Origin of the sequence: Pseudomonas sp. PDM16 (assembly GCF_014851865.1) — a bacterium.
Classification (GTDB): domain Bacteria; phylum Pseudomonadota; class Gammaproteobacteria; order Pseudomonadales; family Pseudomonadaceae; genus Aquipseudomonas.
Genome location: NZ_JACVAM010000002.1, coordinates 961,423 through 1,019,093, shown reverse-complemented (window position 1 = coordinate 1,019,093; position 57,671 = coordinate 961,423). Strand labels below are relative to the sequence as shown.

The 57,671-nt window shown below is 62.2% G+C and carries 46 protein-coding genes and 5 tRNA genes (1 of these 51 running past the window's edge); 18 read left to right on the top strand and 33 right to left on the bottom strand.

What is annotated here, in order from left to right; genetic code table 11:
* Window positions 1–23: 23 nt before the first annotated feature.
* From IB234_RS11205 to leuC, 12 genes are all read right to left on the bottom strand, one after another.
* The gene (locus IB234_RS11205; protein ID WP_192317486.1) at window positions 24–578 is read right to left on the bottom strand and encodes a CvpA family protein; all 555 of its coding nucleotides are present in this window, start codon (window positions 576–578) and stop codon (window positions 24–26) included.
* A 92-nt stretch (window positions 579–670) separates the two neighbouring features.
* Window positions 671–1,285 (bottom strand): SPOR domain-containing protein, encoded by a 615-nt coding sequence (locus tag IB234_RS11200; RefSeq protein ID WP_192317483.1) that lies wholly within the window; start codon window positions 1,283–1,285, stop codon window positions 671–673.
* Window positions 1,269–2,567 (bottom strand): bifunctional tetrahydrofolate synthase/dihydrofolate synthase, encoded by a 1,299-nt coding sequence (gene folC, locus IB234_RS11195; protein ID WP_192317481.1) that lies wholly within the window; start codon window positions 2,565–2,567, stop codon window positions 1,269–1,271. The genes IB234_RS11200 and folC overlap by 17 nt, the downstream gene beginning before the upstream one ends.
* Window positions 2,564–3,439 (bottom strand): acetyl-CoA carboxylase, carboxyltransferase subunit beta, encoded by an 876-nt coding sequence (accD, locus tag IB234_RS11190; protein WP_192317479.1) that lies wholly within the window; start codon window positions 3,437–3,439, stop codon window positions 2,564–2,566. The genes folC and accD overlap by 4 nt, the downstream gene beginning before the upstream one ends.
* A gap of 131 nt (window positions 3,440–3,570) precedes the next feature.
* Window positions 3,571–4,191 (bottom strand): phosphoribosylanthranilate isomerase, encoded by a 621-nt coding sequence (locus IB234_RS11185; protein WP_192317477.1) that lies wholly within the window; start codon window positions 4,189–4,191, stop codon window positions 3,571–3,573.
* 56 nt (window positions 4,192–4,247) lie between these two features.
* On the bottom strand, window positions 4,248–5,105 hold the full coding sequence (gene truA, locus IB234_RS11180; RefSeq protein WP_192317475.1) for a tRNA pseudouridine(38-40) synthase TruA: 858 nt from the start codon (window positions 5,103–5,105) through the stop codon (window positions 4,248–4,250).
* Window positions 5,106–5,108: 3 nt separating this feature from the next.
* Window positions 5,109–7,973 (bottom strand): FimV family protein, encoded by a 2,865-nt coding sequence (locus IB234_RS11175; RefSeq protein WP_192317473.1) that lies wholly within the window; start codon window positions 7,971–7,973, stop codon window positions 5,109–5,111.
* Between the two features lie 154 nt (window positions 7,974–8,127).
* Window positions 8,128–9,132, bottom strand: a complete 1,005-nt coding sequence (locus tag IB234_RS11170; protein ID WP_192317470.1) for an aspartate-semialdehyde dehydrogenase — start codon at window positions 9,130–9,132, stop codon at window positions 8,128–8,130.
* Window positions 9,133–9,245: 113 nt separating this feature from the next.
* Entirely contained in the window at window positions 9,246–10,358 is a 1,113-nt protein-coding gene (gene asd, locus IB234_RS11165; RefSeq protein ID WP_192317468.1) for an aspartate-semialdehyde dehydrogenase, read from the bottom strand.
* A gap of 57 nt (window positions 10,359–10,415) precedes the next feature.
* Window positions 10,416–11,498, bottom strand: coding sequence for a 3-isopropylmalate dehydrogenase (leuB, locus tag IB234_RS11160; RefSeq protein ID WP_192317466.1), 1,083 nt, complete (start codon window positions 11,496–11,498; stop codon window positions 10,416–10,418).
* Window positions 11,499–11,512: 14 nt separating this feature from the next.
* Entirely contained in the window at window positions 11,513–12,160 is a 648-nt protein-coding gene (gene leuD / locus IB234_RS11155) for a 3-isopropylmalate dehydratase small subunit (RefSeq protein WP_192317464.1), read from the bottom strand.
* A gap of 11 nt (window positions 12,161–12,171) precedes the next feature.
* On the bottom strand, window positions 12,172–13,599 hold the full coding sequence (gene leuC / locus IB234_RS11150; RefSeq protein ID WP_192317462.1) for a 3-isopropylmalate dehydratase large subunit: 1,428 nt from the start codon (window positions 13,597–13,599) through the stop codon (window positions 12,172–12,174).
* A 175-nt stretch (window positions 13,600–13,774) separates the two neighbouring features.
* Between leuC and IB234_RS11145 the strand changes: the two genes are divergently transcribed.
* Window positions 13,775–14,653, top strand: a complete 879-nt coding sequence (locus IB234_RS11145) for a LysR family transcriptional regulator (protein ID WP_192317460.1) — start codon at window positions 13,775–13,777, stop codon at window positions 14,651–14,653.
* Window positions 14,654–14,768: 115 nt separating this feature from the next.
* Window positions 14,769–17,684, top strand: a complete 2,916-nt coding sequence (locus tag IB234_RS11140; RefSeq protein ID WP_192317458.1) for an EAL domain-containing protein — start codon at window positions 14,769–14,771, stop codon at window positions 17,682–17,684.
* Window positions 17,685–17,733: 49 nt separating this feature from the next.
* Here the strand turns inward: IB234_RS11140 and IB234_RS11135 are convergent, their stop codons facing one another.
* Entirely contained in the window at window positions 17,734–18,183 is a 450-nt protein-coding gene (locus tag IB234_RS11135) for an Hsp20 family protein (protein ID WP_192317456.1), read from the bottom strand.
* Between the two features lie 107 nt (window positions 18,184–18,290).
* Between IB234_RS11135 and IB234_RS11130 the strand changes: the two genes are divergently transcribed.
* Window positions 18,291–19,037 (top strand): SDR family oxidoreductase, encoded by a 747-nt coding sequence (locus tag IB234_RS11130; protein WP_192317455.1) that lies wholly within the window; start codon window positions 18,291–18,293, stop codon window positions 19,035–19,037.
* Here the strand turns inward: IB234_RS11130 and IB234_RS11125 are convergent.
* Window positions 19,034–20,002, bottom strand: a complete 969-nt coding sequence (locus tag IB234_RS11125; protein ID WP_192317453.1) for a tRNA dihydrouridine synthase — start codon at window positions 20,000–20,002, stop codon at window positions 19,034–19,036. The two genes, IB234_RS11130 and IB234_RS11125, sit on opposite strands and share 4 nt — an antisense overlap.
* A gap of 93 nt (window positions 20,003–20,095) precedes the next feature.
* On the opposite strand from IB234_RS11125, the gene IB234_RS11120 reads away from it, so the two are divergent.
* Complete coding sequence (locus IB234_RS11120) at window positions 20,096–20,491, top strand: hypothetical protein (RefSeq protein WP_192317451.1); 396 nt, start codon at window positions 20,096–20,098, stop codon at window positions 20,489–20,491.
* Here the strand turns inward: IB234_RS11120 and IB234_RS11115 are convergent.
* The 10 genes from IB234_RS11115 to IB234_RS11070 all read right to left on the bottom strand — a co-directional run bounded on the left by IB234_RS11115 (window position 20,488) and on the right by IB234_RS11070 (window position 26,363).
* Window positions 20,488–20,937 carry an acyl-CoA thioesterase gene (locus IB234_RS11115; RefSeq protein WP_192317449.1) on the bottom strand — a complete coding sequence of 150 codons (450 nt, stop codon included), beginning with the start codon at window positions 20,935–20,937 and terminating at the stop codon, window positions 20,488–20,490. The genes IB234_RS11120 and IB234_RS11115 overlap by 4 nt on opposite strands.
* Complete coding sequence (locus IB234_RS11110) at window positions 20,934–21,584, bottom strand: bifunctional 4-hydroxy-2-oxoglutarate aldolase/2-dehydro-3-deoxy-phosphogluconate aldolase (RefSeq protein ID WP_192317447.1); 651 nt, start codon at window positions 21,582–21,584, stop codon at window positions 20,934–20,936. The genes IB234_RS11115 and IB234_RS11110 overlap by 4 nt, the downstream gene beginning before the upstream one ends.
* 153 nt (window positions 21,585–21,737) lie before the next feature.
* Entirely contained in the window at window positions 21,738–22,601 is an 864-nt protein-coding gene (locus tag IB234_RS11105) for an alpha/beta fold hydrolase (protein ID WP_192317445.1), read from the bottom strand.
* Window positions 22,602–22,642: 41 nt separating this feature from the next.
* A complete protein-coding gene (locus IB234_RS11100; protein WP_192317442.1) occupies window positions 22,643–23,182 on the bottom strand; it encodes a TetR/AcrR family transcriptional regulator in 540 nt (179 codons plus the stop codon).
* A 157-nt stretch (window positions 23,183–23,339) separates the two neighbouring features.
* Window positions 23,340–23,415 (bottom strand) — tRNA-Glu (locus IB234_RS11095).
* A 48-nt stretch (window positions 23,416–23,463) separates the two neighbouring features.
* Window positions 23,464–23,539: transfer RNA gene (locus tag IB234_RS11090), tRNA-Ala, on the bottom strand.
* 43 nt (window positions 23,540–23,582) lie between these two features.
* Window positions 23,583–23,658, bottom strand: a tRNA-Glu gene (locus IB234_RS11085).
* Window positions 23,659–23,705: 47 nt separating this feature from the next.
* Window positions 23,706–23,781, bottom strand: a tRNA-Ala gene (locus IB234_RS11080).
* A 154-nt stretch (window positions 23,782–23,935) separates the two neighbouring features.
* Entirely contained in the window at window positions 23,936–25,420 is a 1,485-nt protein-coding gene (gene gltX / locus IB234_RS11075) for a glutamate--tRNA ligase (protein WP_192317440.1), read from the bottom strand.
* Between the two features lie 28 nt (window positions 25,421–25,448).
* On the bottom strand, window positions 25,449–26,363 hold the full coding sequence (locus IB234_RS11070; protein WP_192317438.1) for a LysR family transcriptional regulator: 915 nt from the start codon (window positions 26,361–26,363) through the stop codon (window positions 25,449–25,451).
* Window positions 26,364–26,468: 105 nt separating this feature from the next.
* On the opposite strand from IB234_RS11070, the gene IB234_RS11065 reads away from it, so the two are divergent.
* Genes IB234_RS11065 through IB234_RS11055 form a run of 3 tightly spaced genes read left to right on the top strand, consistent with a single transcriptional unit; the run spans window position 26,469 to window position 29,981 of the window.
* Entirely contained in the window at window positions 26,469–27,518 is a 1,050-nt protein-coding gene (locus tag IB234_RS11065; RefSeq protein WP_192317436.1) for an HlyD family secretion protein, read from the top strand.
* A gap of 49 nt (window positions 27,519–27,567) precedes the next feature.
* Window positions 27,568–29,058, top strand: coding sequence for an MDR family MFS transporter (locus IB234_RS11060; RefSeq protein ID WP_192317816.1), 1,491 nt, complete (start codon window positions 27,568–27,570; stop codon window positions 29,056–29,058).
* Between the two features lie 29 nt (window positions 29,059–29,087).
* The gene (locus tag IB234_RS11055) at window positions 29,088–29,981 is read left to right on the top strand and encodes an EamA family transporter (RefSeq protein WP_192317434.1); all 894 of its coding nucleotides are present in this window, start codon (window positions 29,088–29,090) and stop codon (window positions 29,979–29,981) included.
* 21 nt (window positions 29,982–30,002) lie between these two features.
* Here the strand turns inward: IB234_RS11055 and uvrB are convergent, their stop codons facing one another.
* The gene (gene uvrB / locus IB234_RS11050; RefSeq protein ID WP_192317432.1) at window positions 30,003–32,018 is read right to left on the bottom strand and encodes an excinuclease ABC subunit UvrB; all 2,016 of its coding nucleotides are present in this window, start codon (window positions 32,016–32,018) and stop codon (window positions 30,003–30,005) included.
* A gap of 187 nt (window positions 32,019–32,205) precedes the next feature.
* On the opposite strand from uvrB, the gene IB234_RS11045 reads away from it, so the two are divergent.
* Both IB234_RS11045 and IB234_RS11040 read left to right on the top strand, forming a co-directional pair.
* On the top strand, window positions 32,206–33,402 hold the full coding sequence (locus tag IB234_RS11045) for an amino acid aminotransferase (RefSeq protein WP_192317430.1): 1,197 nt from the start codon (window positions 32,206–32,208) through the stop codon (window positions 33,400–33,402).
* Between the two features lie 70 nt (window positions 33,403–33,472).
* Window positions 33,473–33,548, top strand: a tRNA-Asn gene (locus IB234_RS11040).
* 276 nt (window positions 33,549–33,824) lie between these two features.
* Here IB234_RS11040 and IB234_RS11035 read toward each other — a convergent pair.
* Together IB234_RS11035 and IB234_RS11030 are read right to left on the bottom strand one after the other, a co-directional pair.
* The gene (locus tag IB234_RS11035) at window positions 33,825–34,184 is read right to left on the bottom strand and encodes a DUF5064 family protein (protein ID WP_192317428.1); all 360 of its coding nucleotides are present in this window, start codon (window positions 34,182–34,184) and stop codon (window positions 33,825–33,827) included.
* Between the two features lie 68 nt (window positions 34,185–34,252).
* On the bottom strand, window positions 34,253–34,570 hold the full coding sequence (locus IB234_RS11030) for a DUF2288 domain-containing protein (RefSeq protein ID WP_192317426.1): 318 nt from the start codon (window positions 34,568–34,570) through the stop codon (window positions 34,253–34,255).
* A 330-nt stretch (window positions 34,571–34,900) separates the two neighbouring features.
* Between IB234_RS11030 and IB234_RS11025 the strand changes: the two genes are divergently transcribed.
* From IB234_RS11025 to sstT, 6 genes are all read left to right on the top strand, one after another.
* Window positions 34,901–36,022, top strand: coding sequence for a branched-chain amino acid ABC transporter substrate-binding protein (locus IB234_RS11025; protein ID WP_192317424.1), 1,122 nt, complete (start codon window positions 34,901–34,903; stop codon window positions 36,020–36,022).
* A 116-nt stretch (window positions 36,023–36,138) separates the two neighbouring features.
* Window positions 36,139–37,062 (top strand): high-affinity branched-chain amino acid ABC transporter permease LivH, encoded by a 924-nt coding sequence (gene livH / locus IB234_RS11020; RefSeq protein ID WP_192317422.1) that lies wholly within the window; start codon window positions 36,139–36,141, stop codon window positions 37,060–37,062.
* Window positions 37,062–38,318, top strand: coding sequence for a high-affinity branched-chain amino acid ABC transporter permease LivM (locus IB234_RS11015; RefSeq protein WP_192317420.1), 1,257 nt, complete (start codon window positions 37,062–37,064; stop codon window positions 38,316–38,318). Before livH ends, IB234_RS11015 begins: the two co-directional genes overlap by 1 nt.
* Complete coding sequence (gene livG, locus IB234_RS11010; RefSeq protein ID WP_192317418.1) at window positions 38,315–39,082, top strand: high-affinity branched-chain amino acid ABC transporter ATP-binding protein LivG; 768 nt, start codon at window positions 38,315–38,317, stop codon at window positions 39,080–39,082. The genes IB234_RS11015 and livG overlap by 4 nt, the downstream gene beginning before the upstream one ends.
* 2 nt (window positions 39,083–39,084) lie before the next feature.
* Entirely contained in the window at window positions 39,085–39,786 is a 702-nt protein-coding gene (locus IB234_RS11005; protein ID WP_192317416.1) for an ABC transporter ATP-binding protein, read from the top strand.
* 226 nt (window positions 39,787–40,012) lie between these two features.
* Window positions 40,013–41,224 carry a serine/threonine transporter SstT gene (gene sstT / locus IB234_RS11000; RefSeq protein WP_192317414.1) on the top strand — a complete coding sequence of 404 codons (1,212 nt, stop codon included), beginning with the start codon at window positions 40,013–40,015 and terminating at the stop codon, window positions 41,222–41,224.
* Between the two features lie 101 nt (window positions 41,225–41,325).
* On the opposite strand, the gene IB234_RS10995 is transcribed toward sstT, so the two are convergent.
* The 4 genes from IB234_RS10995 to IB234_RS10980 all read right to left on the bottom strand — a co-directional run bounded on the left by IB234_RS10995 (window position 41,326) and on the right by IB234_RS10980 (window position 44,637).
* Entirely contained in the window at window positions 41,326–41,763 is a 438-nt protein-coding gene (locus tag IB234_RS10995) for a hypothetical protein (RefSeq protein WP_192317412.1), read from the bottom strand.
* 10 nt (window positions 41,764–41,773) lie between these two features.
* A complete protein-coding gene (locus tag IB234_RS10990) occupies window positions 41,774–42,607 on the bottom strand; it encodes an enoyl-CoA hydratase/isomerase family protein (RefSeq protein WP_192317410.1) in 834 nt (277 codons plus the stop codon).
* A gap of 158 nt (window positions 42,608–42,765) precedes the next feature.
* A complete protein-coding gene (locus tag IB234_RS10985) occupies window positions 42,766–43,689 on the bottom strand; it encodes an alpha/beta fold hydrolase (RefSeq protein ID WP_192317408.1) in 924 nt (307 codons plus the stop codon).
* A gap of 150 nt (window positions 43,690–43,839) precedes the next feature.
* Window positions 43,840–44,637 (bottom strand): crotonase/enoyl-CoA hydratase family protein, encoded by a 798-nt coding sequence (locus IB234_RS10980; RefSeq protein ID WP_192317406.1) that lies wholly within the window; start codon window positions 44,635–44,637, stop codon window positions 43,840–43,842.
* Between the two features lie 169 nt (window positions 44,638–44,806).
* Here IB234_RS10980 and IB234_RS10975 point away from each other — a divergent pair, with 169 nt between their 5' ends.
* Window positions 44,807–45,373 carry a TetR/AcrR family transcriptional regulator gene (locus IB234_RS10975; RefSeq protein WP_192317403.1) on the top strand — a complete coding sequence of 189 codons (567 nt, stop codon included), beginning with the start codon at window positions 44,807–44,809 and terminating at the stop codon, window positions 45,371–45,373.
* Between the two features lie 74 nt (window positions 45,374–45,447).
* On the opposite strand, the gene nadA is transcribed toward IB234_RS10975, so the two are convergent.
* Together nadA and IB234_RS10965 are read right to left on the bottom strand one after the other, a co-directional pair.
* Entirely contained in the window at window positions 45,448–46,506 is a 1,059-nt protein-coding gene (nadA, locus tag IB234_RS10970; protein ID WP_192317401.1) for a quinolinate synthase NadA, read from the bottom strand.
* Between the two features lie 199 nt (window positions 46,507–46,705).
* Entirely contained in the window at window positions 46,706–55,678 is an 8,973-nt protein-coding gene (locus IB234_RS10965) for a retention module-containing protein (protein ID WP_192317399.1), read from the bottom strand.
* Between the two features lie 461 nt (window positions 55,679–56,139).
* On the opposite strand from IB234_RS10965, the gene IB234_RS10960 reads away from it, so the two are divergent.
* Window positions 56,140–57,495, top strand: a complete 1,356-nt coding sequence (locus IB234_RS10960; RefSeq protein ID WP_192317397.1) for a TolC family outer membrane protein — start codon at window positions 56,140–56,142, stop codon at window positions 57,493–57,495.
* Window positions 57,496–57,564: 69 nt separating this feature from the next.
* A protein-coding gene (locus tag IB234_RS10955) for a type I secretion system permease/ATPase (protein WP_192317814.1) crosses the window boundary here: on the top strand, window positions 57,565–57,671 show its beginning. It continues 2,041 nt past the right edge of the window; only the first 107 of its 2,148 coding nucleotides appear in the window; the start codon lies at window positions 57,565–57,567; the stop codon falls past the right edge of the window.

Sequence of the window (57,671 nt, the reverse complement as noted above, 5' to 3'; positions counted from 1 at the left end):
TGAATCAGGCTAGTTCCAGGCTCTTACGGCAGTTTAGGCTGCAAGAGACCCTCGTAGGACGGAAGCTCGGGCGTCTGCGTGATGCCGCTGGCGAGCCACTGGCTGGTCAGACTCAGAATCAGGTTCTTCGACCAGTCCGCCACCATCAGGAAATGCGGCAGCAGGGTCGACTGCTCCCACCACTGATCCTGTTGTACCGGTGCCAGGCTCACCAGCCCCACCAGCACCACCACCAGCAAGGCCCCGCGCGCCGCGCCAAAGACCATGCCGAGAAAACGATCGGTACCTGACAGGCCGGTTACCCGGATCAGCTCACCGATGAGGAAATTGATCAGCGCCCCAACCAGCAGGGTCACGACGAACAGAATGGCGCAGGCCGCGATGACACGCATCGACGGCGTCTCGATGAAACCCGTCAGGTGCTGCGACAGGGCGCCGCCGAACATCCAGGCGACCACACCGGCGATGATCCAGGTCAGCAGCGACAGCGCTTCCTTGAAGAAGCCACGGCGCAGGCTGATCAAGCTGGAAATGGCGATAACGGCAATGATCGCCCAATCGACCCAAGTGAATGCCACGTTGTTGCCTGCAGACGGGAAAGGCGGCGAATTCTAGCAGAGCGTGCCCGGCCGGGTAAGCCAGGCACGCTATATGGCTGTGATAGAAGAAATCAGCCGTTTTCCGGCTGGAAACGCACCACGAACCCTTTGAGGTTCTGCTGGCGGTTGAGCAGATCACGCAGGCGGTCGGCCTCGGCGCGTTCGATCACCGGACCGACGAACACCCGGTTCATCCCGTCGAAGCTGCGAATATAGGCGTTGTAGCCACCGCTGCGCAGGGTCTGCTGGAGCTTCTCCGCGCCCGCTCGGCTGGACAGACTGGCCAACTGAACCGACCAACTGACGGGTAGATTGTTGGCATCCAGGCCACTGACCGGCTTCGTGGCGGCTTGGGTCGGCGCGGGAGTTGCCGCCGGCGGCTTGGCTTGGGCCTGAGCTTGCGGCTCGACGACTGGCTGGGTCGGCGCGGCAATCGGCTCGGTGGGCGTCTGCGGCACCGGTTCAACCGGGGGCACCTCATCCTCGGCTACCGGCTCGGGCACCACCACCGGTTCCAGCGCCACTTCAGGCATGATCGGTTTTTCCGGCATAGACGGAGCATCAACGCTCACCTGGCGTAGCTCGTCCTCGCGGGAAAACAGCATCGGCAGGAAGATCACCGCCAGCGCCACCAGCACCAATGCGCCGATAATCCTCTGCTTGAGCCCCTTATCCAGCACTGCCATTGCCTGCCTCCGCCTGTTGACCGAGCCACTCCAGAGCTTCGGCCACGCAATAGAAAGATCCGAACACGAGGATCTCGTCGTCCTCGCCCGCGTGGCCACACTGTACCAGCAATGCCTCGGCCACGCTGGCGCAGGCATGCACATCCGCGCCCAGGTTGCGCAACGCGGCCTCCAGCTCACCAGCCGGACGGCTACGCGGACAGTCCAGCGGTGCCACTGCCCAACTCTGCACATCCATCTGCAGCGGCGCCAGCACACCGTCCAAATCCTTGTCGGATAGTAGACCGAATACCGCCAGGCGCCTGCCGTTAAGCGGCCTGGCAGTAAGACGCGACGCCAGATACTCGGCCGCATGCGGGTTATGGCCAACGTCCAGCAGCAGCGTGACATCCCGGCCCCGCCAGCTCACACGGCGAACATCCAGGCGGCCGGTCACACGGGTACGCTGCAGCGCAGCGGCCAGACGCTCGAACTCCCAGGGCATGCCAAGCACCGCATAGGCCTGCAGAGCCAAAGCGGCATTTTCCATAGGCAGATCCAGCAACGGCAAACCGTCCAGCTCAATCACGCGGCCATCGAGTGTCAGGCCACGCCAGTACCAGCCCTCTTCGCTCACGATCAGGTCGTAATCGCGCCCGCGCAGGAACAACGGGCAATCCAGCTCTGCCACCCGCTGCAACAGCGGTAGCGGTGGATCCAGGTCGCCACAGAAAGCAGGCCTGCCCTCGCGCAGGATGCCGGCCTTCTCAAAAGCTACGGATTCACGGGTATCACCGAGCCAGTCGGCATGGTCGAGACCAATGCTGGTGACCAGCGCCAGGTCGGCGTCGATCAGATTGACCGCGTCCAACCGTCCACCCAGGCCGACTTCAAGCACCACGGCATCCAGCGCTTCGCGCTCGAACAGCCAGAAGGCCGCCAAGGTGCCCATCTCGAAATAGGTCAGAGAAATCTCGCCACGCCCAGCCTCGACCGCCGCGAAGGCTTCGCACAGCTCGGCGTCGTCGGCGTCGCGCCCCTCGAGCTGAACGCGCTCGTTGTAACGCAGCAGATGGGGCGAACTATAGACTCCGACCTTCAGCCCCTGCTCACGCAGCAAAGAGGCCAGGAAGGCGCAAGTGGAGCCCTTGCCGTTGGTACCGGTGACGGTGATCACCAGCGGCGCCGGCTTGCCCAGGCCGAGCCGGCGAGCCACCTCGCGACTGCGCTCCAGGCCCATGTCGATGGCGCTGGGATGCAGTTGCTCCAGATAGCTCAGCCAGTCGGCGAGGGATCGGCTCATGCAGTGGCCGCGGGAGTCGGCAGATGCTGCAACTGTGCCAGCAGGCGGGCCAGGCGCGGGCGCAGATCATTGCGGTGGATAATCATGTCGATGGCACCATGCTCCAGCAGGAACTCGCTGCGCTGGAAGCCTTCCGGCAGCTTCTCACGAACAGTCTGCTCGATCACCCGCGGGCCGGCGAAGCCGATCAGCGCACGCGGCTCGGCGACGATCACGTCACCGAGCATGGCCAGACTGGCGGAAACGCCTCCGTATACCGGATCGGTCAGCACGGAAATGAAGGGCAAGCCCTCCTCGCGGAGGCGTGCCAGCACGGCGCTGGTCTTGGCCATCTGCATCAGGGAAATCAACGCCTCCTGCATACGCGCACCACCCGAGGCAGCGAAGCACACCAGCGGGCAGCGCTGCTCCAGCGCGGCATTGGCGGCACGCACGAAGCGCTCACCGACGATGGCGCCCATCGAGCCGCCCATGAAGCTGAACTCGAAGGCACAGGCCACCACGGGCATGCCCTGCAGCTTGCCACTCATGGAAACCAGCGCGTCTTTCTCCCCGGTTTCCTTCTGGGCTCCGGCGAGACGATCCTTGTACTTTTTGCTATCGCGGAATTTCAGGCGATCCACCGGCTCCAGCTCGGCACCCAGTTCCTCGCGTCCCTCGGCATCGAGGAACAGGTCCAGGCGTGCGCGCGCGTCAATGCGCATGTGGTGGTTGCATTTGGGGCAGACGTCGAGGGTCTTTTCCAGTTCTGGACGGTAGAGCACGGCATCGCAGGATGGGCACTTGTGCCAGAGCCCTTCGGGTACCGAGCTCTTCTTGACCTCGGAACGCATGATCGAAGGGATCAGCTTTTCTCTCAACCAGTTGCTCATGCTTACTCTCCGTAGCTGTTCGGGGTCTTGGGCGACCCAGGCAAACTCTGATTCAGGCCACAGGCGACGAATGTCGCACCTCGGCCGGGGCACAATGGTTTATGGACGGCAGGTACCTGCCCGCCGTCACATCAACCACCACGCGCCGCACGAATGAATGCCCCGATCTTTTGCGCATCCTTGATGCCCTTGCTCGCCTCTACTCCACCGCTGACGTCCACCGCGTAGGGGCGCACCTGCTCTACTGCCAGTGCGACGTTATCCGGATGCAGGCCACCAGCCAGGATCACGGGCTTGCTCAACCCCTCAGGCACCAGTGACCAGTCGAAGGCCTCACCGGTTCCACCGGGCACGCCCTCGACGTAGGTATCCAGCAGAATGCCTTTGGCGCCCGGATAGCGATCCACCTGGGCAGCGATGTCATCACCAGCCTTGACTCGCAAGGCCTTGATATAGGGACGATTGAAGCCTTCGCACTGCTCTGCGGACTCATCACCGTGGAACTGCAGCAAATCCAGCGGCACGCTAGCGAGAATCCGCTGCAGCTCGGCACGTTCGATATCAACGAACAGGCCAACCGTGGTCACGAACGGTGGTAGCGCCGCAATGATCGCCTGCGCCTGCTCGACGCTAACCACGCGCGGACTCTTGGCATAGAACACCAAGCCGATGGCATCCGCACCGGCTACCGCAGCAGCCAACGCGTCCTCGACTCGAGTAATTCCGCAGATTTTGACGCGAACAGCTGTCAACGTGCCGACGCCTTCTAAGAACGAAAAACCGATGGTAGCAAAGCCGCCGAGCAGTTTCAGCCGAAGCTTTCAGGCAGCGAGGAAAGGAAATGCGGCCCCAGATAACGCTCCGGCAGCTCGAATTCCTCGGGATATTCCACACCCACCAGATACAAGCCATAGGGATGGGCCGTCACGCCACCGGCACGCCGATCACGCGCCTCCAGCGCTTCACTCACCCAGGACGGATCGCGCTCGCCAGCGCCAATGGTCATCAGCACGCCGGCAAAGTTGCGCACCATATGGTGCAGAAAAGCATTGGCACGCACATCGATGACGATGAAGCGGCCATGCTCGATCACCTCCAGGTGGTGCACAGTCTTCACCGGCGACTTGGCCTGGCACTGCACCGCACGAAACGAGGTGAAGTCATGGGTGCCAACCAATAGCCGCGCCGCCTCACGCATCCGCGCCACGTCCAGCGGCCGGTGATTCCAGGTGACCTCCTGGGCCATATGCGCAGGGCGGATATGGTCGTTGTAGATCACATAACGGTAGCGTCGAGCACAGGCCTTGAAGCGCGAGTGGAAATGCGCCGGCATGACCCGGGCCCAAGTCACGCTGATATCGGCGGGCAGATTGGCATTGGCACCCATCACCCAAGCCTTGAGCGGGCGATCGGCACGGGTGTCGAAATGAGCCACCTGACCGCTGGCATGCACGCCTGCATCGGTGCGCCCGGCGCACATGAGGCCGATCGGCTCGTCTGCGACCTGAGACAGCGCCTTCTCCAACGACTCCTGCACCGTAGGCACGCCATTGTCCTGACGCTGCCAACCACGGTAACGAGTGCCCTTGTATTCCACGCCAAAGGCGATTCTGAAAACGCCAGGGGCGGCCATTTCGGCCGCCCCTGTTGGTATTGCTTCAAACATGGATCAGCTCAGTTTGGAGATCAGATCGCGAGCTTCCTGCTGCTGACCTTCGCTACCCTCGGCGATCACTTCGTCGAGAATGTCACGGGCGCCTTCGCTGTCGCCCATGTCGATGTAGGCACGCGCCAGGTCAAGCTTGGTGGCTGTCTCATCGGTACCCGAGAGAAAATCGAAGTCGTCGTCCACATCCAGTCCTGTCGCGACAGCGGCGGTTTCCGGCTGTGTCACCGAGAGCTCATCAGAGAGGCCACTGCTCAGCTCATCCAGTTCGGCGGAAACCTCATCCAACTGGGCAGCAAAGCTGTCTTCGGCCGGAGCCGCAGGGGTCTCATCAGCCAGAGACAGGTCGAAGTCGGCGGGCATGTCCAGACCAGATTCGGCACCTGGAGCACCGGAAACGATCGGCTCGTCATCCAGACTCAGCATGAAATCATCTTCGGCAACTGCCGCCGACTTGCTATCGGCATCCAGATCCAGGCCGAAGTCGGCCAGATCATCACCCAGAGAGAGGCCATCGCTAGAATTGTCACCGCCCAGGTCAAGATCGAAGTCCATATCGCTGCCGGCAGTGGAGGCTGCAGGTGCTACCGGGGCATCGAAGCTCAGATCGGCGTCGAGCTCCAGATCATCCAGCGTGGCTTCGGTCACCGGAGCTGCGGGTGCGACTGGCTCGTCGAGACTGACGTCCAGATCGTCCAGACTCAGATCGAACGAATCATCGAGACCCGACGCGGCATCCGACTTGCCAGCAGGCTCATCCAACGTCAGGTCATCCAGACTGAACTCGTCCAGCTCATCCGAAGCCGCAACGCTACTGGCCGCTGCAGCGGCAGCCAAGGCCATCGCAGGGTAACGTGCCTTCAACTGATCGAGAGCACTCGCAGAGCCACCGATTTCGCGAAGCTCCTGCTCCTGACGGGCAAATCCGTCACGGTCACCCAGCTCGGCATAGACCTCCATCAGTTTCAGGCGCAGATCACTGCGCTGCGGCTCGTCGTTGATGGCATTCTGCAGCAACTCGGCAGCCTGAGTGAACTTGCCGTATGCAATGTAGATATCCGCCTCGCCGAGAGCATCAGCAGTCTGCGGTGCAACACGCTCTTCGAACTGGTCATCCGCGACGGACGCAGGGGAGTCATCCAGGCCCGCGAAGCTGTCATCAGGCAGGTCGGCTTCGCTAGCGAAAGGAGAGTCTTCATGCTCGGATGCGAGGCTGCTCTGCAACTCAGCCTCTTTCATCGCGTTCCGGCGCGACAACACCATCAGCCCCAGCAACAGGACCAGTAACGCGCCGCCACCGACAGCCCCAAGAAGCATGGGGTTTGCCATCAGTTGGTCGAGCATGCCTTGCGGCTCGGGCTCCTTGACCACTGGAGCGACTGGCTTGGGCGCCACTGGAGGTGTTACGGGTTGAGGGGCGGCCGCCGGCTGCTCCGGCTGAGGGGCAGGTGCCTGTGCAGCGGGATCAGCCGGCTCGGTCTTTGGGGCCGAGTCCTCGTAGTTGAAGTCAGGTTCAGCAGGTTTCTCAGCCGGAACCGCATCCGCCGGCTTATTCTCTACCGGCTCGGCTTTTTCAGTCGGCACCTCGGCAGGTTTTGGTTCCACAACAGGCGCAGCCGGAGCTGCGGATTGCGGCTGCTCGGGAGTAGCGGGTGGAGGTGTAACCGGCTGAGCTGGCGCGGCAGCTGCACTACTCTGTTGGGCCAAATCAGCCTGGAGCTTCGCCAGTTGATTGTCCTTCAGCTCGACTAGGCGCTGCGCCTTGTCCAGTTGGCTCTGCAGATCGGCCAGCCGACTCTTCAGCTCTTCGCTCTCGCGACGGCTGGAGTCCAGGCTTTCCTTGGTCACAGCCAGTTGATCGTTGAGCGCCTTGCTGTCGCCTTTACCCTTGTCGCTACCGCTGGTGGACTTGCCACTCTCGGCAGCGACCAGCTTGAGACTGTCCTTGGCCTCAGCCTTGGATGGGGCAGCACCCGCGCTATCACGCTTGGTGGCATCCAGCTGGCGAGCGCTACTGGAAGCAACACTGCGGCCTTCACGCCAGGCATTGTTTTGTTCGGTAACCTGGGCCAGCGCTTCACCCTGGCTACGGCTCTTGACCTGTGCGTCGGTCGGCAGACGCAGCACCTGGCCACTCTTCAGACGGTTGATGTTGCCACCGAGGAAGGCATCCGGATTGAGATCCTGGATGGCCAGCATGGCCTGGTGCACAGAACCACCCTGACGGCTGCGCTGGGCGATTTCCCACAGGGTGTCATTGGAAGTGGTCTTGTACTGGTCGCCGTCGATCTTGCTAGCGGCAGCCGGAGCAGCTGTAGGAGCAGGTGCCGCCGGAGCTGCCGGACGGGCCGGAGCAGCTGCGGCGGGCGTGACCGGGCGCGGTGTCGGCACAGAGGCTTGCGGGCGAGGAGCCGGAGCGGCGGCCACCGGCAGGCGTGGTGCAACGGCTACGGCGGGTGTCGGCGAATAAGTCGGCGGATCGAGTAGCAGGGTGTACTCGCGTAGCAGGCGGCCGTTGGGCCAGAGCACTTCCACGAGGAAATTGACGTAGGGTTCACGTACCGGCTTGGTCGAGGTGATGCGAATCACGCTTCTACCGTTGGGCTTGATCACCGGCGTAAACTTGAGATCGGTCAGGAAATACTGACGATCGACGCCTGCCTTGCTGAACTCATCCGGAGACGCGAGGCTAGGCATCACCTCGGCCTGAGATAGATCACGCACTTCCAGCAGCTCGATCTCTGCCACCAACGGCTGACTCAGCGAGGACTGCAGGTCGATTTCACCAAGCCCCAGCGCATGGGCAGTACCCGAGGTCAGCGCAGAAGCAGCCGCAATTGCCAGCACCAGTTTGCGAACCCGAACCATAGCGTAATCCCTTGTTTTATCTTTTTTTCTCGTCAAACGAGACGATTCTGAAGCTCGCTGCCTGCACCCGCTTGCGCCGGCTCCCCGTCAGCGAAACTACCAAACCAGTATTGCCAAGCTAGAATAATTCTTCAAATTTGGGGCTAAGTATCTTTTACAGATAGTGTTTTATCAACAGCTCGCCAATTTGCACAGCGTTGAGCGCAGATCCTTTTCGCACATTATCTGACGCAATCCACAAATTGAGCTCGGCCGGGTCGTCCAGGCCCGCGCGCAGGCGCCCAACATACAGCTCATCCTGACCGACCGCATCTCCGACAACAGTCGGATAATCACCCTGCTCCACCAGCTCGATGCCAGGCTGCTGCGCCAGCAACTCGGCGACGGCAGCCACATCGACAGCCCCCGCAGTTTCCAGACACACAGCCAAGCTATCACCGAAGAACACCGGCGCCACCGAACAGGTCACTGCCACCTTCAAACCCTCGACAGCCAGCACCCGCTTCACCTCGCCGGAGACTCTTCGCTCCAGGACGGCGTGACCACTCTCCTCTACCCCACCGACCCGGGCCAGCACGTTGAATGCCACCTGGCGATCAAACAGCTGCGGCTCCAGCGGCCGCAAATTGAGGAGCTCGGTGGTCTGCCGAGCCAGTTCGCTGACCCCGGCACGCCCCAGACTGGATACGGCCATCACCGCAGTCAGGGTAACCTTGCGCAACCCCAGAGCGGCGCGCAGCGGTGCAAGCACCGCCGCCAATGCAGTAGCTACCGGAGTCGGACTGGCCAGCCGATATGGAGCACGCAGCCCAGCCAAACATTCTGCATTGGCCTCAGGCACCACTGGCAACGCCTGCTCAAGACCACCGCTCAGATCGATCACGGAGCAGCCCGCCGCATGCGCCTTGGCACCGTACTGGCGACCAACCTCCTCACCCGCGGCAAAGAACGCCAGCTGTACCTGGGAAAAATCAAAATCAGCCAGCTCGCGCACGCGCAGATTCTTGCCGCGGAAAGCCACGGCCTGACCAGCAGAATCGCTGCCGGCCAGCACATGCAAGCTGGCGACAGGAAAATCACGCTCTTCCAGCAATTGCACCAGAGCTTCGCCGACAGTACCGGTGGCGCCGATCACGGCAATAGCGAGGGATTTGGACATCAGACGATCCTGAACAGAAAACGCGAATGGGCGGCACTCTACCCGGCGACGCCAGGGCTGACCACAGAAACAAAAAAGGCCGGTATAAGCCGGCCTTCTTCATCACGAGCGTATCAACGCTCCAGCAGGATGCGCAGCATGCGCCGCAGCGGCTCGGCCGCGCCCCACAGCAGTTGATCGCCAACGGTGAAGGCGCCAAGGTACTGGGTGCCCATGTTGAGCTTGCGAAGACGGCCGACAGGTACGCTCAGGGTGCCGGTAACGGCAGTCGGGCCGAGGTCGCGAATGCTGGCTTCGCGGGTATTCGGCACCAGCTTGACCCAAGGGTTGTGCTGACTGATCAGGCCCTCGATGTCGGCCATCGGCACGTCCTTGTTCAGCTTGATGGTCAGTGCCTGGCTGTGGCAGCGCATGGCGCCGATGCGCACGCACAGGCCGTCCACCGGGATCGGGTTCTTGAAGCGGCCGAGGATCTTGTTGGTCTCGGCCTGGCCCTTCCACTCTTCGCGGCTCTGGCCGTTGGGCAGTTCCTTGTCGATGTAGGGGATCAGGCTGCCGGCAAGCGGCACACCGAAGTTATCGACCGGGAAAGACTCGCCGCGCATGGCATCGGCGACCTTGCGGTCGATATCGAGGATGGCACTGGCCGGGTCGGCCAGCTCATCAGCGACGGAGGCGTTGATCGCGCCCATCTGCTTGATCAGCTCGCGCATGTTCTGCGCGCCAGCACCGGAGGCCGCCTGGTAGGTCATGGCGCTCATCCACTCGACCAGACCAGCTTCGTACAGGCCGCCCAGAGCCATCAGCATCAGGCTGACGGTGCAGTTGCCGCCGATGTAGTTCTTGGTACCGGCGTCCAGCGACTGGTCGATCACCTTGCGGTTGACCGGGTCCAGCACGATCACCGAGTCATCGGCCATGCGCAGGCTGGAGGCTGCATCGATCCAGTAGCCATTCCAGCCGGCCTCGCGCAGCTTGGGGAAGACTTCGCTGGTGTAGTCGCCGCCCTGGCAGGTCAGGATCACGTCGAGGGTCTTCAGCTCGTCGATGCTGTAGGCATCCTTCAGCGGAGCGACGTCCTTGCCAATCGCCGGGCCTTGACCACCAACGTTGGAAGTGGTGAAGAACACCGGCTCGATCAGGTCGAAGTCACGCTCTTCCAGCATGCGCTGCATGAGCACGGAACCGACCATACCGCGCCAACCGATCAGACCTACACGTTTCATAACGACTCACACCTCTATAAGCGGCTCCGCCCTGATAGCTGGACGGGGCCGGAAAGATTACAGACTACGCAGCGCCTCGACTACCGCATCGCCCATGGCAGCGGTACCGACCTTGGTCTTGCCTTCCGACCAGATGTCGCCGGTGCGCAGCCCCTGATCCAACACCTTGCTCACCGCCAGTTCGATGGCATCGGCTGCCGCAGCCTGATTGAAGGTGTAACGCAGCATCATTGATACCGAGAGGATGGTCGCCAGCGGGTTGGCAATGCCTTTGCCGGCAATATCCGGTGCCGAACCGTGGCACGGCTCGTACATACCTTTGTTATTGGCATCCAGCGAGGCCGACGGCAGCATGCCGATGGAGCCGGTGAGCATCGAAGCTTCGTCCGAGAGGATGTCGCCGAACATATTGTCGGTGACCATCACATCGAACTGCTTGGGCGCACGCACCAGCTGCATGGCGGCGTTGTCGACGTACATGTGGCTGAGTTCGACGTCCGGATAGTCCTTGGCCACTTCCTCGACCACGGCGCGCCACAGCTGGCTGGAGGCCAGCACGTTGGCCTTGTCCACCGAGCACAGCTTCTTGCCGCGCACGCGGGCCATGTCGAAACCGACCCGGGCGATACGGCGGATTTCGCTCTCGCTGTACGGCAGGGTGTCGTAGGCCATGCGCTCACCGTTCTCCAGCACCTTGCTCTCGCGCGGCTGGCCGAAGTAGATGCCACCGGTCAGTTCACGCACGATAAGAATGTCCAGGCCCGACACCACTTCCGGCTTGAGGCTGGAGGCCTCGGCCAGTTGCGGGTAGAGGATGGCCGGACGCAGGTTGCCGAACAGGCCCAGCTGCGAGCGGATCTTCAGCAGACCGCGCTCCGGACGGATGGCCGGATCGATGGTGTCCCACTTCGGACCACCAACGGCGCCAAGCAGCACGGCATCGGCAGCGCGCGCGCGATCCAGGGTCTCGTCAGCCAGCGGCACGCCGTAACGGTCGATGGCGGCGCCACCCAGGTCATCGAAGCTCAGCTCGAAACCGAGGCTGTACTTGTCGTTGGCCAGGTTCAGCACCTTGACCGCCTCGGCCATGATTTCCGGACCGATACCGTCGCCGGGGAAAATCAGAATCTGCTTGCTCATGCTCAATCCTTAAATCACTTGATCGCGCCGAACAGCCAGGGGCTGCTCTGCTGGTGTTTGCCTTCGAAGGCTTTGATCGCATCCTGGTCCTGCAAGGTCAGGCCAATATCATCCAGGCCATTGAGCAGGCAGTGCTTGCGGAAGGCGTCGACCTCAAAGCGGTACTGCTTGCCGTCCGGACGGGTCACGGTCTGCGCGGCCAAGTCGACAGTCAGCTGGTAGCCCTCGGTGACCTCGGCCTGCAGGAACAGCTCGTCGACTTCGGCGTCGGCGAGGATGATCGGCAACAGGCCGTTCTTGAAGCTGTTGTTGAAGAAGATGTCGGCGTAGCTCGGCGCGATGATGGTACGGAAGCCGTACTCTTCCAGCGCCCACGGCGCGTGCTCGCGGGAGGAGCCGCAGCCGAAGTTCTCGCGAGCCAGTAACACGCTGGCGCCCTGGTAGCGCGGGAAGTTGAGGACGAAGTCCTGGTTCACAGGACGCTTGGAGTTGTCCTGATTGGGCTGGCCCACGTCCAGGTAGCGCCACTCGTCGAACAGGTTGGGACCGAAGCCGCTGCGCTTGATCGACTTGAGGAACTGCTTGGGAATGATCTGATCGGTGTCGACGTTGGCACGATCGAGTGGGCAAACCAGGCCGGTGTGTTGGGTAAAAGCTTTCATCGTCTAGCTCCTCAGGCCTGCATCAGTTCGCGCACATCGATAAAGCGACCGGTCACCGCGGCAGCGGCAGCCATGGCCGGGCTGACCAGATGGGTACGCCCACCGGCGCCCTGGCGGCCTTCGAAGTTGCGGTTGGAGGTCGAGGCGCAATGCTCGCCATTGCCCAGTTTGTCCGGGTTCATCGCCAGGCACATGGAGCAACCCGGCTCACGCCATTCGAAACCGGCAGCAAGGAAGATCTTGTCCAGGCCTTCGGCCTCGGCCTGCGCCTTGACCAGGCCGGAGCCCGGCACGACCATCGCCTGCTTGACGGTGGCGGCTACCTTGCGGCCCTTGGCCACTTCGGCGGCGGCGCGCAGGTCTTCGATGCGCGAGTTGGTGCAGGAGCCGATGAACACACGGTCCAACTGGATATCGGTGATCGCCTGGTTGGCGGTCAGGCCCATGTACTTGAGGGCGCGCACGATGGAGTCACGCTTGACCGGGTCGGCCTCAACGGCAGGGTCCGGCACGTTCTGGTCGACGGCCAGGACCATCTCCGGCGAAGTGCCCCAACTGACCTGCGGTTTGATGTCCTCGGCACGCAACTCGACGATAGTGTCGAAGTACGCATCAGCGTCCGACACCAGATCGCGCCACTGCGCCACGGCCAGATCCCACTGCTCGCCCTGCGGCGAGAACGGACGACCCTTGACGTAGTCGATGGTCTTCTCGTCCACCGCCACCATGCCCACGCGGGCACCGGCCTCGATCGACATATTGCAGATGGTCATACGCCCTTCCAGCGACAGTTCGCGAATCGCGCTGCCGGCGAACTCCAGGGCATGGCCGTTACCGCCAGCGGTGCCGATCTTGCCGATCACGGCGAGCACGATGTCCTTGGCGGTGACGCCCAGCGGCAACGTGCCTTCGACGCGCACCTGCATGTTCTTCATCTTCTTGGCCACCAGGCACTGGGTGGCGAGCACGTGCTCGACCTCGGAGGTGCCGATGCCGTGGGCCAGGGCGCCGAAGGCACCATGGGTGGAAGTGTGCGAGTCGCCGCAGACCACGGTCATGCCCGGCAGGGTGGCGCCCTGCTCCGGGCCGACCACGTGGACGATGCCCTGGCGCACGTCGTTCATCTTGAACTCGAGAATGCCGAAATCATCGCAGTTCTCATCGAGGGTCTGCACCTGGATGCGCGACACTTCATCGGCGATCGACTCCAGGCCGCCCTGGCGCTCGGCCTTGGTGGTCGGCACATTGTGGTCCGGCGTGGCGATGTTGGCGTCAATGCGCCACGGCTGGCGATTGGCCAGGCGCAGACCTTCGAAAGCCTGGGGCGAGGTCACTTCGTGAAGGATGTGGCGGTCGATGTAGATCAGCGACGAACCATCGTCGCGGCGCTTCACCTCGTGCATTTCCCACAGCTTGTCGTAGAGCGTCTTGCCGGCCATCTGCTATGTCCTCATCAGGGTCATGTGCGGTACGAGGGCTTATAACCCTTCTGCTGATGTGGCGATCCTAGGGATTCGGCTCGAATAACTCCAATTCATATTTTTTATTCAAACCATTCCTGCCTGGAATGAGATCAGCTATAACCGGCGAAAACAGTTCATTGCCGGAGCAACCGTGGACCTGGCCAATCTCAATGCCTTCATTGCCATCGCCGAAGCTGGCAGCTTCTCCGAAGCTGCCGAGCGCTTGCACCTGACGCAGCCCGCCGTAAGCAAGCGCATCGCCGGCCTGGAACAGCAACTCGATGTACGCCTGTTCGACCGCCTGGGCCGTGAAGTGAGCCTGACCGAGGCCGGCCGCGCCCTGCTGCCGCGCGCCTACCAGATTCTCAATGTACTGGACGATACCCGCCGCGCCTTGACCAACCTCAATGGTGAGGTCACTGGCCGCCTGACCCTGGCCACCAGCCACCATATCGGCCTGCACCGTTTGCCGCCGCTGTTGCGCGCCTTCACCCGTGCCTACCCGCAGGTGGCGCTGGACATCCAGTTCCTCGATTCCGAGGTCGCCTACGAGGAGATTCTCCATGGCCGCGCCGAGCTGGCAGTGATCACCCTGGCCCCGGAGACCCGCGAGCCGGTGCATGCGGTGCCGGTGTGGGACGACCCACTGGACTTCGTTGCCGCCCCCGAGCACCCACTGGCACGCAACGATGCAGTCACCCTCTCCGATGTGGCCTTGCACCCGGCGGTATTTCCCGGCGATAACACCTTCACCCACCACATCGTCCGGCGCCTGTTCGAGAGCCAAGGACTGACGCCCAACATCGGCATGAGCACCAACTACCTGGAGACGATCAAGATGATGGTGTCCATTGGCCTGGCCTGGAGCGTGCTTCCGCGCACCATGCTCGACGAGCAGGTCGTGCGCCTGCCACTGCCCGGCCTGCAACTGCAGCGCCGGCTCGGCTACATCCTGCACAAGGAACGAACCCTATCCAACGCGGCCAAAGCGTTCATGGCCCTACTCGACGAGCATCGCTGCTTGCCTTGAAGCCGGATCAACGGCTAACGTGGGGACATAACGATAAGAAAAGACGCTCGCATGTCTCTACCACGCCCCTTTCCACCAGGCGGCCCTGACGTGCCGAGTGCCGGACGAGAACACGATGTCCAAACCTCCTAAGCAGCCGCCCTTCCCCTTCATCCCCGCGCTGGACCCCGCCGACTTTGAAAAAGCCTGGCAGGACACCCCACGCCTGCTCGCCGCGCTCAACGGTGCGCACCTGGGCACCTGGTATTGGGAGATAGAAAGCGGCAAGGTCAACTGGTCCCGAGGCGCCCAGGCGCTGTTCGGCCTGGACCCGAATAATCCTCTGGAGCAGCGGGTCGACTACATCGAACTGATCCCCGAAGAAGACCGGGCAATGGTTCAGCGCCTGTTCCAACAGGTACTCGAGGGCAAACCGATTGTCGAGGCGATGCGCCACCGCATTCGCTGGCCCGACGGCAGCCTGCACTGGCTGGAGATCAGCGGCCGCCCACAGCTCGACGCCAACGGACGCACCCAGGTATTTGGCGTGATCCGCGACATCACCGAGCAGCAGGAGCAGGAGCAGGCCCTGCGCGACAGTCGCGAGCGCCTGACCCTGGCCCTGGAGTCGGCCAATCTAGGCACCTGGGACTGGCACATCCCCAGCAACATGCTCTACGGCTCGGAGCGCGCCGCCAGCCTTCATGGCCTGCCACCCGAGCCCTATCACGGCGAGTTCGCCCACTTCTTCCAGCACGTGCCGGAAGCGGACCGCAGTATCATGCGCAAGGCTTACCGGGACGCGGTGAACGGCGTGCAGCGCGAATACCAGGTGACCTACCGCACGCGCCTGGAAAACGGCGACATGCGCTACCTGGAGAGCACCGCCAAGCTCTACCGCGACAACCATGGCGAGCCGCTGCGCATGGCCGGCATCCTCATGGACATCACCGAGCGCGTGCAGCGCGAGCAGCGCCTGGCCTCTTCCGAGGAGAAGTTCGTCACCCTGTTCCAGGCCAGCCCGGAACCGATCTGCGTGTCACGAGTGCGCGACGGCGCCTTCATCGAAGTCAATCCGAGCTTCTGCCAGACTTTCGGCTGGCAACCGCAGGAGATCGTTGGCCGCAGCGCACCGGAACTGGGCTTCTGGGTCGATGAGAGTCAGCGCACCCAGCTGTTCGCCAAGCTCAGCCAGGAACAGAACCTGAGCAACGAGGTGGCCCGCTTCCGCACCCAAAGCGGCCGCGAATTGAGCTGTGTGGTCTCCAGCCGCTTCATCCGTGTCGACCGCCAGTTATGCATCACCACCACCTTCCGCGACATCACCGAGCGCCAGGCCGCCGAGGCCGCGCTCAAGGCCAGCCAGGAGAAGTTCGCCAAGGCGTTCCACTCCAGTCCCGATGCCATCACCATCACCGAGCGTGACAGCGGCCGCTACATCGAGGTCAACGAGGGCTTCTGCCGCCTCACGGGCTACCGCCCCGACGAAGTCATCGGTCACAGCGCATTCGAGCTGAACGTCTGGGCCTACCCGGAAGAGCGCGCGCGCATGGTCGAACTGGTGCTTAACGAAGGCCGCGCCTACCACCTGGAGATGCATGGCCAGCACCGCGACGGCAGCATCAAGCTGGTAGAAGTCTCGGTGGAGCCGATCGAGCTCAACAACATGCCCTGCCTGCTACTCAACGCCCGCGACATCAGCGAACTGAAGGAGGCGCAGGCACAGGTCCGCCACCTGGCCTACCACGACCCGCTGACCAACCTGCCCAACCGTGCCCTGCTGATGGATCGACTGACCCAGCAGATCGCCTTGCTCAAACGCCACAACCTGCATGGCGCCTTGCTGTTCCTCGACCTCGACCACTTCAAGCACATCAACGACTCGCTCGGCCACCCGGTCGGCGACGCCGTGCTGAAGATGGTCACCGCGCGACTGGAAGCCAGCGTGCGCCTGGAAGATACCGTGGCACGCCTGGGTGGCGACGAGTTCGTGGTACTGATATCCGGCCTCGAAGGCAGCCGTACCGAGGTCAACCGTCAAGTCCGCCAGGTGGCGGAAAAGTTGCGCGGCCTGCTGGCCGAACCGATGCTACTGGACGGCCATCGCCTGCAGGTGACGCCCAGCATCGGCATCGCCCTGCTGCCGGACCATGGCGACAACCCAACCGACCTGCTCAAGCGCGCCGACATTGCCCTGTACCGGGCCAAGGACTCCGGCCGCAACACCATCCAGATCTTCCGCAAAGCGATGCAGGACGCCGCCAGCGAGCGCCTGCGCCTGGAGAGCGACCTGCGCCTGGCCTTGGCCCGCGGGGAATTCGAGCTGTATTTCCAGCCCCAGGTGGACGCCCGCGATGGCAGCGTGATTGGCTGTGAAGCCTTGCTGCGCTGGAGCCACCCGACCCTCGGTCCGCAATCGCCAGCGCAGTTCATCCAGGTTCTGGAAGAAAGCGGGCTGATCCTCGAGGCCGGCGCCTGGGTCATCAACGAAGCCTGCCACGCCACGGCCCGCCTGCTGCGCGACGGCCTGGTCAACCGGAACAGCTTCCAGCTGTGCGTCAACATCAGCCCCCGGCAGTTCCGCCAGAACGACTTCGTCGAACGGGTCGAACGCTGCCTGCAGCAGAGCCAGCTACCGCCCAGCATGCTCAAGCTGGAAATCACCGAGGGCATCGTCATCCACAACCTGGACGACACCATTGCCAAGATGCGCCGCCTGAAGAAGCTCGGCCTGAGCTTCGCCATGGACGACTTCGGCACTGGCTACAGCTCGCTGACCTATCTCAAGCGCCTGCCGGTGGACGTGCTGAAGATCGACCAGTCGTTCGTCCGCGATGCCACCAACGACCCCAACGACGCCGAGATCGTCCGGGCCATCATCGCCATGGCCCGCAGCCTCAGTCTGGATGTGATCGCCGAAGGCGTGGAGCAGCAGGACCAGTTGGAATTCCTGCTGCAGCAGGGCTGCCATCAATATCAGGGCTACCTGTTCAGCAAGCCGGTGCCGTTGCTGGACTTCCACAACCTGCTGCTAGCAAACCGCCGCCCCTGAAACGCAGAAGGGCACCCGCAGGTGCCCTTCTCTTTCCTCTACCTGCCGGTCATCCCTCCAGCGCCGGCTTCTCGCCGCCGATGGGGATGCGCTTGGGCTTGGCCTCTTCCGGCACGATGCGCACCAGGTCGATATTCAGCAGACCATGAGCCAGCCCCGCCGACTTGACCTCGATATGGTCAGCCAGGCGGAACGACAGCTTGAAGCCGCGCTGAGCGATGCCTTGGTGCAGGTAGCTGACGCTCTCGGTGGCACGTTCGCGCTTGCCGCCGGTGACGGTCAGCACGCCGCGCTCGACCTGCAGTTCGAGATCGTCGTCACGGAAGCCGGCCGCCGCGACTACGATGCGGTACTGGTCATCGCCATGCTTCTCGACGTTGTAGGGCGGGTAAGAACTGCCGCTCTCGCTGCTACGCAGCGCCGACTCGAACAGGTCGTTGAAACGGTCGAAACCGACGGACTGGCGGAACAGCGGGGCCAGAGAAAGTACGTTGCTCATGTTGCGTCTCCTGAATAATCAGCAAGTGTTTAAGCGCGGGACCCGACTTCGGCATCCCGCAACCCTTAGATGGGAGCCGCCATTTCGATTTCAAGGGGGAAGTTGTGATGAACAAGGTCATGCTAATCACCGGCGCCAACCGCGGCATTGGTGCTGCCACTGCTCGCCTGGCGGCGCAGCGCGGTTACCACCTGCTACTCAACTACCGCAGCCGGGCGGACGAAGCCGCGGCACTGGCCCGCGAGATCACCGCCCACGGCAGCGTGGCGCACACAGTGCAGGCCGATATCACCGAGGAAGCGGACGTGCTGCGCCTGTTCGCCGAGTTGGACGAGCACCACGGCCGACTGGATGCGCTGATCAACAACGCTGGCATGCTGGAAACACAGATGCGCCTGGAGCAGATGGATGTGGCGCGCTGGCAGCGCGTGCTGGCCACCAACGTGATCGGCAGCTTCCTGTGCTGCCGCGAAGCGATCAAGCGCATGTCCAGCCAGCATGGCGGTGACGGCGGCGCCATCGTCAACGTTTCATCCATGGCCGCCCGCCTCGGCTCGCCCAACGAATACATCGACTACGCGGCGGCCAAGGGCGCGGTGGACAGCCTGACCATCGGCCTGGCCCGCGAGGTGGCCGGCGAAGGCATTCGCGTCAATGCCGTGCGCCCCGGCCTGATCGCCACCGACATCCACGCCGCTGGCGGCGAGCCGGGGCGTATCGAGCGATTAAAAGGCAGCGTACCGCTGCAGCGCGGTGGCGAAGCCCGGGAAGTTGCGGAGGCGATTCTGTGGCTGGCTTCGGAGCAGTCGTCCTACTGCACCGGGACCTTTATCGATGTCAGCGGCGGGCGCTAGGCGCTTTCAGCCAGCGCCGCCTCGGGCGCGCCGAGCAGACGGTCGATGCGCTCGCAGTCGTTCTCGCGGCGCACCTCGGCGAACAGTGCCACCGCTTCCGGGTAGCTGCGGGTGAGCATGGCCAGCCACTGTTTTAGGCGTCCCGGCGCATAGCGCGGCGCCAGCTTGCGCCGGGCCTGCAGCCAGAAGTCCTGGAGCAACGGCTGCAGTTCGTCCCAGTTCATCGGCACAACGTCATAACCAGTACGGGCAACGGCGATCTGCCGGGCCAGATCGGGGCGCGAGACCAGGCCACGGCCGAGCATGATGTCCTCGGCGCCGCTGACTTCACGGCAACGCTGCCAGTCCTCGACCGTCCAGATCTCGCCATTGGCGTACACCGGCACCTTGACCACATCCTGCACCCGCGCCACCCATTCCCAGTGAGCCGGCGGCTTGTATCCATCGACCTTGGTCCGTGCATGCACCACCAGTTGTGCGGCGCCACCCTCGACCAGGGCCCGGGCGCAATCCAGGGCGCCATCCGGACTGTCGAAGCCCAGCCGCATCTTGGCGGTGACCGGAATCTCTGTCGGCACCGCGCGGCGCACTTCGCGAAGGATAGCGTGTAGCAGTTCCGGCTCCTTGAGCAGCACGGCGCCACCACGCGACTTGTTGACCGTCTTGGCTGGGCAGCCGAAATTGAGGTCGATCACCGGCGCACCCAAGGTGCAGGCAAAGGCCGCATTGTCCGCCAGGCAGATCGGATCGGAGCCGAGCAACTGCACGCGCATCGGCGTGCCGGCGTGGGTGCGCGCGCCGCTCGCCAGCTCGGGAGCCAACTTGTGGTAGGCGCTCTCGGGCAGCAGGCGGTCACTGACACGAATGAACTCGGTGACGCACCAGTCGATACCGCCGACACGGGTCAGCACATCGCGCAGGATCTCGTCGACCAGCCCCTCCATGGGAGCCAGGGCGATTTGCATGGAATAGTCCGGGAAAACGGGGCGCACAGTTTAAGGCGACACTCGCGCCGCGCAAGATGGTCCACACTGCAGGAGACAAAAGGGGGACTCGTCATGCTGCTGCGCTCATTCATCGCCTTCTGCCTGGCCTGCAGCCTGGCCCACGCCGCCGATACCCTGCCGCGAGGCGTACAAGTCGTGCCACCCGATCCGGCCCCCGGTGCGCCGGGGCGGCTGATATTCAGTCGCGACAACAATGCGCCAAACGCCTGCGACGTAGAGCTGTACATCAATCAACAGGCGGTAGCGAAACTGGGACCAGGCGAGCGCACCAGCCTCGACCTGCCTAGCGGTGAGCTCAGTATAGCGGTAGCCATTTCATCGGACGGTTACTGCGGAGGGCTCGGCCCAGGCCCTGAGCAGTCGGTGCTGCTCGGCTCTGGCGAAACCCGGCAGTTCGCGATCATGGTCGAGCCGGGACAAGTGTTCCTCGCCCCGCTGCTCAACTAGAGCTCCAGCAAGGAGGGCTCCATCAGCGCCTGGCCATAGCCTTCGACGAATTCCGGCGGCATACGCTTGGGCTTGCCGCTGGACAACTCGATGCAAACGAATGTGGTTTGCGCCCGCAACAGGGTGCAAGCGTCCGCCGGACGCCACAGCTGGAAACGCCGGGTCATCTTCAGCTTGTGGTCGGACTCGACAATCCAGGTGGCCATCTGCAGCTCTTCGCCTTCATAGGCACTGGCTAGATAGTCGATCTCGTGACGCAGAACGGCCATGGCCCGGTCCATGCGGCGGTACTCGGCCAGGTCCAGGCCCAGATGCTGCGAGTGACGCCAGGCGCAGCGCTCCAGCCAGCTCACATAGACCGCGTTGTTGGCGTGGCCTAGGCCGTCGATATCATCGGCGGAGACGCGCAGATCAATCACGAAAGGCTGTGGCAGATCCCAACTCACGGCTTGATCTCCAGACTGGCCGCCAAATTGCAGGCCTCACTGGCCAACTGGGTAATCTGGTCCCAGGCTCGGGCACGAATCAGGTTGTCCGGGGCGATCCAGGTACCGCCAACGCAGGCTACGTTGGGCAGGCGCAGGAAGCTCAGCAGATTGTCCGCGGTAATGCCGCCAGTCGGACAGAAGCGAATGCCGGTGAACGGCCCCTTGAAGCTCTTCAGCATCTTCACGCTGGTATTGCCGTTGGCCGGGAACAGCTTGAGCGAGCGATAGCCGTACTCCAGCGCCAACAGCACCTCTGACGGAGTCATCACCGCAGGCAGGTATGGCAGCCCGGAGTCTTCCGCCGCTGCCGCCAGGCGCTCGGTGCAACCGGGACTGACGGTGAACTGAGCCCCAGCGTCGCGGGCCTCCTGGAACTGCTCGGCATGGATCACCGTACCCGCTCCGACCAGCAGCTCAGGCAACTCCTTGCGGATCGCCGCCAGAGCGTCCAGCGCGCGGGGCGTGCGCAACGTCACTTCGAGCACGCTGACGCCGCCGGCGTGCAGCGCGCGGGCCATGTCTACCGCCAGATCACAATCTTCAATTACCAACACCGGCAGCACGGGGCGCGCCCGCTGCAACACGGCTTCCATTGTCAGGCTCATGTCATTTCCCCCTCATCGAGATTCAGACACCGAACGGCATTGGCTGCTGTGACGGCGCCGAGCCGGACCGGAGCACAACTCCGGCCCGCCGAGAACATGGGAGGGAGTGTAACGGTTTAGAGCAGCCTGTAGCGGCTTGCGTTCCGCGCCGGATCAGGACGCCAGAGCCGTTGCGCTGCCCACACGATGCCCCGCCGCTGCGTTCAGGTCGGCACTACCGAGCACTTCAAGAATCGCATTCACCAAGCGTGGATCAGCCAACAACTTGCTATGCCCACCCGCCTCCAGCGCCAACAGCCTGCTCTGCGCCCAAGCATCATGAATGGTGCGGGCCTCAGCGAACGGCACCATCGGGTCATCCTCGGCATGGATCACCAGACCAGAGAAAGCGAGGCGATAGCGATCCACATCGAGCTGCGCAGCCGGCATGCCAGCACTCTCCTCGACCATGCGCACGAAACGTGCTCGCGCCTGCCTGGGCAGACCAACGAAGTGAGCGAAGCGGCGCAGCGCACCGAGGATGCGTGCCGGCGCAGCGATGGTCACCAGCGCTTCGGTGCGCAACCCCAGCTGAGTCGCCAGCAGCGCGCCGGCACCACCCAGGGAATGGCCAATCACTGCCCTCAGCGGCGGTAGCTCGCTGGCAGCCTCCAATAGTGCGCGGGCAAACAGCACGACGTTGGCCTCGTGACCTGGGGAGTGGCCGTGAGCCGGGCCATCCAGCGCCACCACACCGTAACCGGCACGCACCAGAGCGCGGATCAGGTCGGTAAACTGTGTCGGCCGACCTTCCCAGCCATGCATCAGGAGCACGGCGGGGCCCTGCCCCCAGCGCAGAGCAGAAAGGCCGAAGCGCAAAGTGATGCGCTCGGCCTCGGCCAGCAGCGGCAGCTCCCAGTCGCGTGGCGGCAGATCACGCGGCGTGAGGAAGGCCCGATGCATCTTGCTGGCCACCAGATCAGGGGCCAGGCGACCAACAGTGGCGTTGAAACCACGAATCCAGCTCATGCTGCTCATCTCGCTTCTCCTCACGCAAAAGGCCCGTCAACGGGCTTGTGTCACACCACCGCCGATTTGGCGGCGCGCAGAACTCGATCGGACAGCTCGCCATCACCCAGGGCACGCGCCAACGCCAAGCCGCCAACCATCAGCGCCAGGTCGGCCAGCGCCTTGCCCGCGTCCTCTGGACTGCCGGCCAGCTCGGCGACCATCAGCTCGGTATGCTCGACCAGCACGAGGCGAAACGGCTCCGGCAGGCGACTGAGCTCGCCCAGCGAACTGGGCAGCGGACAGGCGTCGGTTTCCGCGTCGCGGTGCTTGCGCGACAGATAGAAGGCTGCGGCCAGAACGCGGCGATCTTGGGCGGAAAGACTATCGTCGAGCTGTTTGAGCATCTGCCGGCGACGCGCCAGCAATTGCGTGAAGGCTTCCAGCATCAGCGCCTCCTTGCTCTGGAAGTGGGCGTAGAAGCCGCCGACCGTCAGCCCCGCAGTGCCCATCACCTCGCCGACGCTGGGCTCGACCGGACCGCGCTGGATCAGCGCAGCGGTGGCAGCATCGAGAATGCGCTCGCGGGTTCTGCTCTTCTTGTCGCTCATGGCAGCCTCCATAGAATTACGCACTTAATATTATGCATGTAATAAGAAACCGCAAGCAGGCATGGCGACCGCTCGTCGGTGATTTTTCGGGAGGCTGAAAAACAAAAGGGCCATTCCGAAGAATGACCCTTGAAGTCCGCAAAACGCGGAAAGAAAGTGGCGTCCCCTAGGGGACTCGAACCCCTGTTACCGCCGTGAAAGGGCGGTGTCCTAGGCCACTAGACGAAGGGGACAGAACCTTCGAAGAACAAGGCCAGCACTAGGCTGGCCTTGTCAGTGATTGGTGGAGCTAGACGGGATCGAACCGTCGACCTCTTGCATGCCATGCAAGCGCTCTCCCAGCTGAGCTATAGCCCCGGATTTTGCGTCTCTCGACGTGCAGTGCGAGCACTGCGTGAAGTGGCGTCCCCTAGGGGACTCGAACCCCTGTTACCGCCGTGAAAGGGCGGTGTCCTAGGCCACTAGACGAAGGGGACAAAACCTTCATTTACCCGAATGCGCTGGAATTCATTCGGTGGCAATTTGGTGGAGCTAGACGGGATCGAACCGTCGACCTCTTGCATGCCATGCAAGCGCTCTCCCAGCTGAGCTATAGCCCCGTCGCTTGGACGGGGCGCATATTAGGGGGGAGGTATTTGCCTGTCAACACAATTTTTCAGCGAGGCCAAAAAAAATCTGGAGGCAGAACAATCACTTACCCCAAAGACCAAGCAAACCACGCCTTCTCAGGCGATGACTGGCGGCCTCCCCTACTCAGCCGCGAAAAACCTCCAGCAGCTTCTTCCACTCCTTGGTCTCGCCATTGCTGACGCCGCCAAGCAGCTCGACGGCCTGACGCAGGCGGAAGCGTGACAGGTCGGCGCCAAGGATCTCCATGGCATCCAGCACCGAGACCGAGCTGGCCTTGCCGGTAATGGCGGGGAAGATCAGCGGCATCAGGTCGCGCAGCTTGAGGCCGAGGCCCTCGCAGACGAACTGGATGCAGCCGGTGATCTTCTCCTTGTCCCACTGACGCAGCGCCTCCAGCTCCCACAGCACCAGCTGCAGGGCCTGGCGTACCTGGTCAGGCGAGAGCTTCTTGTGCGCCAACAGCGCAGGATCGAGCTGCACGCCGCCACTGAAGAAGAAACTGCCCAGCGGCGCGATGTCGCTGAAGGTCTCGACGCGCTGCTGCACGTGCGGGGCAATCTGCATCAGGTACTGGGAATTGAAGGCCCAGTCCTGCACGCGCTTGGCGAACTGTTCTACCGGCAGCTCGCGTAGCCACTGGCCGTTGAGCCAGGACAGCTTCTCGATATCGAAGATCGGCCCGCCGAGCGAAACACGCGACAGGTCGAAGTGCTCGATCATCTCAGCCAGCGAGAACTTCTCGCGCTCGTCCGGCATCGACCAGCCCATGCGACCCAGGTAGTTGAGCAGCGCCTCGGGCATGAAGCCCATGCGCTCATAGAAGGTGATGCAGGTCGGGTTCTTGCGCTTGGACAGCTTGGACTTGTCCGGGTTACGCAGCAGCGGCATGTAGCAGAGCTTGGGCTGCTCCCAGCCGAAGTACTCGTACAGTTTGATCAGCTTCGGCGCCGACGGCAGCCACTCCTCGCCGCGCAGGACGTGAGTGATCTCCATCAGGTGGTCGTCGACCACGTTGGCCAGGAAGTAGGTGGGCAGGCCGTCGGCCTTCATCAGCACCTGCATGTCCATGCGATCCCACGGGATCTCCACGTCGCCACGCAGCATGTCCGGCACCACGCAGACGCCTTCGCTCGGCACCTTCATGCGCACCACGTGCGATTCGCCGGCGTCGATGCGCTTCTGCGCCTCTTCCGGGGCGATATGAATGCAGTGGCCGTCGTAGCGCGGGGTTTCCTTCTTCGCCATCTGCTCGGCACGCACCTGGTCCAGGCGTTCGGCGGAGCAGAAGCAGGGGAACGCATGGCCCTTGCTGACCAGCTCGTCCGAGTACTTCTTGTAGATCGCACCACGCTCGCTCTGCCGGTACGGGCCATGCGGGCCACCGACGTCCGGGCCTTCGTTCCACTCGATGCCCAGCCAGCGCAGGGCGTCGAAGATCTGCTGCTCGGACTCGCGAGTCGAACGCAACTGGTCGGTGTCTTCGATGCGCAGGATGAACTCGCCGCCGTGCTGGCGGGCGAAGCACAGGTTGAACAGGGCGATGTAGGCGGTGCCGACGTGCGGATCACCGGTAGGCGACGGCGCAATGCGGGTGCGGACTTTGGTCATGACAAGTCTCGGAAGCAGGAAGGATGGATCAAGGGCGCGATGTTATCAGGCCGGCCACCGCCGGCTCCAGCAGCGCAGTCTGGCGCAGGCTGGACATGAGGAAGTCGAGGAAAGCCTTGACCTTCATCGCCTGGAAGCGCCGCGACGGGTAGACGGCATATAGCTCACCCACCGGCAGGCGGGCATCCGGCAACAGCTCGACCAGGCGACCGTTGCCCAGCGCCTCTTCGGAAATCATCACCGGCAGCCCGGCAATACCGGCACCGGCCAGTGCCGCTTCGCGTGCCAGAGTGATGTTGTTGCATGACAGCACACGCTGACAGGACACCTGCTCGCCGACCAGCGGCCAGTACCGCGGTGAGTCCTGAGGCAACAGGATCGCCCGGTGACCGACCAGCTCCTCAATGGAGCGTGGCGCGCCATGCTGTGCCAGGTATTCGGGGCTGGCGCACAGCCTCCGCCGGCTCTCCAGCAGCTTACGGGCGATCAGCGTGGAGTCGCGCGGCTGGCCAACCTGGATGGCGATATCGACACCCTCTTCCAGCGGATCCACGTCCCGCGAGGTCAGCTCTACTTCCGCACTGATCTGCGGGTACTGGCGCATGAAGTGACCTAGCACGCTACCGAGAAAGAACTGACCGAACTCGATGGGCGCCGTGATGCGCAGCAGGCCCGAAGGCTCCTGCTGCAACTGCATCACCGCCTGCTCGGCCTCGGCGAAGTCGAGCATGATCTGCCGGCAGCGCTCGTAATAGGCCTGCCCCACCTCGGTCAGCCGCAGCTTACGGGTGGTGCGATTGAGCAGGCGCACACCGAGGCGCTCCTCGAGCAGAGCGATGCGCCGGCTGACCGTCGACTTCTGCATGCTCAGGCTCTGCGCAGCCTGGGTGAAGCTGTGGCATTCCACCACGCGAGTGAAGATCAAAGCGTCATCAAGCCCCACGATTGTTCCTCACAGGCAACAAAGTTTGCGAATTCTACCGGCTACAGCATTGGCAGCAACACTGTTAGATTTGCTTACACTTACGCCCGCCGTTCGAGCCCCCTCATGCCTGCCCAATTGCAACGCCGCCTGTCCATCTTCGTCGCCCTCGTCGCTCTGATCGCACTGTGTCTATTCGGTCACTGGCTACTGGTCGGGCGCTTTCACGAGGACACGGACAACGCCTATGTGCAGGGCGAGATCACCCGCGTTTCCAGTCAGCTCGGCGCGCGCATTGAGCGAGTGCTGGTCACCGACAACCAGCAAGTGGAAAAGGGACAGCTACTGCTGACCCTGGAAACCGCCGACTTCCAGCTGGCCCTGGAACGCGCCCGCGCCGCCCTGGCCACCCGCGTGGCCGAACTGGCCCAGGCCCAGAGCCGGCTCGATCAACAAGGCAGCCTGATCGCCGCCAGCCAGGCCGATGTCTCCGCAGGGCAAGCCAACCTCAGCCGCACCCAGATCGACCTGTCCCGCGCCCAGACCCTGCGCAAGCCAGGCTACGTCTCCGAAGAGCGTGTCACCACACTCTCCGCCGACAGCCGCGTGGCCCGCTCGCAGCTGTCCAAGGCCGAAGCCGACCTCAGCGCCCAGCGTCTGCAGGTAGACGCCCTGAGCGCCGACATCAAGCGCCTGCAGGCGCAGATCGCCAACGCCAAGACCGAAATCGCCCAGGCCGAGCTGAACCTGACCCGCACCGAAATCCATGCCCCCATCAGCGGCACTATTGGCCAGCGCTCCGCCAAGGCCGGCCAGGTGGTGCAAGCCGGCGCGTACCTGCTGTCGATCGTGCCGAGCGACGACATCTGGGTACAGGCCAATTTCAAGGAAACCCAGATTAGCAAGATGCAGGCCGGCCAGAGTGCCGAACTGACTTTCGACGCCTACCCGGACACCCCCATCGAAGCTCGCATCGACAGCCTATTCGCCGCCTCCGGCGCTCAGTTCAGCCTGCTGCCACCGGATAACGCCACCGGTAACTTCACCAAGGTGGTGCAGCGCATTCCGGTGAAACTGACCTTCGCCGCGGACAACCCGCTGAAGGGCAAGATCCGCCCCGGCATGTCGGTGGAAGTGAAGGTCGATATCTCCAGCGAAGCCCAGCATGGCGGCTGACAGCCTGCTGCGCCCTGTCGGCGAACCGACCCGGCGCGACTGGATCGCGGTGATGAGCGCCATGCTCGGCGCGTTCATGGCGGTGCTGGACATCCAGATCACCAACTCCTCGCTGAAGGACATCCAGGGCGCCCTGTCGGCCACGCTGGAAGAGGGCTCGTGGATATCCACCTCGTACCTGGTGGCCGAGATCATCATGATCCCACTCACCGCCTGGCTGGTGCAGTTGCTCTCGGCGCGCCGCCTGGCGGTGTGGGTCTCGCTGGGCTTCCTTGCCTCTTCGCTGCTCTGCTCCTTCGCCTGGAACCTGGAGAGCATGATCGTGTTCCGCGCACTGCAGGGCTTCACCGGCGGAGCTCTGATTCCCCTGGCGTTCACCATGACCCTGATCAAGCTGCCCGAGCATCACCGAGCCAAGGGCATGGCGCTGTTCGCCATCACCGCCACCTTCGCGCCCTCCATCGGCCCGACCCTGGGCGGCTGGCTGACGGAAAACTGGGGCTGGGAATATATCTTCTATATCAATGTGCCGCCGGGCCTGCTGATGATCGCCGGCCTGATGTACGGCCTGGAGAAGAAGGCACCGCACTGGGAGCTACTAAAGAGCACCGACTACGCCGGCATCGTCACTCTCGGCATGGGCCTGGGCTGCCTGCAGGTGTTCCTCGAGGAAGGTCATCGCAAGGACTGGCTGGAGTCGCAGCTGATCGTCGGCCTGGGCAGCGTGGCGGTGGTCAGCCTGATCCTGTTCGTCATCCTGCAGCTGTCGCGAGACAACCCGCTGATCAACCTGCGCATCCTGCGCGAGCGCAATTTCGGTCTCACCAGTATCTCCAGCCTGGGCATGGGCCTGGGCCTATACGGCTCGATCTATCTGCTGCCGCTGTACCTGGCGCAGATCCAGGGCTACAACGCCCTGCAGATCGGCGAAGTGATCATGTGGATGGGCCTGCCGCAACTGTTCATCATCCCGCTGGTGCCCAAGCTGATGAAGGTGATTTCACCGAAGTGGCTGTGCGCCGGAGGCTTTGCCCTGTTCGGCGCATCCAGCTTCTTCTCTGGTGTACTCAACCCGGATTTCGCCGGCGAGCAGTTCAACCATATCCAGCTCATCCGCGCCCTGGGCCAGCCGATGATCATGGTGACCATCTCGCTGATCGCCACTGCCTACATCCAGCCGCAGGACGCCGGCTCCGCCTCGAGCCTGTTCAACATCCTGCGCAACCTCGGCGGCGCCATCGGCATCGCCCTGCTCGCCACCCTGCTCGACAGCCGCGCCAAGGTCTACTTCGACTACCTGCGCGAAGCCCTGGTACCGGGCAACCCGCAGGTGGACGAGCGCCTGGCACTGCTCACCGAGCAACTCGGCAGCTCACAGGCGGCGCTCGGCAAGCTCAGCGAGATCGCCCACCAGCAGGCAATGATCATGGCCTACAATGACGCCTTCCATTTCGTCGGCCTGGCCCTGGCCATCAGCATGATCGCCGTGCTGCTGACCCGCGCCCTGCCCGCCGGCGCTACCGGTGGCGCGGCGCACTAAGCCCGCCACCTCCTGCTTCTGGTTTCAACATGCCTGCCTCGCGTTATCGATCCTTCCTGTTGATAGGTGCCTTCCTGGTCATCTACGTAGGCTGGGGCACCACTTACCTGGCCAACCACTTCCTCCTACGCGAACTGCCGCCGTTCATTATCGGTACCCTGCGCTTCGGTCTGGCCGGCTTGCTGGCGATGCTCTGGGTAACGTTGCGCGGAGGGCTGAAGGTGCAGCGCAGCGACTGGGGCGCTGCGCTGATCGGTGGTGTTCTGTTGATCGCGGTCGGCCAGGGCGCGCTGATCTATGCCAACCGGCATCTGCCCACCGGCATGCTGGCGATGCTCTATACCACCCTGCCGCTGTGGAGCGTGGCCCTGGAATGGTTGCTGGACGAGCGCCCACCGCTGTGGGTGCTGCTCGGCCTGGCCATCGCCAGCGCTGGCATCGTACTGCTGATGGGCGACGGTTTGGGAGAAGGCGCCGGGCTGCAGCAATGGTTCTCCGGTGCCTTGGTGCTGCTGGCCACCCTGCTCTGGGCAATCGGCGCTTGGTGGCTGCGCCAGCGCCCGCCGCTGCGATCACCAGCAACCGGTCTTGGCCTGCAGATGCTGGTCGGCGCGCTAGTGCTGGCCGGATTCGGTCTTTGGCATGGAGACTGGCACGCGCTGCATCTGAGCGAGCTGAGCAACGGTGGCTGGCTGTGGCTGGCCTATTTGGTGCTACCGGTGAGCCTCGGCGTGTACCCAGCCTATTTCTGGCTGCTGCGCGAGGTGAAGCCGAGCCTGGTATCGACATTCGCCTTCGTCAATCCGGTGGTCGCACTGCTACTGGGCTACCTGATCCTAGACGAGCACCTGTCGCTTTCCGCCGGTCTGGCCTGCGCGACCACGCTGATAGGGGTATCGTTGATCATCTTTGGTCGGCGCTGAGACTACACGCCCGACAACCGATCAAACCTGTAGCAGGCGATCACGCAGCTTCTGGATCTCGTCGCGCATCTGCGCAGCAGCCTCGAACTCCAGGTCGCGGGCCAACTGGTACATCTTCTCTTCCAACTGGCGGATGCGCTTGGTGATCTCGCTCGGCGAGCACAGTTCGGCCTCGTAGCGGGCGCTCTCCTCCGCCGCCTTGGCCGCAGCCTTGCGCTTGTTGCTGCGCGCACCGGGCACCACCGCTCCCTCAAGGATGTCCTTAATGTCCTTGGTCACCCCTTTCGGCACGATGCCGTTGGCGGCGTTGAAGGCCAGCTGCTTCTCGCGACGGCGTTCGGTCTCGCCGATCGCCCTCTCCATCGAGCCGGTCATGCGATCGGCATAGAGAATCGCCTTGCCGTGCAGGTTGCGTGCGGCGCGGCCGATGGTCTGGATCAGCGAGCGCTCACTGCGCAGGAAGCCTTCCTTGTCCGCGTCTAGGATGGCCACCAGCGACACCTCGGGCATGTCCAGGCCCTCGCGCAGCAGGTTGATGCCCACCAGCACGTCGAAAGCGCCGGTACGCAGGTCGCGGATGATCTCCACCCGCTCCACCGTGTCGATATCCGAGTGCAGGTAGCGCACCTTGACGTCGTGGTCGGCCAGGTAGTCGGTGAGATCCTCGGCCATGCGCTTGGTCAGGGTGGTGACCAGCACGCGCTGCTCGACCGCCACGCGCTTGCGGATCTCCGAGAGCAGGTCGTCGACCTGGGTGCGCGCCGGGCGCACCTCCACTTCCGGGTCGACCAGGCCGGTGGGCCGCACTACCTGCTCGATGACCCGCCCAGCATGCTCGCCCTCGTAGTTGCCCGGGGTGGCGGAAACGAAGATGGTCTGCGGGCTGGCAGCCTCCCACTCCTCGAAGCGCATCGGTCGGTTATCCAAGGCCGAAGGCAGGCGGAAGCCGTACTCCACCAGGGTTTCCTTGCGCGAGCGGTCGCCCTTGTACATGGCGCCGATCTGCGGAACGGTGACGTGGGATTCGTCGATCACCAGCAGCGACTCCGGCGGCAGGTAGTCGTACAGCGTGGGCGGCGGCTCGCCTGGGGCGCGCCCGGAAAGGTAGCGCGAGTAGTTTTCGATGCCGTTGCAGTAGCCCAGTTCGAGGATCATCTCCAGGTCGAAGCGGGTACGCTGCTCCAGCCGCTGCGCCTCGACCAGCTTGTTGTTGGTGCGCAGATAGTCCAGGCGCTCCTTGAGCTCGGCCTTGATGTTTTCCACCGCACCAAGCAGCGTCTCGCGCGGCGTCACGTAGTGGCTCTTGGGATAGAAGGTGAAGCGCGGCAGCTTCTTGATCACTTCGCCGGTCAGCGGATCGAAGGCCGACAGGCTCTCCACCTCATCGTCGAACAGCTCGACGCGGATCGCCTCCAGGTCCGATTCGGCCGGGAACACGTCGATCACATCGCCACGCACGCGAAAGGTGGCGCGGGCGAAATCCATGTCGTTGCGGGTGTACTGCAGGTCGGCCAGGCGGCGCAGCAACGCACGCTGGTCCATCTTGTCACCGCGGTCCACGTGGAGAACCATCTTCAGGTACTCCTCCGGGCTACCCAGGCCATAGATGGAGGAAACGGTGGCCACCACGATCGCATCCGGCCGTTCGATCAGCGCCTTGGTCGCCGACAAACGCATCTGCTCGATGTGGTCGTTGATCGAGGAATCCTTCTCGATGAAGGTGTCGGAGGCCGGCACATAGGCCTCCGGCTGGTAGTAGTCGTAGTAGGAAACGAAGTACTCGACCGAGTTGTTGGGGAAGAAACTCTTGAACTCGCCATACAACTGCGCGGCCAGGGTCTTGTTCGGCGCCAAAACAAGGGTCGGGCGCTGTACCTTGGAAATCACGTTGGCGATGCTGAAGGTCTTGCCCGAACCGGTCACCCCCAGCAGGGTCTGGTGCGACAGGCCGGCCTCCAGGCCTTCGACCATCTGGCGGATGGCCTCCGGCTGGTCGCCGGCAGGCTTGAAGCGGGTGACGAGCTGAAACTCCGACATGGTCGACCTCACGATGCCACTGTGACGCGGCTCAATGGCTGGCGTCATAGCTTCTGAATGCGTGCTGGCGCTGTCGCCGCGCACAGTCTGGGTGGCTATAATAGCGACCCGTTTATGCAACCCCTAGCCTGATTCTGTGGCAGGTGTTGCCGGTTCCCACCTTCTCCTCTCCGAGACCACCGCAATCATGAGTCTGTTCTCCGCCGTCGAGCTGGCGCCGCGCGACCCGATCCTGGGCCTGAATGAAGCCTTCAACGCCGATACCCGCAGCACCAAGGTCAATCTTGGCGTAGGCGTGTACTACAACGAGGAAGGCCGAATTCCGCTGCTGCGCGCCGTCGCCGAAGCCGAGAAGGCTCGCATCGAGGCGCACGCTCCACGTGGCTATCTGCCGATCGAAGGCATCGCCGCTTACGACAGCGCGGTGCAGAAACTGCTGTTCGGCGCAGACTCCGCTCTGCTGGCCGAAGGCCGCGTGGTCACCACCCAGGCCGTCGGCGGTACCGGCGCCCTGAAGACTGGCGCCGACTTCCTCAAGCGCCTGCTGCCGAACGCCGTGGTTGCCATCAGCGACCCGAGCTGGGAAAACCACCGCGCCCTGTTCGACTCCGCCGGTTTCCCGGTGCAGCACTACCGCTACTACGACGCCGCCACCAACGGTGTGAACCGCGCCGGCATGCTGGAAGACCTCAAGGCCCTGCCGGCTCGCTCCGTCGTAGTGCTGCACGCCTGCTGCCACAACCCGACTGGAGTCGATCTCTCCCTGGATGACTGGAAAGCCGTACTGGAAGTTCTGCGCGAACGTGAGCACGTGCCCTTCCTCGATATCGCCTACCAGGGCTTCGGCGAGGGCATCGACCAGGACGCCTTCGCCGTGCGCCTGTTCGCCGAGTCCGGCCTGCCGTTCTTCGTATCCAGCTCCTTCTCCAAATCCTTCTCGCTGTATGGCGAGCGGGTTGGTGCGCTGTCCATCGTCACCGCCAGCAAGGAAGAAGCCGGCCGCGTGCTGTCGCAAGCCAAGCGCGTGATCCGCACCAACTACTCCAACCCGCCGACCCACGGAGCCACCGTGGTCGCCAGCGTGCTCAACAGCCCCGAGCTACGCGCCCTGTGGGAAGAAGAGCTAGGCGAGATGCGCAACCGCATTCGCGACATGCGCTTGGCCATGGTCGAGCAGCTGGCCGCCCAGGGCGCCAAACGCGACTTCAGCTTCGTCGCTCGTCAGCGGGGAATGTTCTCCTACTCCGGCCTGACTGCCGAACAAGTGGAGCGTCTGCGCAGCGAGTTCGGCATTTATGCCGTGAGCACCGGCCGCATCTGTGTCGCCGCACTGAACCGCAGCAACCTGGACGCCGTTACCCAGGCCATCGTTCAGGTTCTCTGAACCGAACAAGGGGAAGTCACCCTTGAGGTATTGACTTCCCCTTTTTAATCAGTAGGATACGCACCGCAGTTCCGCGATAGCTCAGTCGGTAGAGCAAATGACTGTTAATCATTGGGTCCCTGGTTCGAGTCCAGGTCGCGGAGCCAAATTCGAAAGCCCCAGGTGAAAGCCTGGGGCTTTTTTGTTGCTTGCTATAGGTCCTCACCAAAGACCACGCCCGCCAACTACTCGGCCCGCGCGCGCCTTCGGGGCCGTGCTTAAGCGTGCTTGGCTAACGCCATCGAACCCAGTCTCGGAGCCAAATCGAAGTTTCAGTGAAAATCTGGGGCTTTTTGTTGCCTGCCAGCGAGGGAGGCCAATTTGATCCCATATAGAAAGGAAAAGCCCCACATTTGCGGGGCTCCGGGACAAGCACCGGCGAATCAGAGCCCATCCTTCTCCAGATGGTCGAAGCTCACCGTCTCCCCCGACTTCGCACCGAGCTTGTCGCGGATATCCTCGAACATCCGATCAAACTCGTCATGGCTGCGCATGATCAGCGAGTGGTTGGTCGGTAGCCCATGCTTGGCCGCCATACGAGTAGCCACGCTGGCGAAGTTGAAAGCGGTATCACGGTGCAATTCGAACTCGTCCTTGAACGCCTTGCCGGCGATCTGCCCTTCCATACGGAAGTGCACCATCTGCCCCTCATTGGGGTCGCGACGCACTTCATAGAAGAGATCTACGTCGAAGTCGATCTGGCCGGGCTGGCTAGACCGATGCAGATGGCCCGGTTCGAACATGGCGGCTCTCCTTGCAGGTATGGGAAAGCTGATTCTAGACCAGCTTTGCCGAACGCAACCGACCCCGATCAGTGCACCGTCGCACCAATGGAGCGCTCCTGAATGAGTACCCAAGGTGACACCACCACAGCCCACAACTCAGGATCGCGTGCGAGATAATCTTCGGCCCGCCCCTCGTCGACCTTGGCAACCTGTCCCACCTGCAGCCAGGCGGAAACCTTGGCACCTTCGTCCTCGGCCACGGCCCGCGCGACCTCCACCAGATCGATAGAGCCATCAACCCAAAGCAATTGGCCACGGGCAAAGAAGGGTTGCAGTTCCTGCCAGGAAATCTTGGCCGTTTCGCCAAGTAGCTTGGCATAAAGGGTGCTAGCGTGTTCTGTCATGACTTGCTCTGGGTAGAAACCACACGGTTTGGGATAGCGCGCGCCATGATAGCGTTCGCTCTTCGCCAGGCAAGCTCGAAAAACCGCCCATAGACAGGCAGAAGGACCTCTCAGTCACCAAAAGACGCGCCGTTATTCTGTACGTTTATTTCAACGAAGCGACACCACCCCATCACGCCTCCAAATGTGCGCTTTTCAAGCCGCAAAACAGAGTTCTACACTGTGCCGGTACAGTTGCCGGGGGTGTGGCCGGGGTACTTCGACCGGTCCTGCAGCTTTTGGCCGCATGGATTACAAGAACGAACAACACATATAAGAGAGTGGAGCACTATGAAACAGGCTACCAAGCAAGTTACCAAGCTGTTCGCCGCCATGGCCCTGGCTGGCGCCGCCAGCTATTCGATGGCCGCAGACACCATCAAGATCGCCCTTGCCGGCCCGGTGACCGGTGCTGTCGCCCAGTACGGTGAAATGCAGTTCATTGGCGCCGAGATGGCCATCGAGCAGATCAACAAGGCCGGCGGCGTGAACGGTGCAATGCTTGAAGGCGTAAAGTACGACGACGCCTGTGATCCGAAACAAGCAGTGGCCGTGGCCAACAAGATCGTCAACGATGAAGTGAAATACGTCGTTGGCCACCTGTGCTCCAGCTCCACTCAGCCTGCGTCCGACATCTACGAAGACGAAGGCATCATGATGATCACCGCGGCCTCCACCAGCCCGGACATCACCGCTCGCGGCTACCAGCTGATCTTCCGCACCATCGGTCTGGACAGCCTGCAGGGCCCGACCGCCGGTAATTTCATCGCCGACCACGTCAAGCCGAAGACCGTTGCCGTCGTTCACGACAAGCAACAGTACGGTGAGGGCATCGCCACTGCGGTCAAGCAGACCCTGGAAGGCAAAGGCACCAAGGTTGCCGTATTCGAGGGTATCAATGCTGGCGACAAGGACTTCTCCTCCCTGATCTCCAAGCTCAAGCAAGCCAACGTCGACTTCGTCTACTACGGCGGCTACCACCCGGAACTGGGCCTGCTGCTGCGTCAGGCTGCCGAGAAAGGCCTGAAAGCCAAGTTCATGGGTCCGGAAGGCGTGGGCAACAAGGAAATCTCCGCCATCGCTGGCCCGGCTTCCGAAGGCCTGCTGGTCACCCTGCCGAAGTCCTTCGACCAGGATCCGAAGAACCAGGCTCTGGTTGAAGCCTTCAAGGCCAAGAACCAGGACCCGAGCGGCCCGTTCGTATTCCCGGCTTACGCCGCAGTACAGGTCATGGCCGACGGCATGAAGAAAGCCGGCAGCACCGACACCGACAAAGTCGCTGCCGCTCTGCGCGCCAACACCTTCGAAACCCCGACCGGCGAGCTGGGCTTCGATGAGAAGGGTGACCTGAAGAACTTCAACTTCGTTGTATACGAGTGGCACCAGGACGGTACCAAAACCGAAGCCAAATAAGCTTCCCGCCTGAACCCAGAGCCCACTGCGCAAGCAGTGGGCTTTGTTTTATTGAATTTCCGGCCACCCGTCGCGTCACAAGCGCCGCTTCACGGACCGTGCCGAGGAGTTAGGTAATGCCTGAGCTCTATCACTATCTGCAACAGCTGGTTAACGGCCTGACCGTTGGCAGCACCTACGCCCTGATCGCCATTGGCTACACCATGGTCTACGGCATCATCGGCATGATCAACTTCGCCCACGGTGAGGTGTACATGATTGGCTCGTACGTAGCCTTCATCGTCATCGCCGGGTTGACCATGATGGGGCTCGACAGCCTGCCCCTGCTGATTATTGGCGCCTTCGCCGCCAGCATCATCGTCGCCAGCGCCTACGGCTACAGTATCGAACGGGTGGCCTACAGGCCGCTACGCGGCAGTAACCGCCTGATTCCGCTGATCTCCGCGATCGGCATGTCGATCTTCCTGCAGAACGAAGTACTGCTCGCGCAGGACTCCAAGGACAAGGCCATCCCCAACCTGCTGCCGGGCAACTTCGTGTTCGGCGAAAGCACCATGAACGGAGTGGTGATCTCGTACATGCAGGTGCTGATCTTCATCGTCACTATCGCGGTGATGTACGGCCTGACCATGTTCATCTCCAAGTCCCGCCTGGGCCGCGCCTGCCGCGCCTGCGCCGAGGACATCAAGATGGCCAACCTGTTGGGCATCAACACCAACAACATCATCGCCCTCACCTTCGTCATCGGCGCCACCCTGGCCGCCGTGGCTGCTGTGCTGCTGGGCCTGCAGTACGGGGTGATCAACCCGCACATCGGCTTCCTCGCCGGCATCAAGGCGTTCACTGCCGCCGTGCTCGGCGGTATCGGCAGTATTCCGGGCGCCATGCTCGGCGGCCTGCTGCTCGGTGTGGCCGAAGCCTTTGGTGCTGACATCTTCGGCGACCAGTACAAGGACGTGGTGGCCTTCAGCCTGTTGGTCCTGGTGCTGCTGTTCCGCCCGACCGGCATCCTCGGTCGTCCGGAGGTCGAGAAAGTATGATGACCAAAAATCTAAAGACCGCCTTTTTCAGCGCGTTGCTGGTGGTGGCCGTCGCCTACCCGGTGCTCGGCCTTAAGCTTTCCACCGTCGGCATCAAGCTGGAAGTCCATGGCGGCAGCCCTGCCGTGCTCTGGACCATCGCCGCCGCCGCGGTGGCCATGTTCTTCTGGCAACTGTTCCGCGACCGCCTCTCCTCCGCCTGGGCCAGTGCGCCCAGCGTGCCGAAGATGCCGGCCGGGGCCAGCAACTTCCTCACCTTGCCCTCTACCCAGCGCTGGATCATCCTTGGTCTGGTCGTAGTCGCCCTGGCGTGGCCGTTCTTCGGCAGCCGCGGCGCCGTCGACATCGCCACGCTGATCCTGATCTACGTGATGCTCGGCCTCGGCCTGAACATCGTGGTCGGCCTGGCCGGTCTGCTGGACTTGGGTTACGTCGGTTTCTACGCCGTAGGCGCCTACAGCTACGCGCTGCTGTCGCACTACTACGGCCTGGGCTTCTGGGTTTGCCTGCCCATCGCGGGCATGATGGCTGCGCTGTTCGGCTTCCTGCTGGGCTTCCCGGTGCTGCGCCTGCGCGGTGACTACCTGGCCATCGTCACCCTCGGCTTCGGCGAGATCATCCGCATCCTGCTGCGCAACATGACCGAGCTGACCGGCGGCCCCAACGGTATCAGCAATATCGAGAAACCGAGCCTGTTCGGCCTGTCGTTCGAGCGGCGCGCTGCGGAAGGTATGCAGACCTTCCACGAGTATTTCGGCGTCGCCTACAACTCGATCAACAAGGTGATCTTCCTCTACCTGATCGCCCTGCTGCTGGTGTTGCTGACCCTGTTCGTGATCAACCGCCTGCTGCGCATGCCGATCGGCCGTGCGTGGGAAGCGCTGCGTGAAGACGAGATCGCCTGCCGCGCGCTGGGCATGAACCCGACCGCCATCAAGCTCTCCGCCTTCACACTCGGCGCCTGCTTCGCCGGTTTCGCCGGTAGCTTCTTCGCTGCGCGCCAGGGCCTGGTCACGCCGGAATCCTTCACCTTCATCGAGTCGGCGATCATCCTCGCCATCGTCGTGTTGGGTGGCATGGGCTCGCAGCTCGGCATCATCCTCGCCGCCATCGTGATGATCCTCATGCCCGAGCTGATGCGTGAGTTCAGCGAATACCGCATGCTGTTCTTCGGCGCCCTGATGGTGCTGATGATGATCTGGCGTCCGCAGGGCCTGCTGCCCATGCAACGCCCGCACCTGGAGTTGAAACCATGAGCCGCCCGATTCTTGAAGTCAGCGGGCTGACCATGCGCTTCGGCGGCCTGCTGGCCGTCAACAATGTCGCCCTGACCGTACAGCCCAAGCAGGTGGTGTCGATGATCGGCCCCAACGGCGCCGGCAAGACCACCGTGTTCAACTGCCTGACTGGCTTCTACCAGCCCACCGGCGGCGTGATCCTGCTCGACGACGAGCCGATCCAGCACCTGCCGGGCCACAAGATCGCCCACAAGGGCGTGGTGCGGACCTTCCAGAACGTTCGCCTGTTCAAGGAAATGACCGCGGTGGAGAACCTTCTGGTCGCCCAGCACCGCCACCTCAACACCAACTTCCTTGCCGGCCTGCTGAAGACTCCGGGTTTCCGCCGTAGCGAGAAGGCGGCCATGGAGTACGCAGCGCACTGGCTGGAGGAGGTCAACCTGACCGACGTGGCCAACCGCCCGGCCGGGACCCTGGCCTACGGTCAGCAGCGCCGCCTGGAAATCGCCCGCTGCATGATGACGCGCCCGCGCATCCTCATGCTCGACGAGCCGGCCGCCGGCCTCAACCCCAAGGAAACCGAAGATCTCAAGCAACTGATCGGCATGTTGCGCAACGACCACGACGTGACTGTGCTGCTGATTGAGCACGACATGCACCTGGTCATGAGCATTTCCGATCACATCTACGTGATCAACCAGGGCACCCCCCTGGCCGACGGTACGCCGGAGCAGATCCGCAACAATCCGGACGTGATCAAAGCCTACCTGGGGGAGTCGTAAGCATGCTGAGTTTCAACAACGTCTCCACCTTCTACGGCAAGATCCAGGCCCTGCACAACGTCAGCATCGATGTGGAGCAAGGCGAGATCGTCACCCTGATCGGCGCCAACGGCGCCGGCAAGTCGACCCTGCTGATGACCCTGTGCGGCTCGCCGCGCGCGGCCAGCGGCAGCATCCGCTACATGGGTGAAGAACTGGTCGGCCAGGAGTCCTGCGACATCATGCGCAAAAGCATCGCAGTCGTGCCGGAAGGCCGCCGTGTGTTCGCCCGCCTGACCGTCGAAGAAAATCTGGCCATGGGCGGTTTCTTTGGCAACAAGGACGACAACCAGGAGCAACTGGACAAGGTCCTGCACCTGTTCCCTCGCCTCAAGGAGCGCTTCGAGCAGCGCGCCGGCACCATGTCCGGCGGCGAACAGCAGATGCTCGCCATCGGTCGCGCACTGATGAGCAAGCCCAAGCTGCTGCTGCTCGACGAGCCTTCGCTAGGCCTGGCGCCGATCATCATCCAGCAGATCTTCGACATCATCGAACAGCTGCGCAAGGATGGTGTGACCGTGTTCCTGGTCGAGCAGAACGCCAACCAGGCGCTCAAGTTGGCTGATCGCGCCTACGTGCTGGAGAACGGCCGTATCGTCATGCAAGGCACCGGGGCCGATCTGTTGGTCGACCCGAAAGTGCGTGACGCTTACCTCGGCGGCTGATTTTTCCGCTCGAATGACAACGGCCCCTCGTGGGCCGTTTTCATTTGCTTGAGTCCACCGCCTGACTGAAGGCAATACATCGAGGCACAAGCCTCTATAGAATCGCCCCCTTTTCTGCGCCCACCACTACCCGGCGGGCCTCCAGACTCGACCGTGCGCATCATCGCCGCGGCCGTCCGCAGCCAGCGCCTACCAACGAGGCTGCCGAACCACAGGAGCATCACGCATGATTCACCGTCCCCTGCTGCAGCTGATCGCGCGCACCAGCCTGGTCCTGCAGATCGCCATCGGCCTGGTCGCTGGCATCCTCTTCGCCCTGCTCTTCCCGCAGGCCACCGCCAAAGTCGGTTTTCTGGGCGAACTGTTCATCTCCGCACTCAAAGCAGTGGCACCGGTACTGGTGTTCATTCTGGTAGCCTCGGCCATCGCCAACCACAAGCCCGGCCAGCCCACTCATATCCGCCCGATCCTGATGCTGTACCTGATCGGCACACTCTCCGCAGCCATCGTTGCGGTAATCGCCAGCAGTCTATGGCCTTCCACACTGATCCTAAGCGAGGCGGCGACCGGCACCACGCCTCCCGGCGGCATTGCCGAAGTGCTCAAGAGTCTGGCACTGAACGTGGTGGACAACCCGCTCAATGCGTTGATCAAAGGCAATTTCATCGGCATTCTGGCCTGGGCCATCGGCTTGGGCGTCGCTATCCGTCATGGCAGCGACACTACACGCACCGTGTTCGCTGACCTGGCCCATGGAGTGACCCTGATCGTACGCGTGGTGATCCGCTTCGCCCCGCTTGGTGTGTTCGGTCTGGTCGCCACCACCCTCGCCGACGCCGGCCTCAAGGCTCTGCTCGGCTATGCCCACCTGCTCGCCGTGCTGGTGGGCTGCATGCTGTTCGTCGCCCTGGTGGTCAACCCGCTGATCGTGTTCAGCCAGATCCGCCGCAACCCCTACCCGCTGACGCTGACCTGCCTGCGCGAGAGCGGCATCACCGCGTTCTTCACCCGCAGTTCGGCGGCCAACGTGCCGGTCAACATGCAGCTGGCCGAGCGCCTGGGCCTGCACGAAGACACCTACTCGGTATCCATCCCGCTCGGCGCCACCATCAACATGGCCGGCGCGGCCATCACCATCAGCGTACTGACCCTGGCGGCGGCCAATACACTCGGCATCGTCGTCGACCTTCCGACCGCCGTACTGCTCTGCGTGGTGGCCTCCGTCTGCGCCTGTGGCGCCTCTGGCGTGGCAGGTGGTTCGCTGCTGCTGATCCCACTGGCCTGCAGCCTGTTCGGCATCCCCAGCGAAACCGCCATGCAAGTGGTGGCCATCGGCTTCATCATCGGCATCTTGCAGGACAGCGCCGAGACCGCGCTGAACTCCTCCACCGACGTGCTGTTCACCGCTGCAGCCTGTATTGCACGCGACAAGACCTGACCGCTCCCCAGCAAGCCAGGAAAAAAGAGCCGCCTGGATGGCGGCTAAAGGGGTTGGCGGCCGGAGCCTGCAGGCTCCGGCCATGCTGTGCCGACGCTGGATCAGCGCAGCAGCATCAGGTAGAGCCCGCAGGCTAGCGCTAACAGCCCGGCCGGGATAGCCAGCAGCGAGATGCTGTCGATCAGCCTGGACTGGCGGATTACACCGTCCAGGTCGTCTCTCTCAGCCGCGGCGTGCCGCCTCAGAACAGGCACCAGACACAGCAGGTTGCCGGCCACTGCAACACCTCCGGCGATCACTTTCAGAGCATAAATACCGTCGAAACGAGCGGGCTCGATGAGCATCAGCCCGGTGACCAGTACCACGCTGAACGCAGGAGTCTCGAAGAAAAGGTCGATTCGCCGGTGCAAACTAGCCACGGCGAAGCCCTGGCTTCGACTCTGGGCTCGCCCCTGCTCGATCAAGTACTCGACGGCAACCACGCCAAGCCAGAAGGCGACAGAGAATAGATGTAGCTGCAATAACAGGCCGATTCGCATGATGCGGTCCTCAGTCCCTGACCAAGCCTGGTGTACGAGCAGGAGTGTCGGTGGATCGGTCCGGGTGGTCGCGCTCCAGGAAACGTCGCAACCCCTCACGGGTCTCCTCGCGATGAATCGAGCGATTGAAGCACTCGGCTTCGATACGCAGCCCCTCCGCCAATGGTTGCCCATACCCCCGAACGGCCGCCTCCTTGTCGGAACGCATGGCCGGCTGAGGAAGCGTGCAGAGAAACTGCGCCAACTCCATCGCTCGCGCCAGGGAGGTGCCCGACGGCACGACTTCATTGGCCAGGCCCATGGACAGGGCCTCGGCTGCCGAGATGACCTTGCCGGTAAGAATCAGCTCCATCGCGCGCCCCATGCCGACGATGCGAGGCAGACGCTGGCTGCCACCATCGGCCAGGCCTATGTTCCAGCGCCGACAGGTAACGCCGAAGGACGCATGTTCCTCGGCAATGCGCATGTCGGCGAAGCAGGCCCACTCGAGCCCGCCGGCATAGGCAACGCCATTCACCGCGGCGATTACCGGCTTGTAGATGTCCGTCCATCGGCTGGGGCCGAGGATGCCGGGACGCTCGCCGCGATCATGAGCGGCGATCTCTTCCGCAGTGGACGGCACCAGGTCCAGCCCTGCCGACAGGTCGCCCCCGGCACAAAAGGCTTTTTCACCGGCGCCGGTGAGGATCATGACCAGAGCGCTCTCGTCATCACGAAAGCGGGTCCAGGCTTCGATCAGCTCTCGATGCATCGTAGGCCCGATGCAATTGCGCTTGTCCGGACGATTGAAGCGGATGACCCGGATGGCGCCGTGTTGCTCGTATTCGATCTGGGTGAACGTCATGCAGGTAGTCCTCTCATTATTGTTGTTTGCACCAAGACACGCGCTGTCGGGCAGAAGCCTAAGGGCGGGGCGAAAATGAGGCACCGGGTAGTCCAGCCAATATCCGGACTACAGCAGGCGCTGGCAGCCTCGCCGCAACAGAACAGAGGTTCCGGCGCTCAGCTGCCACACTCCGTGGCGGGCCGTATCTGCGATGCCGGCACGCAGATCTGCCCCTCGAACCATGTCAGTGCTTCATCCCATAGCTCAGAGGACGCAGCTCGGAAGTACCCCATGTGGCCTATTGGCTGCTGCGGCAGTTCGGGAAGAAGATCGCGCACCGTCCGGGTTGCATTGCGATAACCCTTGATAAAGGCATCCCGTGAAGCAGGCGGAGCCCAAAGATCGTCCACGGCATTGGCGAAGACGCACGGCAGGCGTACATCGGCGTACAGGCGGCTAACGTCCGCCATCGAAGGATCGTCGAAGAAGTAATGAGGGTGGACACACCAACGCTTCCAGTCTTTGTACACACCCAGCGGCAGGTCATCGCCCATGCCCAGGAGACTCCAGGCCATGTACCCCTTGCAGGCAACGATCAGCGGCAAAACACAGTTCCACAGGAAGCGGACCTTGATGGCCTCGAGCCGCGGCATCCAGCCGGCCCACCCCGCCCCGGTGCCGAAACAGTACGCGGCGGTGATCTTCTGGTGGTTGGGTAGCAGGCCGAGGGCGTGCCCGCCAAAAGAGTGCCCGACCCAGAAGAGCGGCGTTCGGCCGTCATCCATGAACTCGACGGCGGCAGCCAGATCGCGAAACCCCCAGTCCAGATAGGACATCTCGAAGCCTTTCAGTGTCTTCGGAGACGAGTCGCCAACACCACGGTAGTCCACCGTCAACACGTTGAAGCCCCGGGCGCAGGCATGCTGGGCGAAGCGGCGGTAGAAGCGCTGCTGAACACCCGTGGCTCCAGCCATGATCAGGTTGCCCTTCAACCGACCATGGGCGCAGTAGCGGGTCGCGGCGATGCGATAGCCATCGCTGGTCAACAGGGACAGCTGATCGATCACGGACAGACTTCTTGCACTATCGGCTTTTCTCATACGAATTGTTCCGGCCGCTCGGCGGCCAATAGCTCTGCCAGAACCCAGCTGCATTGATCCCGAGAGGCTCGTCCACGGAATCGCGCAGCCAGGGGCGTTAATGATCAAGCGGCAGCCCGAGACGATTTATCCGTTTCGGTCCTTGCCTTGTCAGCGGCCTTTGAATACCGGTTCGCGCTTTTGCATCATTGCCATCACACCCTCGCGAACGTCATCACTCTTGATGAGCGAGAACAGAAGCTCATTGAGTTTCGACAGGGCAGCAGCATCGCCCTCGTCACGGGCATGGAAGGCGGACTGCAGAGTCGCCTCGATAGCTAGCGGCGCGGCCTTGGCGATGCGCTCCGCATACTCGAGGGCGCGCTCCAGCTCCTGACCGGGCTCGACGACTTCGGTCAGCAGCCGCATTTTCAGCGCCTCACCGGCACCGAACTCCTCGCCGGTCAGCATGTAGCGCATGGCGTTGGTCCAACCCGCAGCCTGAGTGAAGCGGACGGTCGAGCCGCCCGATGGAGGGATGCCTCGCAAAACTTCCAGATGGGCAAAACGCGCGTTGCTGGCTGCAATGGCAATGTCAGCATTGAGAATCAGCTCAATACCTGCAGTCCAGCAGGTGCCTTGGACGGCAAGCACAACCGGTTTCTTGCGACGCGGCCCCGACACACCCCAGGGATCGATCCCCTCATCCGGATACTTGAATCCTCCAGAGGCGAGCTTCGGCGTCAGCTCCATCAGATCCAGGCCGGCCGTGAAATGATCACCATGGGCAAACAGAACGGCGCAACGAGCGTCTGCATTACGCTCGAACTCTCCGAGCGCGAGCGCCAGATCCGCCAGCATGTGGCTGTCGAAAGCGTTGCGTTTTCCGGCTCGATCGAGACCGATCAGAAACAGATGGCCACGCTGCTCACGGGTGACACGGCCCGGACCGCTGTTTGCTTCGCTCATTGAGAACTCTCCTGACTGATGAAAGATGCGCTTGGCATCGCCAAGCATCTGCAATTACTTACCGAATGTTCGGTTTTAAAAAACTAAACAAACATTCGGTAACCGTCAAATTGAGAGTGCATGGCTTATGACTTAGAATCAGCGCCTCTTATCGAGAACGGAGCAACCTGTGCGCCCTCTGAAGATGCCCCGAGATGAGTTGTTGCAGCGCTGCGCCAACACGTTCAAGCGCCTCGGCTACCACGGCACCACCATGGATGCGCTGTCAACGGCCTGCGGACTGACCAAAGCCTCGTTCTATCACCATTACCCAAACAAGGAGTCGCTCCTGCGAGATGTGCTGGAGTGGACTCACGAACGCTTGAAGCAGTCACTGTTCTCGATTGCCACCGACGAAAGTCTGGGCGCACAGGAGCGACTCGCGAGCATGGGACGCAAGGCCAGGAGGCTTTTTCAGGATGACTCGATCGGCTGCCTGATGGGGGTGGTTGCGATCGATGCGACCTACGGCAAAGTGGAGTTGATGGAGCCCATCCGGCGCTTTCTCGACGACTGGGCCGCCGCCTTTACCACCATCTACCGCAGTGCATATGCTCCGGTCGATGCGCAGCATCTGGCACGTCAGCTGGTGGCCGATTTCGAAGGTGCGATATTGCTGGCTCGGATCTACAGCGATCCGAGTTACATCGACGCGGTAATCGAGCGGGGCCTGCGGCAGCTACAGCCTGCGACCTGAGGCGATCTCCTGAAGCCGACAAAACGGCGCCATGGGAGACGCCGGCTTGAGAAAGCGGATATCCAGAGCGCCCGTCAGGCGTTGCCGGCGAGCTTCAACCGTGCGGCCTGGGTAAAGTCCAGCATACGCTTGAGCGGGCGTACCGCACGCGGAACCAATGCTGGCTCTACGAATATCTCGTTGCTGCCCTCACGCAGGCACTGCAAGGTGCGCTGCAGGGTGTTCATCGCCATCCAGGGACAGTGGGCGCAACTGCGACAGGCAGCGCCATTGCCTGCGGTCGGGGCCTCTACGAAGACCTTGTCAGGGCACAGCTGCTGCATCTTGTAGAAGATGCCTCGGTCTGTGGCGACGATGAAGGTCTTGTTCGGCAGAGTCTGCGCGGCCTTGATCAACTGACTGGTCGACCCAACGGCATCCGCCAGTTCTATGACCGCCTCAGGGGACTCGGGATGCACGAGGATCGCAGCCTCGGGGTGCAGCGCCTTCATGTCCTCGAGCTGCTTGGCCTTGAATTCCTCGTGGACGATGCAGGCACCGTCCCACAGCAACATGTCCGCCCCCGTCTCGCGCTGTATATAGCGACCAAGATGCTGGTCGGGAGCCCAGAGAATCTTCTCGCCGTTGTCCATCAGGCTCTCGACAATTTCCAGAGCACAACTGGAGGTCACAACCCAATCGGCGCGTGCCTTAACCGCAGCCGAGGTGTTGGCATACACCACCACGGTACGGTCAGGGTGCTGATCGCAGAACGCGGAGAACTCATCGACCGGACAACCGAGATCCAGCGAGCAGGTAGCGTCCAGTGTAGGCATCAACACCCGTTTTTCCGGGTTGAGGATCTTCGCCGTCTCGCCCATGAACTTGACCCCCGCCACCACCACGGTCTGCGCGGCATGCTGATTGCCAAAGCGGGCCATTTCCAGCGAATCGGAAACACACCCTCCTGTCTCCTCGGCCAGCGCCTGGATCACCGGATCGCAGTAGTAGTGGGCCACCAGGACTGCATTCTGCTTCTTCAGCTCGGCGGCAATTTCGCTCCGGTAGAAGGTCTCTTCCTCCTGCGTGAGCGGCCTGGGCTGCTTGGCGGCGAGGTGGGCCTGAACCAACAGGCGTTCGGAAATCTGGGTCATCTCATCAGGCTCTGAATATGCTTTCAGTCTGCCGATTATACGCGCCAACCCTTCTGCCGGGAGAAGCACCGGAACAAAGAGCCTCCTACGGCGTGCCGGCACTCGCGGATGTCAGGCCGACAACGGATGAAAAACAGCCCGCTATCCGGGGGGGGATAGCGGGCTGGATGTGCAACAGCGCTGTCACTCCATTGCCAACTCAGGCCACCTTGAGACTGTGGTCTTCGAGCATGCCATTGATGACGGTCGCCGTATCTGCGCTGCTGTAGTAAGCCGCGCTGGAGAGATCGACGCCATCCACCAGCACGGTCATGTCGACGGAGCTGCCGCCCTCTGCGCCGTTGCTATCCACGCTGATGGTCGTTGAAGTCGCGTTGAAGCTGAACGTCAGATAGCTGCTCAGCTCATCGCCATTCGGGTTGTCGGAAAGCCCCGTGAGCAGTTGCGATAGATCCAGCACATCGGAGGTGACGCCGTTCACTGCGAAGCTCAGGTGCTCGTTGCCATGACCGTCGTCACTCTGATCAGCGACCGTTTCCAGCGCGTCCTGCTGTTCTGGCTGACCTGCATCAGGCGACACGTCCTCCTCGGCGACCAGCGCGACCAACGTCGCATCCCCCTCAGGCGCCGGGCTTCCAGCAACATTATCAGTGACCGGATCATCCTGCGGGCCGAGATCGGACACCACCATGGCCCTGAGAGTCGAACCCGACGCCTCCAGACCAATGACCAGCTGCGCCGTATCACTGTCGCCATCGGGCTGGGTCAGCTTGTAGGTAAATACCTCCTCCTGGCCCACACCATCGAGTGTGGGATCAGGCGTATAGGTATAGGTCCCGTCCTTGTGGATCAGCAAGCTGCCCCACTGACCATCGATGGAGGTTCCCGCAACCGCATCGACCAGCACGTAGCTGGAGCCATTCCAGATACTGAGCACCGCCCCCTCACTACCTTTATCGTCCACCGCATTCTGCGGGTCGCTGCTGGACGAATAGGTGTTGGGGTCAAGCAATACATCGCCGGACACCGCCGTCACCACTATCAGCGGTACCGCAGCCGCCACTGTGATCAGCGTGATGTTATCCAACCGGACCCGATAGCTGTCGCCATTGTTGGAACGGTCGTTAGCCTCAAAGAACAGGCGATAAACGCCCTCTCCGAAGCTATCCGTGCTGACGGTGGTTGCCGTGCTGACGCCATGGCTACCGCTATCCACCAGTTCCCACGAGGAACCATCCTGCCGGTAGAGCACCCAGTTGAGCTGGTCTCCACTGCCGAAGTTGTTGATGCTGCCCACCTGGAAGGTAACAGTGCCGGTATCGCCCGCGCCTATCTCGAACGTGGGAGTGACGAGTTTGGTGCTGACGCCGTTGCTATTGTTGGTGTCGATCAGCTGCAAGGCGCTGCTCTGGACACGAACCCCATTGGCATTGGCGTTTCCAGCAAGGGCGGATACCCCCCACTGCCCTACCCCGGCGGTCATGACATCGGCCAGAGTCGTCACCGTCATACCTGAGCCCTGAGTGTCAAAAATCCACGGATCAGGCGCAGAAGTACTGTTGTCGGTAGAAGAGAAGTTAGCCAGCACATCACTATCGGACGGCGGCGTGATCATGGTTTCTTCGACCGTCGCCGTGTTGTGGTTGTCGTAGGCATACACCTCACTACTGTCGGTCGTGGTCAGGCTGAGAGTGGCCGACATTTCATCGCCATCAGCATCAACGAGGGTGTAGATGAAGGTCTCGGTCAGATCCGACCCCACGTCCTTGTTCAGGATGTAGCTGTATTCGCCTGTCTGCAGATTGATGGTGAAGGTTCCACCTTCATCCGTGGTGAAGGTCAGCTTGCCGGTGCTGCTGTTGTACTCCGGCGAACTCGCATCATAGGTCTTCAGCCCATGCTGGACGGAAGCTACCGGAATATCTGCAGCGCCATCTGCCCCGAAGCCGTTAGATCCCTCCAGAATCAGGTTGCCGGTAATGGTCGGGGCTGAAACCGTACCTTGCAAGGTGGCATCGAGCTGGCTCAGGTCGCTGACCAGAATGCCATTGGTGTTGGTGCCTGCACCGATACCATTGTATGCCACAGGATTGAGCTGAGCCTGATCGCTGGCGCTGCCCTGCCCCATGCCCAGCGCATAGGACTGGATCTCGTTGTTGTTGAGGAAAGTCGTCCAGACCGATTCCTCTGCTGGAACGATGCCATCGTTGTTGCCCGCACCAATTCCCCAACTACTATTCGTCGTCGGCTGGCCGTCGGAGAGGAAGTAGGAAACGTTCTGGACATTTCCGCCAACGAGCTTGCCTGTGCTACCGAAAGCCGTGATCGCCTTCATCAGTGCGGCATCGTAGTTGGTATTGCCATCACCGTAGAAGTTGGACAGCGCTCCGATCACCGACTTGGCCTGGCTAGCAGTCAACCAGACCTCTCCGGAACTGGAGAGGTTGGAAGTGGCGCTGGCGTTGAAAGCCACCAGCCGCACCATGACATCGCCCAGACCATCGTACGCATCGACCAGGTTCTGAATGGCACTCTTTGCCAACGCCAGTCGAGTGTTGAAACCCGACACTCCGGGGTCGTTGTCCATACTGCCGGACACATCGAGGATGATCATCAGATTGGTGTTGACCCCCGTTGGCTCGGGCGCCGACTTGCTGATGTCCGAGGGCTTCGCTGGAGAATCGTCATCCACGACCACGGTAAGGCTTCCCGACGCCGGCAACGCAGATGGATTTGCGTCCCACACCTGATAGCTGAAGTTCAGCGGCAGGTCATTCTCGTCACTGCCAGAGGCCGGAGGTTCATGATCCAACGGCTTGAACAGCTCGAACTCATAGGCTCCGGTAGCGGTATCAGTCAGTTTGAGGGTGAATACCGTTTGACCATTCTCTCCGCCGACTTTGGCGGTAATGGTCTTGTTGCCGTCGCTCAGATGGTAGGTCACTGGACTTCCACCCGAGGTCAGACCGCTGGGGGCGGTACCACTCCAGGCGAAGTTGCCGAAGGTATCGACGCTGTAGCCCAGCACGCCGTCGACCTGTACCTCTTGCCCGGCAAGATCGTTCGGGCCGCCGGGAAGCCCCTGTGGTAGCCCATCCTCATCCACTGCATTACTGGCTTGTCCGCCTTGAGGGTCCTTGCCAGTCAGTGTGATTTCGAAGGTAGCCGTAGCACTGTCGCCGTCACCATCCACGATGGAGTAGGTAAAGGTTTCCGTACCTGCTGATGCACCCGGCGCAGCGGTGTAAATAAGGTTCCCGTCGATGTCGATGGTGACGCTACCACCCTGGCTACCCAATCCTACGATCTGGATAGGTGAAGAGGCCGATTCGCCATCAGCGCCATAGTTGTCATTATTCAGCAGGTCGTTGACCGTGCCTATGTTGACATCCTGAGCACCTCTGGAGACTTCGCCCAGCACATCGTTGGCAGCCTCCGGAGCATCGTCGCGGAAGCTGATTCCCGGCCCGATATCCACACTCACGGAGTCCTGATCGCCATCACCATCCGTCACCGTGGCGGTCAGAGAGACGAGGTTGGGGCCCAGGAAGATGGCCTCATCTGGGTCGCTGGTGGGATGGACAACCGAACGATCCTGATCCAGCGTGAGAGTGCCCGCTGCATCGACGCTCAGGGTGAAGACGAGCTCTCCGGTCGTTTCCGTACGCCCTTCCAGCATATTGCCGTTCATGACCAGCACGACGGCCTCGCCCGTCAGCGTGTCTGTCAGGCCCGTCACCGAATTGACTACATTCAGGCTATAGCCGATCGGACCCTGCTGCCCATCGGCCCCGGCTTGTGCATGGAAGACACCGCTGAAGTCGGCTGTCGCATCGGTACCGAAGTCCGACTCATCGACCTGCAGCGACGCGCCCCAGGTCACATTGGTGCTGACATCGTTGTAGTCGTAGTCCGACGTATCGGTCTTGTCTTCCCAGTTCTGGTTACCGGTGGCCGAAGTGTCCTGGAGATGCGATCCACCCGGGTTAAGAGTGGCGTCGCTGAACAGGATATGTGCGCCGTCTGCCCCAACCAACGGCGTGCCGCCAACCATCGCCTGCCATTTTCCACCCACGAATTGGAAGGTGATATCAGCTCCGTTGGTCAGCCCCGCGTTGCCGCCTCCGTGAGGAATGATGAAGAAGCCAGTACTGGCTGGGTCCAATCCACCAAGGTCAAAGGTGTCACCAACCGACTGATGATGCACATTCGCCCAGATCACCTTGCCAGAGAGGGGCGTTCCGTCACTGCCCTTGATGTAGTAGCCGTAGCTGTTGCTGAAGCCCGCGCTGGTTCCCTGGAAGGTCACCTGGGAGGTGAATGCAAGATCGCCGGCCTGGATAGTCGGCGAATCGTCGTCCACCAAAATGCTCAGGCTGCCATTGGCAGTAGAACCATCGCTATCTTCCACGGTGTAGGAGAAGTTGATGGAAATGTCATTCTCATCGCTGGTCCCCGGAGTTGAAGGGGGCTCATGATCCAGCGGGCCGCTCAGGGTGAACTCGTAGGCGCCGGTGGCAACATCGGTCACCTCCACCGTGAACACCGGTACCCCACCTGCGGTGGCAGTAAGCACCAAACCGTCGGGGCTGACATCGTAGTCAAGCGCAACCCCGCCCGAAGTAAGCCCCAGTCCCGAAAGACCCGCGGTACTCCAGGCGAACGGATTGACAGCAGCCGCACCGTCCAGGCCGAAGCTGTAGCCGAGGCTCCCTGTCACAACGGTTTCGTTGCCCGCCAGATCACCAGGCCCGCCCGAGATGCCACCTGTCAGACCATCCTCGTCAACCTCGTTGCTGGCCTGGCCACCGACTGGTGAAGCCCCATCGATAATGCCTATTGTGATGCTATCGCTCACAGCATCGCCGTCGTTGTCGGTGATCTGAATCGAGAATGCCTGGCTCGGCGTGGCCCCCGGAGGCAATGCGCCTGTGGCCTGGAAGCTCCAGGAGCCATCGCTGCCGACATGGAGCACGCCGGTTGTCAGCGAGATGTTGGTATCCAGATCGTACTCGACACCATCAACGACAACCTTGATGCTCTCTGCACCATCACCACCTGCGCTGCCAGTCCATGATCCATTGTAGGTATCCCCCTCTTCTATGCTCGGGGCGCTGTTTGGCAACAGGTCGACCACTGGTACGTCATCTTCGACATTGATCACGAAGCTGCCCGGATTGAAGCCTCCAGCCAGCGGGTCACCGTCGCCGTCGACGGCCGTCAGCACGCCGGAGAAGTCGATCCCCAGGCCCGGCAGCAGTTCGCCGTCCAGGGTTCCGTCTTCGATCGGATGATCGAGCGGGCCTTGCAGTTCGAAGGTGTAGCCACCGCCTGCGGTGACCGTCAGGGTGAAGATGGTCACGCCACCAGCCGTAGCCGTCAGCACGTTACCCACCACGTTGTAGCTCAGCGCAGTGCCGTTCGAGGTCAGCGCCTGGGTAACCAGTGAGCTCACATCGGCGGACAGCCCGAACGATCCCGGGCCATCACCACCAAAGTTGACCAGGCCCGACAGCGCGCCATCGGCTCCGCTGATCGAGGTGGTCTGGCCGCCCTCCGCATTGCCATCGTGAGGAGCACCGGTGGTGGTGCTCAGGGCATCTTCATGCACGGTGCCGCCGACCGGTACGAAGCCCTCGCCCTGCTCGGCCACAACCGGCACGTCGTCTTCGACATTGATCACGAAGCTGCCCGGATTGAAGCCTCCAGCCAGCGGGTCACCGTCGCCGTCGACGGCCGTCAGCACGCCGGAGAAGTCGATCCCCAGGCCCGGCAGCAGTTCGCCGTCCAGGGTTCCGTCTTCGATCGGATGATCGAGCGGGCCTTGCAGTTCGAAGGTGTAGCCACCGCCTGCGGTGACCGTCAGGGTGAAGATGGTCACGCCACCAGCCGTAGCCGTCAGCACGTTACCCACCACGTTGTAGCTCAGCGCAGTGCCGTTCGAGGTCAGCGCCTGGGTAACCAGTGAGCTCACATCGGCGGACAGCCCGAACGATCCCGGGCCATCACCACCAAAGTTGACCAGGCCCGACAGCGCGCCATCGGCTCCGCTGATCGAGGTAGTCTGGCCGCCCTCCGCATTGCCATCGTGAGGAGCACCGGTGGTGGTGCTCAGGGCATCTTCATGCACGGTGCCGCCGACCGGTACGAAGCCTTCGCCCTGCTCGACCACGACCGGCACGTCATCTTCGATATTGATCACGAAGCTGCCCGGGTTGAAGCCTCCGGCCAGTGGGTCGCCGTCACCGTCGACGGCCGTCAGCACGCCGGAGAAGTCGATCCCCAGGCCCGGCAGCAGTTCGCCGTCCAGGGTTCCGTCTTCGATCGGATGATCGAGCGGACCTTGCAGTTCGAAGGTGTAGCCACCGCCTGCGGTGACCGTCAGGGTGAAGATGGTCACGCCACCAGCCGTGGCCGTCAGCACGTTACCCACCACGCTGTAGCTCAGCGCAGTACCGTTCGAGGTCAGCGCCTGGGTGACCAGTGAGCTCACATCGGCGGACAGCCCGAACGATCCCGGGCCGTCACCACCGAAGTTGACCAGGCCCAACAGCGCGCCATCGGCTCCGCTGATCGAGGTGGTCTGGCCGCCCTCCGCATTGCCATCGTGAGGAGCACCGGTGGTGGTGCTCAGGGCATCTTCATGCACGGTGCCGCCGACCGGTACGAAGCCCTCGCCCTGCTCGGCCACAACCGGCACGTCGTCTTCGACATTGATCACGAAGCTGCCCGGATTGAAGCCTCCAGCCAGCGGGTCACCATCGCCATCGACGGCCGTCAGCACGCCGGAGAAGTCGATGCCCAGGCCCGGCAGCAGTTCGCCGTCCAGGGTTCCGTCTTCGATCGGATGATCGAGTGGGCCTTGCAGCACGAAGGACCAGCTACCGTCGCCGTTCACCGTCAGGGTGAAAATGGTGACTCCACCGGCCGTGGCCGTCAGTACGTTTCCTGACACGCTGTAACTCAATGCCGCCCCACCGGAGGTCAATCCCTGCGCTTCCAGCGAGCTGACTGAACCGGAAAGGCCGAAGCCTCCCGGGCCATCCGCGCCGAACGCAACCAGGCCAGCCAGAGAGCCACCTGTTGCGCTTGTAATAGTGGTGGTCTGGCCTGAGCCCTCGGAATTACCATCAGATCCAGCCCCGGCAGCGGTGCTCAGGGCATCCTCGTGCACGACGCCACCGATGGACGGACGCTCTCCACCTATCAGAACGGGAACGTCGTCTTCGATATCGACGGTAAAGCTGCCAGCCGGGAACCCGCCAGGAATCGGATCACCATCTCCGTCCGTCGCGACCAGTATCCCCGAGAAATCGATACCCAGGCCAGGCAGATCCTCGCTATCGAAGGCACCATCGGCCACAGGGTGGTCGATCGGCCCTCGTAGTATGAAATTCCAGCTGCCATCGGCCCCCACAGCCAGCGTGAAGATGACTTGGCCGCCAGCTGATGCTGTCAGCACGTTCCCCACCAGGCTGTAAGTCAGCGCGATTCCACCACTGGTCAGCCCCTGGCTCGCCAGCGAACCCAGGTTGCCACCGATGCCAAAGGTACCCGGGCCATCTGCCCCGAAGTTGATCAGCGAGGTCAACGACCCCGGCCCACCACTGGCGGAAATGGTCTGTCCGCCCTCGTCGTTCCCCTCATGAGGCGCTCCGGCTCCCAGTGTCAGGGCGTCCTCATGGACGCGCCCGGATACGGAACCGGCCCCGCCAACGAACTGGGGTACATCATCCTCTACGTTGATGACGAAGCTACCGGGAGTGAAGGTACCGACCGAATCACCATCGCCATCCACTGCAACAAGCACACCCGAAAAATCAATCGGCAGCGGGAGCAGCTCGTTGTCATCGCCATTGGCCAGCGGGTGATCGAGCTGGCCGACCAGGGTGAAGACGAAGCTGCCATCAGAGCCCACCTGCAGGGTGAAGATGGTCTCGCCGCCCACGGTGGCTGTCAGGACATTGCCCAGCACGGTATAGGAGAGAGCACTTCCTCCCGAGGTCAGTCCCTGATCCTGCAGGCTTGCGATGGCTGAGGCAGCACCTGAAAGGCCGAAGCTACCGGGACCATCCGCGCCGAAGTTGACCAGACCGGACAATGCACCAGGCCCGCCGGAAGTCGTATTGGTCACCGCGTCCGAGTCGGTGATGCCATCGATAGTCTCGTCCTCGTCCACCAGTGCAGTTACCTGAGCACCGGTAGCGAGCAACGGGCCGTCGTCGTTGATAAGCACATTGAGGAGAACGGTCGGCGATACATCGCCATCGAGATCGAACACACGAACAGGGAAACTCTCGCCCACCTGATCATCCGGTCCGGTCGCATTGGGGTTGCTGTGATCCAACGTATTGCTGGTCAGGATGTAGGTCCAGTTACCAGCCGCGTCCACAATCAGGATGCCGTATTGACCCACCACGGTGCCGCCGTTGGTAACGTCAACCCATACACCGTCGAAGCCCTGGATCTGAAGTGCCGACACCCCGTCCGGAGAGTTGATGACTATCCGCCCGCTGGTCTGCTCGGCATTGCTGGAAGGGTTGGTGCCGGTGGCCAATGCCTCTTCGTCGACAATACCCGGTCCAATGGCAATGCTGCCGGTTGCATCCTGATACTCAACATCGAGGAGGGGGCTGAAATCCGGCTCGGCGTCATCAGTAACTATCGGCTCCGCATCCGGAAACTCCGGACCACCCGGGATTCCGGCGGTAGGAAATCCAATCAGTGGATCCAGGGCGCCGCCCACCTCGCCCAGCAGGACGAATCCATGGCCGCTGCTCGCGCCACCTCCTGCACCACCGCCACCCGCGCCCGGACCGGCCGCCGTGGCTTCGCCGGCCGTGGTCGGGTCTACACCGGCCTCGATGGCAGCCTGCAGTTTTTCGACATCAGTCAAATCGGCATCGGAAGGCGCTACCTCCTGCACCTGAGCAGGTTCCGACTGCCCGCCTGCAGCCAGCATCTGCTCATTGAGACTCAGCGTGCTCTCCCGCCCTAGCGTGAGCACTTCGCCGTTGGCGAGGTTGATCGCAACCGCGCCACCCACTCCGGTCTCCAGTTGTTCGCCAGCGTAGACACGATCGCCTTCGAATAGCGGTCGACGCGTTCCATCGCCGGCTACCGCAAAGACCTCGCCGACAACCTGGCTGACGACACCAATCAAAGTAGCCATGATCCTTCCTCCACACACTACAGCTGCCGACTGCCGTCGACACGTTTCAAAAGGGCCAAATCACCTTCCGAATCCGGGGTTGCGTGCGAAGAAAGCTCAACGGAATGAAGTAGCACAGTGGGAAAATCCTGAAATACGACAAAAAAATGTCGCACCAACTGCACTGGTCCCTTCCCTCGAAAACATCCCCGCCCCTTATGCTCCAAACTGCGATTGACCATCCGTTCTAACTGCGAAACCGCCTGAAAAGCTTGATTTGCGCGGCCTACCGGAGAAACAATGTGCCGGATATCACAGAGTGCATAAGACTTTTTTCGCATAACTTATGTGAAGATTTTTTCTTAGCTACCTTCGAAGATGTTCTTATCTGTGATGTTAGGGACGAAAATCTCTTTATCTGCCAATAAACGCCATAAAATTGGCGACAGGAACAAAATCAACACTTCAAGGAGAAAACCCTCATGCGCGTTCTCACACCGCTCTGCAGTAGCATTTTACTGGCCGCGGCCTGCTCACAGGCTCAGGCCATGACGCTCTCGGAGGCTATCCAGAGCACCATCGACAATCACCCAGAGCTGCATGCCAGCATGAATGATCGTCTGTCCGCGGATGAGGAAGTGAAGATGGCCAAGGGTGGCTACCTGCCAACAGTGGACCTGTTGATGGGTTATGGCCGTGAGCAGACCGACAGCCCCAGCACTCGCGCGCTAGGTGACCACAACAAGGAAACGTTGAATTATCGCGATGCCGAATTGCGCCTGCGCCAGATGCTCTTCGACGGCTTCAACACGCCCAACGAGGTGGCGCGCACCCGCTCGGTGGTCGACTCCCGAGCCTATTACGTGCAAGGCACCTCGGAGAGCCTCGCTCTGCGTACCGTCGAGGTTTACCTGGAGGTGCTCAAACGGCGCGAAATGGTGACACTGGCAGAGAACAACCTGCAGGCCCACAAACGCATCAACGATCAGATTGGGCTGCGCAGCGAACGCGGCGTCGGCAGCACCGCAGACCTGGATCAATCCGTAGCCCGCGTGGCGCTGGCTGAGAACAACCTCTATACCGAGCAGGTCAACCTGGCCGACGCGGAAGCCAATTTCTTCAGCGCCACCGGGCGCATGCCGGACGAGCTCGAGTTGCCTGCCTCCATCAAGGGAGAGCTTCCGGCCGATGTAGGCAGCGCACAGCAGGCCATGATGGACAACAACCCCTTCCTCAAATCCGCCCAGGCTGACGTGAATGCCGCCGAGAAGCAGTACGAGGTAGCAAAATCTCCCTTCTACCCCCGCTTCGATCTGGAGCTGGCCACCACCGCCGATGACAACACCCAGGGCGACGAGGGTCACTACAACACCTGGCGCGCTGCCGTGGTAATGAACTACAACCTGTTCAACGGCATGCGCGACAAGGCCCGGCTGCAATCGGCAGCACACCAGATCAACCAGTCCATGGACATCCGCAACAATGCACTACGCGTGGTCAACGAGAACCTCTCGCTAGCCTGGAACGCCATGGAAAACGCCCGACTGCAAACACCGAAAGCCCGCGACTATGCGGATTACACCTCTCGCGTACGCGAGGCGTACCAGCAGCAATTCAGTCTCGGCCAGCGGTCATTGCTCGACCTGCTGGACAGTGACAACGAGCTCTTCACCGCCAATCGTCGCTATACCGAAGTGCGTTACACCGAAGAGTTCTCCATGTACCGGGTCATCGCTGCCATGGGCGAGCTTCTGAAGAAACAGAACGTAGTAGCCCCGGCCGAAGCCGTAGCCCTCACGGAAGTGAAGAGCGAGGCCCGCCTGCCGGAAATGAAGTAATCCCGGCGAAGATGTTGCTCCATGCCGCCGGCATGGGGTGACCTCTCAGGAGTAGTGACCTTGACCACCATGGAACGGAGTCCCTCCGAAGACCAGCGGCAGAGTCACGACGACCCGCTGTTGGACGGATTGCTCATTCTCTGCAATCTGCATGACTGCTCTGCCAGTCGTGCGAG

What these genes read in the sequence shown, in the direction of transcription:
- IB234_RS11200 (WP_192317483.1), bottom strand. Translation starts at nt 1,285, where the DNA reads ATGGCAGTGCTGGATAAGGGGCTCAAGCAGAGGATTATCGGCGCATTG.
- folC (WP_192317481.1), bottom strand. Translation starts at nt 2,567, where the DNA reads ATGAGCCGATCCCTCGCCGACTGGCTGAGCTATCTGGAGCAACTGCAT.
- accD (WP_192317479.1), bottom strand. Translation starts at nt 3,439, where the DNA reads ATGAGCAACTGGTTGAGAGAAAAGCTGATCCCTTCGATCATGCGTTCC.
- truA (WP_192317475.1), bottom strand. Translation starts at nt 5,105, where the DNA reads ATGTTTGAAGCAATACCAACAGGGGCGGCCGAAATGGCCGCCCCTGGC.
- IB234_RS11175 (WP_192317473.1), bottom strand. Translation starts at nt 7,973, where the DNA reads ATGGTTCGGGTTCGCAAACTGGTGCTGGCAATTGCGGCTGCTTCTGCG.
- IB234_RS11170 (WP_192317470.1), bottom strand. Translation starts at nt 9,132, where the DNA reads ATGTCCAAATCCCTCGCTATTGCCGTGATCGGCGCCACCGGTACTGTC.
- asd (WP_192317468.1), bottom strand. Translation starts at nt 10,358, where the DNA reads ATGAAACGTGTAGGTCTGATCGGTTGGCGCGGTATGGTCGGTTCCGTG.
- leuB (WP_192317466.1), bottom strand. Translation starts at nt 11,498, where the DNA reads ATGAGCAAGCAGATTCTGATTTTCCCCGGCGACGGTATCGGTCCGGAA.
- leuD (WP_192317464.1), bottom strand. Translation starts at nt 12,160, where the DNA reads ATGAAAGCTTTTACCCAACACACCGGCCTGGTTTGCCCACTCGATCGT.
- leuC (WP_192317462.1), bottom strand. Translation starts at nt 13,599, where the DNA reads ATGGCCGGCAAGACGCTCTACGACAAGCTGTGGGAAATGCACGAGGTG.
- IB234_RS11140 (WP_192317458.1), top strand. Translation starts at nt 14,769, where the DNA reads ATGTCCAAACCTCCTAAGCAGCCGCCCTTCCCCTTCATCCCCGCGCTG.
- IB234_RS11135 (WP_192317456.1), bottom strand. Translation starts at nt 18,183, where the DNA reads ATGAGCAACGTACTTTCTCTGGCCCCGCTGTTCCGCCAGTCCGTCGGT.
- IB234_RS11130 (WP_192317455.1), top strand. Translation starts at nt 18,291, where the DNA reads ATGAACAAGGTCATGCTAATCACCGGCGCCAACCGCGGCATTGGTGCT.
- IB234_RS11125 (WP_192317453.1), bottom strand. Translation starts at nt 20,002, where the DNA reads ATGCAAATCGCCCTGGCTCCCATGGAGGGGCTGGTCGACGAGATCCTG.
- IB234_RS11120 (WP_192317451.1), top strand. Translation starts at nt 20,096, where the DNA reads ATGCTGCTGCGCTCATTCATCGCCTTCTGCCTGGCCTGCAGCCTGGCC.
- IB234_RS11110 (WP_192317447.1), bottom strand. Translation starts at nt 21,584, where the DNA reads ATGAGCCTGACAATGGAAGCCGTGTTGCAGCGGGCGCGCCCCGTGCTG.
- IB234_RS11105 (WP_192317445.1), bottom strand. Translation starts at nt 22,601, where the DNA reads ATGAGCAGCATGAGCTGGATTCGTGGTTTCAACGCCACTGTTGGTCGC.
- IB234_RS11100 (WP_192317442.1), bottom strand. Translation starts at nt 23,182, where the DNA reads ATGAGCGACAAGAAGAGCAGAACCCGCGAGCGCATTCTCGATGCTGCC.
- gltX (WP_192317440.1), bottom strand. Translation starts at nt 25,420, where the DNA reads ATGACCAAAGTCCGCACCCGCATTGCGCCGTCGCCTACCGGTGATCCG.
- IB234_RS11065 (WP_192317436.1), top strand. Translation starts at nt 26,469, where the DNA reads ATGCCTGCCCAATTGCAACGCCGCCTGTCCATCTTCGTCGCCCTCGTC.
- IB234_RS11055 (WP_192317434.1), top strand. Translation starts at nt 29,088, where the DNA reads ATGCCTGCCTCGCGTTATCGATCCTTCCTGTTGATAGGTGCCTTCCTG.
- uvrB (WP_192317432.1), bottom strand. Translation starts at nt 32,018, where the DNA reads ATGTCGGAGTTTCAGCTCGTCACCCGCTTCAAGCCTGCCGGCGACCAG.
- IB234_RS11045 (WP_192317430.1), top strand. Translation starts at nt 32,206, where the DNA reads ATGAGTCTGTTCTCCGCCGTCGAGCTGGCGCCGCGCGACCCGATCCTG.
- IB234_RS11035 (WP_192317428.1), bottom strand. Translation starts at nt 34,184, where the DNA reads ATGTTCGAACCGGGCCATCTGCATCGGTCTAGCCAGCCCGGCCAGATC.
- IB234_RS11030 (WP_192317426.1), bottom strand. Translation starts at nt 34,570, where the DNA reads ATGACAGAACACGCTAGCACCCTTTATGCCAAGCTACTTGGCGAAACG.
- IB234_RS11025 (WP_192317424.1), top strand. Translation starts at nt 34,901, where the DNA reads ATGAAACAGGCTACCAAGCAAGTTACCAAGCTGTTCGCCGCCATGGCC.
- livH (WP_192317422.1), top strand. Translation starts at nt 36,139, where the DNA reads ATGCCTGAGCTCTATCACTATCTGCAACAGCTGGTTAACGGCCTGACC.
- IB234_RS11015 (WP_192317420.1), top strand. Translation starts at nt 37,062, where the DNA reads ATGACCAAAAATCTAAAGACCGCCTTTTTCAGCGCGTTGCTGGTGGTG.
- livG (WP_192317418.1), top strand. Translation starts at nt 38,315, where the DNA reads ATGAGCCGCCCGATTCTTGAAGTCAGCGGGCTGACCATGCGCTTCGGC.
- IB234_RS11005 (WP_192317416.1), top strand. Translation starts at nt 39,085, where the DNA reads ATGCTGAGTTTCAACAACGTCTCCACCTTCTACGGCAAGATCCAGGCC.
- sstT (WP_192317414.1), top strand. Translation starts at nt 40,013, where the DNA reads ATGATTCACCGTCCCCTGCTGCAGCTGATCGCGCGCACCAGCCTGGTC.
- IB234_RS10995 (WP_192317412.1), bottom strand. Translation starts at nt 41,763, where the DNA reads ATGCGAATCGGCCTGTTATTGCAGCTACATCTATTCTCTGTCGCCTTC.
- IB234_RS10990 (WP_192317410.1), bottom strand. Translation starts at nt 42,607, where the DNA reads ATGACGTTCACCCAGATCGAATACGAGCAACACGGCGCCATCCGGGTC.
- IB234_RS10985 (WP_192317408.1), bottom strand. Translation starts at nt 43,689, where the DNA reads ATGAGAAAAGCCGATAGTGCAAGAAGTCTGTCCGTGATCGATCAGCTG.
- IB234_RS10980 (WP_192317406.1), bottom strand. Translation starts at nt 44,637, where the DNA reads ATGAGCGAAGCAAACAGCGGTCCGGGCCGTGTCACCCGTGAGCAGCGT.
- nadA (WP_192317401.1), bottom strand. Translation starts at nt 46,506, where the DNA reads ATGACCCAGATTTCCGAACGCCTGTTGGTTCAGGCCCACCTCGCCGCC.
- IB234_RS10965 (WP_192317399.1), bottom strand. Translation starts at nt 55,678, where the DNA reads ATGGCTACTTTGATTGGTGTCGTCAGCCAGGTTGTCGGCGAGGTCTTT.
- IB234_RS10960 (WP_192317397.1), top strand. Translation starts at nt 56,140, where the DNA reads ATGCGCGTTCTCACACCGCTCTGCAGTAGCATTTTACTGGCCGCGGCC.